The following is a 57,671-nucleotide window of genomic DNA, read 5'->3' as shown; positions in this document are numbered from 1 at the left end:
TGTCGAGATTCGCCGTATGCGCAGCCTTGATGTTGACGATGCAGAACGTGGTCACTGTGCCGCGCGGCCCCACCTCGACTTGTTCGGATGTGGCCACCCCACATGTGGGGCACGCACCCCTCGGCGGGACGTAGACCTTCCGGCAGGACGGGCAGCGCTCGCCGACGGTCCGCCGGTCACCGAGGGCGTGGATGTAGGCGGTCTGGGCGCGCCCGGGCGAGTAGGTGTAGTCGAGGCGGGCGGCGGCGACGATGCCGGACACCGGATCCTCGAAGTGCCCGGTGGATCCCGTCAGTTGTAGTGGGTCGCCGTCGTGCGGCTCGAAGCAGGCGATGTCCGTGATGGCCCCGGTGCGCTCCGCCGCCCAGCGGATGCGGACGCGCATGCCGGTGTGCACGGCGTCGGGGCCCGGCGCGTCGAGGGCGTGCAGCAGGGCGGTGTCGGCGCCGTCGAGGCGGACCAGGGCCCAGGCAAAGGGGGTGGCGAGGGGCTGACCGCGGCGGGGGGCGTGGTTCCAGGCCCAGGTGGTGACCGTGCCGGTGGGGGCGACCTCGACGAGGTCGCGGATCTCCTCGGCGGTGACGGGGTCGTACTCGGCGGGCGGGACGAGGACGCGGCCGTCGCTCGCCCGCACGCCCAGGACGACACGCTCGCGCAGACCGGTCAGGAAGGCGCTCTGGACGGGGCCGAGGGAGCGGGTGAAGGGGAACTCGACGACGAGAGGGGCTTTGAGGACTTCGGGCATCGAGGGCTTGCCTCCTTGGGAGGTCGGGGTGCCAGGGCGCCCCGTAAGGGGCGCGGGAAGGTGACATGTGCGGCTCCGCCGCGTGGGCGACGCCAGCCGCATACAGCCCGCGGCCTCCAACCGGCCCGGGCCGGCGCAGCGCCTACGCGCGCTTGTAGACGGGCGGTCGCTTCTCCGCGAAGGCGCGGGCGCCCTCCTTGGCGTCGGCGGTGTCGAAGACCGGCCAGCCCCGGGTGAGTTCGGCCGCGAGACCGTCGGACTCGGTCATCTCGGCGGTCTCGTAGACGGAGGCCTTGACGGCCTCGACGGCCAGCGGGCCGCAGGCGTTGACCCGTTCGGCGATCTCCAGTGCCTTCGCGAGCGCCGTGCCGTCGGGGACGACATGGCCGACCAGGCCGATGGCGGCGGCCTCGCGGGCGCTGTAGGGGCGGCCGGTGAGGAGCATCTCCAGGGCGTGGGTGCGCGGGATCTGTCGTGGCAGCCGGACCGTGGAGCCGCCGATGGGGAACAGGCCGCGCCTCACCTCGAACAGGCCGAAGGTCGCGGACTCCCCGGCGACGCGGATGTCGGTGCCCTGGAGCATCTCGGTGCCGCCCGCGACGCAGTAGCCCTCGACGGCCGCGATCACCGGCTTGCGCGGGCGGTGGTGGCGCAGCATCGCCTTCCAGTGCAGGTCGGGGTCGGCCTTGAGCCGGTCGCGGTACTCCTCGCCCGTCATGCCGTGGCCGGCGAGGGCCTTGAGGTCCATGCCCGAGCAGAACGAGCCGCCCGCGCCGGTGAACACGATCGAGCGGACCGAGTCGTCCGCGTCGGCCTCCAGCCAGCCGTCGTAGAGGCCGACGAGCATCGGCAGCGAGAGCGCGTTCCTGGCTTCGGGCCTGTTGAGCGTGAGTATCAGCGTGGCGCCTTCGCGCTGCACGGTGAGGTGTTCCGTCCCACCCATGGCCAACTCCCCTCTCGTGGAACGAGAACAGGTTGCAGTAGGGCGGGTGGCACTTCAAGGGTTTTCTGACAGGCAGTCAGATTTCTTCCGCGCGAGCCCTTCACAGTTGGAGCGCCCTTTGCTCTGATGACCGCCGAACCGTCCGATGCCAGGCACGTCCCGGGGTCAGGAGGAGCGGTGGAGTACAACCTTGCCGACCTGTTCGAGTCGGTCGTCGACGTGGTTCCCGACCGTGAGGCGCTGGTGTACGCCGACCAGCCGGGCACGGGCGCGGAACGCCGCCTGACGTACGCGGAGCTGGACGCGGCGGCCAACCGGGTCGGTCACCATCTGCTCGACAGCGGGATACGGCCCGGTGAGCACCTCGGGCTGCACCTCTACAACGGTGTGGAGTACCTCCAGACGGTGCTGGGCTGCCTGAAGGCGCGGATCGTCCCGGTCAACGTCAACTACCGGTACGTGGAAGAGGAGTTGGTGTACCTCTACCGGGACGCGGATCTGGTGGCGCTGGTCTTCGACGCGGAGTTCACGGACCGGGTGGCGGCGGCGCGGCCCCGGGCGGAGCGGTTGCGGCATCTGATCCGGGTGGGTGTTCCTGCACCGGGGGCCGCCGAGGTGCCCTGTGTGGAGTTCGCCCATGTGGAGGCCGCGGGGTCGCCCGAGCGGGGCTTCCCGGCCCGCTCGGGCGATGACCTGTTCGTCATCTACACCGGCGGTACGACCGGCATGCCCAAGGGCGTGATGTGGCGGCAGGAGGATCTGTTCTTCGCGGGGCTCGGCGGGGGCGCGCCGACGGGTGAACCGGTGAAGAAGCCTCAGGAGCTCGCCGAGCGCGTCGCGGCCGGCGGAGCGGGGATCACCTTCTTCCCCACGGCGCCGCTGATGCACGGCACTTCCACCCTCACGGCGTTCATCGGCTTCAACTTCGGGCAGCGGGTGGTGATCCACCGCAAGTTCGTGCCCGAGGAGGTGCTGCGGACGGTCGAGAAGGAGAAGGTCAGCAGCATCTCGCTGGTGGGGGACGCGATGCTGCGGCCGCTGATCGACGCGCTGAGCGGTCCGCTGCGGCACATCGACCGCTCGTCGCTGTTCAGTGTGTCGTCGTCCGGCGCGATCATGTCGGACACGGTGCGCCGGCAGTTCCGTGAGCTGGTGCCGAACGCCATGCTGCTGAACAACTTCGGCTCCTCGGAGTCCGGTTTCAATGGGACGGCGACCGAGGACTCGGGGCCCGAGCGGGGCTTCCGGGTGCGGGTCAACGCCCGTACGCAGGTGGTGGACCCGGCCACGTACGAACCGGTGGCGGCCGGCGAGGTGGGCCGGATCGCCCAGTGCGGACATGTGCCGCTCGGCTACTACAACGACCCGGCCAAGACCGCCGTCACCTTCTTCGAGAAGGACGGTGAGCGGTGGGTGCTGCTCGGCGACATGGCCACCGTCGACGAGGAGGGCGTGGTCACCGTCCTGGGCCGTGGCTCGCAGTGCATCAACACCGGCGGCGAGAAGGTGTACCCGGAGGAGGTCGAGCAGGCCCTGAAGTCCCACCCGGACGTCTACGACGCGCTGGTGGCCGGGGTGCCGGATCCGCAGTGGGGCCACCATGTCGCGGCGGTGGTGCAGTTGCGGGAGGGTGCGGCGCGCCCGTCCCTGCAGGACATCCAGAGCCACTGCCGGGACCGGCTGGCCGGGTACAAGATCCCGCGCCAGCTGGTGATCACGGAGTCGGTCCAGCGTTCGCCGAGCGGCAAGGCGGACTATCGCTGGGCACGGGAGGTGGCGGTGGCCGCGGACGGGTGATTCTCCGGCCGGTCGATTGAACCCAACGTGACGTGCGGACGTACTGGTGGTGGCAGGCTCGTCCACCGAGCTCTGTTTGCCATGCCAGCAAGACCGCACGGAAGGACCACCGGGTGTCGCTCTTCACTCGCTCCCACCAGCAATCGGGCACTACCGGGAGCGGGGCGGAACCGGATGCCGACACGGGCACGACAGTGCCTGACGGCGACACCGACGCGGCGGAACGGGGCGGCAGCGACACGGCCCCGGCGGGCGCAGACGCCGAGGCAGACGCGGCAGAGCCGGACAGCGACACCGGCACGGCAAGCCCGGCCGGCGACGCCGACGCAGCCGAACCAGACCACGGCACAGACACGGCCGAGTCGGCCGGGGCGTCGGGCGCCGCGGCGAAGCCCGGCTGGTTCGGATGGCGGCGGCGCTACCCCCGTGCCGCGCGCGGCGTCTCCGTCGGGACGACCGTACTGGCCGGTGTGCTCGTGGTCGTCGCGCTGCTGCTGCCGAACCGGATCGAGCGGATCGAGTTCGCGTCCTTCCTCCGCATCCCCGCCGAGGGCGTGCTGCTCGCGGGTCTGCTGCTCGCGCTGCCGCCGAGGCCCCGGCGGATCATGGCGGCCGTCTCCGGCGTGTTCCTCGGGCTGGTCACGGTGCTGAAGTGCGTCGACATGGGCTTCTACCAGGTGCTGGCCCGGCCCTTCGATCTGGTCCTGGACTGGATCCTGATCGAGAACGCCACGGACTTCCTGAGGGAGACGTTCGGCCGTACCGGCCAGGTGCTGGCCGTGATCGGGGTGATCGTGCTGCTCGTCGCGGTGCTGGTCCTCACGACGCTCGCCGTGGTGCGGCTGACGAACCTGATGGTCCGGCACCGTCCCGTCGCCGCCCGGACGACACTGATCCTCGGTACGGCGTGGATCACCTGTATGACCCTGGGCGTGCAGGTCGGCACCGTGCCGATCGCCACCAAGGGCAACGCGGAGTTCCTCGGCAACCGCGTGGACCAGGTGCGCGCGGGTCTGAAGGACGCGCGGGTCTTCCAGAAGCAGGCCGCCGTGGACGCCTTCGCGAAGACGCCGCCGGACCAGTTGCTCACCGGCCTGCGCGGCAAGGACGTCCTGTTCACCTTCATCGAGAGCTACGGCCGCGTCGCGATCGATGACCCGGCGATGGCGAAGCAGACCGACGCCGTACTGAAGGAGGGCACCGGCCGGTTGAAGGCGGCCGGGTTCGAGTCACGCAGCGGCTGGTTGCAGTCGCCGGTGACGGGCGCGGGCAGCTGGCTCGCCCACTCGACCTTCCTGTCGGGTCTGTGGATCAAGAACCAGCAGCGGTACCGCAGCCTGACCACCAGCGACCGCATGACACTGACCAAGTACTTCGGAAAGACGGGCGCCTGGCGGACCGTCGGCGTCGTGCCGGGCGTGCGGCGCGCCTGGCCGGAGGGGAAGTACTTCGGCCTGGACCACATCTACGACTCCGAGCACCTCGGCTACCACGGCCCGTACTTCAGCTGGACGCCCGTGCCCGACCAGTTCAGCATGGAGGCGTTCCAGCGCCTGGAGCACGGCAGGAAGGACCGTGAGCCGATCATGGCGGAGATCATCCTGGCCTCCAGCCACAACCCCTGGTCCCCGATCGCCCACATGATCGACTGGGACGACCTCGGCGACGGTTCGGTGTTCCACCGGATCAAGAAGGAGGGCACCAACCCCACGGAGGTCTGGAAGGACCCGGAGAAGGTGCGCGCCGAGTACCGCAAGGCCATCGAGTACTCGATCCGCAGCCTGACGGAGTGGGTCGAGCGCTACGGCGACGACGACACGGTGCTGGTCTTCCTCGGCGACCACCAGCCGGTGCCGACGGTCACCGCCGGGGACACCGGCAAGGACGTGCCGGTCACGATCGTCGCCCACGACAAGAAGGTCCTCGACCGGGTCGCCGACTGGGGCTGGACCGACGGCCTCAAGCCGGCCCCGGACGCGCCCCGGTGGGGCATGGACAGGTTCCGCGACCGTTTCATGACGGCGTACGGTCCCCAGGGCTGAGGAACTCCGCCACGGCCGCGAGGAACTCCTCGGGCCGTGCCTCGTGCACGAGATGCCCGGCGTCGATGGTGACGCGCCGGGCATCGGGAAGCAGCTCGGCGAGGGCGGCGATCTGCTCCTGGGGGATCAGGCTCGCCGGCCCACCTCCGATCAGCAGCGTGGGCATGGTGATCCGCCCCATGTGGTCCCACCACACGGGATTCGGGGCGTTGCGCTGTGCGTCGGTGGCGAGGATCATCGCCCAGTCGTACGGCAGGTCCCCGCGCGGGCGTTGGGCGGGCGGACGCGGCGGGTCCAGCGGGAAGGGTGCGGGCACGTCCTCCAGGACGAGCCGCCGCACCAGCCCCGGGCTGTGCTGGGCGAGCAGGCAGGCGACGGCGCCACCGAGCGAGTGGCCCACGACGTCGGCCCGGGCGATGCCGAGCGCGCCGAGGAAGCCGAGCACGTCGTCGCGCATGGCCTCGTAGGCGTATCCGCCGGGCCAGTCGCTGCGGCCGTGCCCCCGCAGGTCGGGGGCGTACACCCGGCGTGGCCCGGCGGCCAGCGCGGGGGCGATCTCCGCCCAGTCGGCGCCGTCGGCACCGCGGGCGTGCAGGAGCACGACGGGCGGCGCGTCCGCCGGCCCCCAGACGCGGTAGGCCTGGGTGATGCCGTTCGCCCGTACGGTGCGCGGTTCGGTGTCCATGCCGGGCACGGTAGCGGGGTGAGGGCCCCGGGCCGGACCCGCTCTGCGGACAGCAGAGGATCTCAGTCCCGTGCGCGGAAGAAGTCTGCGACGCGTCGCACGAACCACTGCGGGTCGTCCAGCCACGGGTAGTGTCCCGCGCCCGGCTGCACCGCGAACTCGGCCGCCGGGAAGGCGTCGGCGGCGCGCCGGGCCAGGGCGGGACGCGGGCCGCCGTCCACCTCACCGGCGAGGACGAGCACCGGGGCGGTGACACCGGCGAGCGCGGTCCTTGTCGCGGCCGGGTCGTAGGCGCCGTCCGCGCCGTAGCGGTCCGCCGCCTCGTCGTTGGTCTCGTGCTCCTCGCGGTCGGCATGGGCGCGGGCCGTGTCATCCCAACGGCCGTGGAAGAACGGCAGGAACCCGGGGTCGAAGTCACCGGTACCGGACAGCCAGGCCTCGAACGCCGGGAACGCGTCGGCGAACCAGGGCTCCGACGTGCGCAGCCGCGCCGCCGCCAGCCGGTCCTCGACCGTCGCCGGCAGGCCGAGCGCCCACGGGGTGGCGGTGATGAGCGCCAGCCGTCCCAGCCGCTCCGGATACCGGGCCGCGTACAGCATGGCGAGACTGCCGCCCGCCGAGTGTGCGAGCACGTCCATCCGCTCCAGGCCCAGGTGGCGGCGCAGCGCCTCGACGTCGTCCACGAGCCGGTCGCAGCGGTACGTCGCCGGATCCTCGGGCACCGCGGACTGGCCGGTGCCGCGCAGGTCGAGGAAGACCAGCCGCCGGTGGGCGTCGAGTCCGCCCAGGTTCCCGAGATAGGCGGATGCGCGCATGGGCCCGCCGGGCAGCACGACCAGCGGCTCGCCCGTACCGTGTACGTGACAGGCGAGCCGGGTCCCGTCCGGGGCTGTGAAGATCGGCATGGCGTCGATCCTCACGCCCTCGCGCTCTTCGGCACAACGGGTTCCGCCGACGGGCCGCGCGGCGTCACCCGTCCGAGGCCGCGGGTCCCGCCTCTCCCCCGAGGCTCTTCCTGAGCTCCCGCTTGAGGATCTTCCCGCTGGCGTTGCGCGGGAGGCTCTCCGCGAACACCACCCGCTTCGGGGCCTTGAAGGGGGTGAGCTTCTCGCGGGTGTGGGCGATGAGTTCCGCCTCGGTGACCTCGCCGCGGGGGACGACGACGGCCGTGACTGCCTCGATCCAGCGTTCGTCGGGCAGGCCCACGACCGCGGCCTCGGCGACCTGGGGATGGGTGTAGAGGGCGTCCTCGACCTGGCGTGAAGCGACCAGTACACCGCCGGAGTTGATGACGTCCTTCACCCGGTCGACGATCGTGAAGTAACCGTGCGCGTCCCGTACGGCGAGGTCGCCGGAGCGGAACCAGCCGTCGCGGAAGGCCTCGGCGGTCTCCTCGGGCTTGTCCCAGTAGCCCTCGCACAGTTGCGGAGAGCGGTAGACGATCTCGCCGGGGGTGCCGTCCGGTACGTCCTTGCCGTCCTCGTCGACGACCCGCGCGTCGACGAACAGCACCGGGCGGCCGCAGGAGTCCATGCGCCCCTTGTGTTCGTCGGGCGCGAGGACGGTGGCCAGGGGGCCGATCTCGCTCTGTCCGAAACAGTTGTAGAACGCCAGTTCCGGCAGGCGTTCGCGCAGCCGTTCCAGGACGGGGACCGGCATGATCGACGCCCCGTAGTACGCCTTGCGCAGGCCGCTCAGGTCGCGGGTCGCGAAGTCGGGGCGGTTGGACAGCGCGATCCAGACGGTGGGCGGGGCGAACAGGCTGTCCACGCGGCCCGCTTCGACCAGGTCGAAGAGCCGGTCGCCGTCGGGCGCGTCGAGGATGACGTTCGTCGCGCCGACCGCGAGGTAGGGCAGCAGGAAGACGTGCATCTGCGCCGAGTGGTAGAGGGGCAGCGCGTGCACGGGACGGTCGCCCGCGCTGAGGTCGAGGGCGGTGATCGCGCTCAGGTACTCGTGCACCAGGGCCCGGTGCGTCATCATCGCGCCCTTGGGCAGGGCGGTCGTCCCGGATGTGTACAGCAGTTGCACCAGGTCCTCGGTGCGCGGCTCGGGGCCGTCGTACGGGGGCGCCCCGGCGAGCCGGGCGAGGAGTGAGTCGTCGGCGTCGCGCAGGGGCAACGTCCGCACGTCATCGGGGAGTCGCGCGGTGAGGTCCGGGTCGGCGAGGACCAGGGAGCTGCCGGACTGGCCGACGATGTAGGCCAGGTCGTCGCCGGTCAGGTTCTGGTTGACGGGGACGTGCACCAGGCCCGCGCGGGCGCAGGCCAGGAAGGCGATCAGGTAGGCGTCGGAGTTGTGGCCGTACGCGCCCACCCGGTCGCCCGGGGACAGCCCCTGGCCGAGGAGGACGCTCGCGGCGCGGGAGACGGCGGTGTCCAGTTCGTCGTACGTCCAGGTGCGGTCGCCGTACTCCAGCGCGACGCGCGCCGGGGTGCGCCGGGCGCTGCGTCGCAGGACTCCGTCGACCGTGCTGCCGTGTCCGGGCGTCGTCATGACACCTGATCCTCGGTTCACCGCCGGGCGAGGTCAAGGACCGACCGGCTCAACCCTGCCGCCGCTTAAGGCGTCCGAGGTGATGGTACCGATGTGCGCACGCGGCACATCCGTACCTTCAAGTCTCCTCTCCCTCACAGATGTTGGAGGGCACGATGCGCAGCCGCCTGAGACGACTCGTCCTCGGGGCCACGGCCCTGTTCACGGCCGCGTCCGCGTTACCCGCGGCCGCCACCCCTGACCCGGGACGGGCGGAGCAGCACCCGTCCCGCGACGGCCTGTCCGCCGTCATCCGCTACACCGAGTACGGCATCCCGCACATCCAGGCGAAGAACTACGCCGACCTGGGCTTCGGTACGGGCTGGGCCCAGGCCGCCGACGAGGTCTGCACGCTCGCCGACGGGTTCGTGACACTGCGGGGCGAGCGCTCCCGGTACTTCGGCGCCGGCACGGCCGCCGACGGCGCCCTCTCCGGGGCCAGGACGAATCTCGCCAGCGACCTGTACTTCCGCGGGGTCCGGGAGACCCGCACGGTGGAGAAGCTGCTCGCAGAGCCCGCGCCCGTGGGCCCGGGCCGTGAGGTCCGGGACCTGATGCGCGGCTGGGCGGCCGGTTACAACGCCTGGCTGAAGCAGAAGAAGATCACGGACCCCGCCTGTGCGGGCGCCGCCTGGGTCCGTCCGGTCACCGAGCTGGAAGTGGCCGCCCGCGGCCTCGCCATCGCCTCGATCTCCGGCGAGGGACGCTTCGTGGACACGATCACGGCCGCCCAGCCACCGACCGGGACCGGCACCCCCGCCCCGTCCTCCCGCGCCTTGGCCCGCACTCCGGACGCGAAGGCCGTGGCGAAGGCGGCCGACGAGCTGTGGGGCGACCCCGGCATGGGCTCCAACGCGGTCGCCTTCCGCGGCGACACCACGGCGAACGGCAGCGGTCTGCTGCTGGGCAACCCGCACTACCCGTGGCAGGGCGGGCGCCGGTTCTGGCAGTCGCAGCAGACGATCCCCGGCGAGCTGAACGTCTCGGGTGGCTCTCTGCTCGGCATCCCGGCGGTCTCCATCGGCTTCAACGCACATGTGGCGTGGAGCCACACCGTATCGACCGGTGTACCGGCCAACTTCCACCAGCTGACGCTGGATCCGGCCGACCCCACGACGTACCTCGTGGACGGCGAGCCGGAGCATATGAGGAAGCGGACCGTGACGGTCGCGGTGAAGGACGGCGCGCCGGTGACCCGCACCCAGTGGTGGACCCGCTACGGCCCGGTCGTCACCTCCCTCAGCTCTCAGGTCCCGTTGCCGTGGACGAGCACGACGGCGTACGCCCTGCACGATCCGAACGCCGCGAACCTCCGCTTCGCCGACACCTCGCTCGGCTTCGGCAAGGCGCGCAGCACGGACGACGTCCTCGCGTCCCTCGCCCGGCACCAGGGCATCCCCTGGGTGAACACGATCGCCGCCGACCGCGCGGGGCATTCCCTCTTCACCCAGTCCCAGGTCCTTCCGCGTATCACCGACGCGTTGGCGGAGCGCTGCTCGACGGCACTGGGCAGGACCACGTACCCGGCGTCCGGTATCGCGATCCTCGACGGCTCGCGCGGCGACTGCGCTCTCGGCAGCGATCCCGACGCGGTGGCGCGGGGCATCTTCGGCCCGGCGCGGATGCCGACGCTCAAGGACGCGCCGTACGTGGAGAACTCCAACGGCACCGCGTGGATGACCAACGCGGACCGGCCGATCACCGGATACGAGCGGGTCTTCGGCTCGGCGGGCACCCAGCTCGGCCTGCGCACGCGTGGCGCGATCGAGGACGTGGCGGCGATGGCGGACCGGGGCCGGCTGACCGTACGCGACCTGCAACGGCAGCAGCTCGCCAACCGGGTGCCCGCGGGTGATCTCACCGCGACGGACGTGGCCCGGGCGTGTGCCGCGTTGCCCGGCGGCACGGCCACGGGCAGTGACGGCAAGGCCGTCGACGTGTCGGAGGCCTGTGAGGTGCTGACGGCGTGGGACCGCACGATGGACACCGGGAGCCGGGGCGCGCTGCTGTTCGACCGTTTCTGGCGGAAGCTGGAACAGGCGGTGCCTGCGGCCGAGTTGTGGAAGGTGCCGTTCTCGGCGGCGGACCCGGTGGGTACTCCGAACACGCTGAACACGGACGCGCGCGGCTTCGCCGTCGCCCTCGCCGACGCGGTGGCGGAACTGCGCGGCGCGGGCATCGCGCTCGACGCACCGCTCGGCGCGCACCAGTTCGTCGTCCGTGGCGGCGAGCGCCTTCCGATGCCCGGCGGTTCGGGCAGGCTCGGCGTGTGGAACGTGCTCGAACCGACGTGGAACGCGGCCCAGGGCGGCTACACGGAGGTGCCGTTCGGCAGCAGCCACCTCCAGGCGGTGGGCTGGGACGCCGGCCGCTGCCCGGTGGCCCGCACCCTGCTGGCCTACTCCCAGTCGTCGAACCCCGAGTCGCCGCACTACGCCGACCAGACCCGGCTGTACGCCGGGGAGAAGTGGGTGACGTCGCGCTTCTGCGAGAAGGACATCCTGGCCTCGCCGGAGCTGAAGGTCGTCCGGGTGCACGAGCGCCGCTGACCGTGGCTGAGGGGTGCCGTCCGGTGGGGGGCACCCCTGTTCCGGTCGCGTCACGCCCGGCCGGTCCGTTCCAGGGCGGATGCCCGGGCCACGGCGGGCGGGCGCCGACCGAAGGATGATGCCCGGGCCCGCTCGGGCGACCAAAGCCGCACCGCCGCCTCACACCGGCCGCGTGCGGCCCTCCCAGTACGGCTCCCGCAGGCGTCGCTTGTACAGCTTGCCGTTGGGGTCGCGGGGCATCTCGGTGATGAAGTCGACGCTCCTGGGCCGCTTGTAGCCGGCGAGCCGGTGCGCGCAGTGGTCGAGCAGGTCGGCCGCGAGGGCGGGGCCGGGCCGGTGCCCGGGGGCCGGCTCGACGACGGCCTTGACCTCCTCGCCCCAGTCGTCGTGCGGGATGCCGAAGACGGCGGCGTCCGCGACGGCGGGGTGGGCGAGCAGGGCCGACTCGATCTCGGCCGGGTAGATGTTGACGCCGCCGGAGATGATCAGGTCGATCTTGCGGTCGCGCAGGAAGAGGTAGCCGTCCTCGTCGAGGTGGCCGAGGTCGCCGACGGTGAAGAAGTCGCCGATGCGGTTCTTGCGGGTCTTGGCCTCGTCCTTGTGGTAGGAGAAGCCGCCGGTGTTCATCTTCATGTACACGGTGCCGAGTTCGCCGGGCGGCAGCCGGTTGCCGTCGTCGTCGAAGATCGCCAGTTCGCTGATGGGCCAGGCCTTGCCGACGGTGCCGGGTTTCTTCAGCCAGTCCTCGGCGGTGGCGAAGGCGCCGCCTCCCTCGCTGGCCGCGTAGTACTCCTCCACGCACGGGCCCCACCAGTCGAGCATGTCCCGTTTCACGTGGTCGGGGCAGGGCGCGGCGCCGTGGATGGCGTGCCGCATGGAGGAGACGTCGTAGCGGTCCTTCACCTCGTCGGGCAGGGCCAGCAGGCGGTGGAACTGGGTGGGAACCATGTGGGTGTGGGTGCAGCGGTGGCGGTCGATGAGGCGAAGCATCTCCTCGGGTGTCCACTTGTCCATCAGGACCAGCCGGTGGCCGATGTGCAGGGACGCGCCCGCGAACTGGAGGACGGCCGTGTGGTAGAGCGGCGAGCACACCAGGTGCACGTTGTCGTCGAACGGCCGGATGCCGAAGATGCCGAGGAAGCCGCCGAGATAGGCCTCCTCCGGCGGTTTGCCGGGCAGCGGGCGGCGGATGCCGCGGGGGCGGCCGGTGGTGCCGGACGTGTAGTTCATGACCCAGCCGAGGGTGCGGCCGTCGGGCGCCGACTCGGGTTGCCCGTCGAGGAGTTCGGCGTACGGGCGGAAGCCCTCGACCGGGCCTACGGCGTACCGGTGGCCGGCGGGAAGGCCTGCCTCGTCGGCGGCGTGGCGTGCCGCGCCGGCGTAGCGTGCGTGGGCGAGGAGGACCTTGGCGCCGGAGTCGGAGACGATCCAGGCGATCTCCGGTCCGACCAGGTGGTGGTTGACGGGGACGAGGTAGAACCCGGCCTGGCTGGCGGCCAGGTACGCGGTGAGGAACTCGACGCCGTTGGGCAGAACGACCGCGAAGGTGTCGCCGCGTTCCAGCCCGGCCGCGCGCAGGCCGTGCACGAGCCGGTTGGCGGCGGCATGCAGGCGGCCGGCGGTCCATTCCTCGCCGTCGGGGGCGACCAGGACCGCGCGGTCGGGATCGGCGGTGGCCTGGGCCCAGAAGCCCGCGGGAACGCTGGTGCTCACTGGCCGCTCCTTCCGGCGATGCGGTTGATGCGGTCCACGGCCCGTTCGAAGCCGCGGGTGAGGTCGTCGAAGACGGCCTGGACGCTGCGTTCGCTGGTCATCCGGCCGACGATCTGCCCGACCGGGGTGCCGAGCAGCGGGTCGACCTCGTACTTCTGGATGCGGGAGACGGCCTCGGCGACCAGCAGGCCCTGCAACGGCATGGGCAGCGGGCCGGGCCCGGCCGGGTCGTCCCAGGCGTCGGTCCACTCGGTGCGCAGCTGGCGTGCGGGCTTGCCGGTCAGTGCGCGGGAGCGGACGGTGTCGCCGGAGCCGGCCGCGAGCAGCTTGCGGGTGAGGGCGGGCGAGTGGAGGTCCGCTTCTGTGGTGGTCAGCCATATGGAGCCCAGCCACACACCTTGCGCGCCGAGGGTGAGTGCTGCCGCCACCTGCTGTCCGCTGCCGATGCCGCCGGCGGCCAGCACGGGCAGGGGTGCGACGGCGTCGACGACCTCGGGGGTGAGCACCATGGAAGCGATCTCGCCGGTGTGGCCGCCGGCCTCGTAGCCCTGCGCCACGACGATGTCGATCCCGGCATCCCTGTGCTTGCGGGCGTGCCGGGCGCTGCCCGCGAGGGCGGCGACGAGGACGTCCTGGCCGTGGGCGCGGGCGATGACGTCGGCGGGCGGGGAGCCGAGGGCGTTGGCGAGGAGCCGGATCGGATACGCGAAGGCGACGTCGAGCTGGGAGCGGGCGACCTGTTCCATCCAGCCGGTGATGCGCCAGCCGGACGCCTCGCCCTCGGCGAGTTCGGGAACGCCGTGTTTGGCGAGGGTGTCCCTGACGAACTGCCGGTGCCCCTCGGGGATCATCGCCTCGACATCCGCCTCGGTGACGCCCTCGACCTTCTTGGCCGGCATGACGACGTCCAGTCCGTACGGGCGGCCGTCCACGTGCGCCTCGATCCAGTCGAGGTCGCGTTTGAGCTCGTCGGGGGCGGTGTAGCGGACCGCGCCGAGCACCCCGAAGCCGCCGGCCCGGCTGATGGCCGCGGCGACGGCGGGGAACGGCGTGAAGCCGAAGACGGCGTGCTCGACTCCCAGTTTCTGGCTCAGCTCCGTCTGCATGGGCGCAGGATGCCGGAGTCCCGCGGAGGACGGAAGAGCTTTTCTGATGCGCCGTCAGATTTCTGGTCATCGATCGATCTCACCGATTCCGTCGATTCACGGCGGCGCGCGGCGGACATACTTCCGGGGACATCCGAGGCGGCCGGGACGAAGGGGCGTGCAGTGACCGAGGGAGCGGCGGACAGAGCGGCGAGCGGCAGACCGACCCGGCGTCAACTGGGCCGGAGAGCCCTGGCACTGGGCGGTGCGCTCGCCCTGGCCTCCTTACCGGCGGGGCCCGCCGAGGCCGCCCCGGCGACCGGCCACCGCCCCACGCTGCGGCACGGCTCGGCCGCACGCGCCGGGCTGCTCGCCACCCATCTGCGGCAACTCGTCACCGACGCCGAGGCGTTTCTCGGCCCCTCCCCCAAGCACCCCTGGTACGCGGGCGCCGTCCTGCTCGCCGGACGGGGCGGCACCGTCGCCCTGCACCGGCCCGTCGGCATGGCCGTGCGCTACCGGGCCTACGACGAGAAGACCGACACCGGCGTCGAGTTCCCGGCCGGCGAGCAGATCCCCATGGCCGAGGACACCGTCTTCGACCTGGCGTCGGTGTCGAAGCTGTTCACGTCGATCCTGGCCGTGCAGCAGATGGAGCGGGGCGGGCTGGAGCTGGAGGCGAAGGTCGCCTCGTACCTGCCGGACTTCGGGCGCGCGGGCAAGCAGGACATCACGATTCGCCAGCTCCTCACGCACACCTCGGGCTTCCGCGCCTGGATCCCCCTGTACAGCGCGCTGACGTACGAGGAGAAGCTCCAGCTCGTCTGGAACGAGGCGCCGGTCAGCGCGCCGGGCACGGCGTATCTGCACTCGGACCTGAACCTCATCTCGCTCCAGCTCGTGCTGGAGCGGATCACGGGCCGCTCCCTGGACGTCCTCCTGCGCGAGGAGATCACGGCGCCGCTCGGTCTGCGCCGCACCTGCTACAACCCGCCCGCCTCCTGGCGGCCGAAAATCGCGGCCACGGAGGACGCGCGGGCTCCGTGGTCCGGGCTGGACCGGGGCCTGGTGTGGGGCGAGGTGCACGACGAGAACGCCTTCAGCCTCGGCGGGGTCGCGGGCCACGCGGGCGTGTTCTCCGACGCCTGGGACCTCGCGGTCCTCGGCCGTACGCTGCTCAACGGCGGCGTGTACGGGCGGGCGCGGATCCTGACGCCCGAGTCGGTGGAGCTGATGTTCACCGACTTCAACACCGCGTTCCCCGGGGACGAGCACGGCCTCGGTTTCGAGCTCTACCAGCACTGGTACATGGGCGCGATGGCCACGCCGCGCAGTGCCGGGCACACCGGCTTCACGGGCACCTCGCTGGTGCTCGACCCGACGACCGACTCGTTCCTCGTCGTCCTGGGCAACTCGGTGCATCCGGTGCGCAGTTGGCGATCCGGGTCGGCTCCGCGGGTGGCCGCCGCGAACAACCTGGCACGGGCCGTGCCGGTCCGCCCGGTACGGGGACGCAGGGCCTGGTTCTCCGGCACGGCGGTCTCCGCCACGGCGACGCTCGCCCTGCCCACGCTCGACACGTCGTCCGGCCGGGCGCGGCTGCGCTGCGCGCTGTGGTGGGACACCGAGCCCACGGCCGACGTCCTGGTCCTGGAGGCCACGACCGACGGCGGCACGACCTGGCATCCGGTGCCCTTCACGACGTCCCGCCGGGACGAGGACCCCCGGCCGCACCCGTCGGGCTCGGTGACCGGCTGGTCCGGCCGCGTCTGGCACGCGCTCACCGCCGACCTCCCCGCCGCGCGCCGGCTCGCCCTGCGCTGGCGGTACGCGACGGACCGGCTGTACGTCGGCCGCGGGGCCTACGTGGACGGGCTGCGCGTGGACGCGGCCGACGGCGTCCTGTTCGACGGGGCGCGCCCGGCGGACGCGTCGCGCGTCGAAGCGGTGGGGTGGACACCGTCGGCCGACTGAGCGGGTCGGGTCACTGGTTGAAGACGGCCTTCTGCACCTCGTTGGGGCCGTCGAAGCGGTCCTCCTTCAGGCCGTCGAGGGTCCTGACGACCTTCTCGTCCGCGTGGTTGCTGCGGGCACGTTCCACCAGGTGCCGCTTGTCCGTGGGGTAGTCCATGCCCTTGAGGGCCTTCTGAAGGTCGGTCGGGCTGAGCTCGGCCATGAGAGCCTCCCGTAGCTGGTACGACCGTCCGCGCGGGGGCGATCGCTGGTACGGATACCTTCGTCTGTCGGAGTGCCCCACAAGGCGGCAGTGATTCAGCCGCTCCGGCTTTCCAGCACCGCCATGGCCGCGTTGTGCCCCGGCACCCCGCTCACCCCGCCCCCGCGTACCGCGCCCGCCCCGCACAGCAGCACGTTCGCGTGCCGGGTCTCCACGCCCCAGCGGCCCGTGCCGGCCTGGGCGTGCGGCCAGCTCAGCTCGCGGTGGAAGATGTTGCCGCCCGGCAGCCCGAGGTCCCGCTCCAGGTCGAGCGGGGTCCGGGCCTCGATGCAGGGCCGTCCGTCCGCGTCGGTGGCCAGGCAGTCGGCGAGGGGTTCGGCCAGGTGGGCGTCGAGCTGGGCGAGCGTCGACTTCAGCAGCTCCTCGCGGACGGCGTCGTTGTCCCGCTCGAACAGGCGGGCCGGGGTGTGCAGGCCGAACAGGGTGAGCGTCTGGAAGCCCTGGTCGGCCAGGTCCGGGCCGAGGATGGTCGGGTCGGTGAGCGAGTGGCAGTAGATCTCGGAGGGCGGCGCGGCCGGGAGGTCACCGGCGGCGGCCTGGGCGTGGGCGGTGGCCAGCTGTTCGTAGCCCTCGGCGATGTGGAAGGTGCCGGCGAACGCCTCGCGTGGGTCGACGGTGCTGTCGCGCAGCCGCGGCAGCCGCGTGAGCAGCATGTTCACCTTCAGCTGGGCGCCCTCAGCGGGAGCCAGGGGTGTGTCGCCGGTGAGCTCCGCCAGGGCCTGCGGGGAGGCGTTCACCAGGACATGCCGGGCGGCGACGGTGCCGTCTCCGTCGGCCGTGCGGTAGGTGATCTCGGCCGTGCGGCCGTCCGTGGCGATGCGCAGCGCCTCGTGGCCGGTGGCGAGGACCGCGCCCGCGGCGCGTGCCGCGTCGGCCAGGGCGTCGGTGAGGGCGCCCATGCCGCCGACCGGCACGTCCCAGTCGCCGGTGCCGCCGCCGATCACGTGGTAGAGGAAGCAGCGGTTCTGCTTGAGTGACGGGTCGTGGGCGTCGGCGAAGGTGCCGATGAGCGCGTCGGTGAGGACCACGCCGCGTACCAGGTCGTCCGTGAAGCGCTCCTCGACGGCGACCCCGATCGGCTCATCGAACAGGATCCGCCAGGCTTCCTCGTCGTCGAGGCGGTGGCGCAGTTCCTCACGGGTGGGCAGCGGCTCGGTGAGGGTCGGGAAGACCCGCTGGGCGACGCGGCCCGTCATGCCGTAGAACTCCTGCCAGGCCCGGTACTCGCGGTCGGAGCCGGTGAGCCGGGTGAACGCCTCCCTGGTCCGCCGCTCGCCGCCGCCGACGAGGAGGCCGGTGGGGCGGCCGTCGCGTTCGGCCGGCGTGTACGAGGAGATGGTCCGGGTGCGGACCCGGAAGTCCAGGCCGAGGTCCCGCACGATCTTCTTCGGCAGCAGACTGACCAGGTACGAGTAGCGCGACAGCCGGGCGTCGACCCCGGCGAAGGGCCGGGTGGACACCGCCGCGCCGCCGGTGTGGTCCAGCCGCTCCAGCACCAGCACGGAACGGCCGGCCCGGGCCAGGTAGGCGGCGGCGACCAGGCCGTTGTGGCCGCCGCCGACGATGACGGCGTCGTACGTCCGGTGTGCGCGGGGTCCCAGGGGTGCGGTCATGGTTCTTCGTAACACGGGGTGATCCGGCTCGGCCAGACGACCGGCGCCCGGACGCACGCGTCACCGGCGGGCCGAGGCGCGCTGCCGCGAGGGGACGCCCGGCACCCGGCACGAGCCGCATCACCGAGGCCGGCCGCCCTGGCAACGCCGCCCCCGGTACAGCACCCAGCCGCCGCCCCGCCGCCTCGGCAGCACTGCCTCCGGGCCGGCGCAGGCGCCACCACTCGCCCACACGACCTTGCCCGTGCATGACCGCCACCCGCCACACGGCCGTCACGCCCAGCCCCGCACCACCGCTCCCACCCAGGCCACGGCGCACTCAGGCCAAGCCGCGCCCGGCCCGCACTACCGCCCCACCCAGGCCACGCCGCGCCCGGCCCACCGCACCAGTCACCCCGCCCCCCGCCGTCCGGGCAGCGCCACACCCCGTCACCGCCCCACCACCGCCCCCTGCCCCCGCAGGGCCGCCACCCTGCGGTACAGGGCCACCGCCTCCTCGCTGCGGCCCAGTTGCTGGAGGCAGTGCGCTTCGTCGTTGCGGCTGGCGAGGGTGTCGGGATGGTCCGCGCCGAGGACGCGTTCGCGGGACGCGGCCACCCGGCGGTATTCGGTGAGCGCGTCGGACCAGCGGCCCAGCCAGCCGAGGCCGACGGCGACCTCGCGGCGGCTGACCAGGGTGTCCGGGTGGTCGGGGCCGAGGACCCGCTCGCGAACGGCGCTCACGTCGCGGGACTCGGCGAGGGCCTCTTCCCAGCGGCCGAGCCGGCCGAGGTTGACGCAGCGGCCGTGGCGGGCCCGCAGGGTCTCGGGGTGGGTGGGGCCCTGGGCCCGGGTGCGGTCGTCGGCCAGGGCGCTGTAGAGGTCCAGGGCCTCCGCACTGCGGCCGAGGCGGCCCAGGCTGATGCCGATCTCGTGCCGGGCGGCGAGCGTGTCGGGGTGGTCGGGGCCGAGGGCACGGCCGCGGGCCTCGGCGACCTCGCGGTACGTCTCCAGGGCCTCGGCCCAGCGGCCCAGCTGACCGAGGGCGTAGGCGACTTCGCAGCGGGTGACCAGGGTGTCGGGGTGGTCCGGTCCGAGCACCCGGGCGCGGGCGGCGGCCACCTCGCGGGCCAGGCGGTAGGAGTCCTCCAGGCGGCCCAGGCGGCTGAGGTTGAAGGCGAGGTTGTGCCGGCAGCGCAGGGTGTCCGGATGGTCGGGACCCATCGTGCGCTCCCGGGCGGTGAGCACGGACGTGTACACCCGGTGCGCGTCGAAGGGGCGCCCGAGCTGGCCGAGCACGTAGGCCATCTCCTGGCGGGCGGCGAGCGTGTCGGGGTGGTCGGCGCCGAGCGTGCGGATCCTGGCCTCGGTGACGTGCTTGTACTCGCGCAGGGCGTCCGGGGCGCGGCCGGTGCGGCTGAGCGTGAAGGCGACCTCGTAGCGGCTGGCGAGGGTGTCCGGGTGGTCGGGGCCGAGGAGGTGCTCGCGTTCGGCGGCGACCGCCCGGTGCACCTCCCCCGCCTCCGCCCAGCGGCCGAGCCGGCCGAGGCTCAGGCCCGCGTTGTGCCGGCCGGCCAGGGCGGTCAGGACCTCCGGGGGCGGGGCGGGCCGCTCCGCGGGGACGGGTTCCTCGACGGGGCCGGTGGCGGGCCGCGCGATCCACTCGCCGGACAGTCCGGCCGCCGGGTCGGGCGGCGCGCCGCGCAGCCCGGTGCCGGCCGCCTTGTGGCCCGTGGTCATGCCGCGGGTCCAGGACGGCAGCCGGCCCGCGTGCGCCATCGCCGCGGGAGCGGGCCGGGCCGCCAGGACGGTCGGCACGTAGGCGGGCGCGGCGCGGTGCGCGCTGATCCGGTGGGCCAGCTCGCGGGCGTCGCCGGGCCGGTCGTCGGGTTCCTTGGCGAGCAGGTCCAGGATGACCCGCTCGAGGTATCCGGGCAGTTCGGGGCGGTGCTCGCGCGGCGGGCGGGGCGGGGTGTCGCGGTGGCCTAGGAGGATCGCCCAGGCGTCGTCGAGGTCGAACGGCGGTACCCCGGTGGCGATCTCGTACAGCACGCAGCCGAACGAGTACAGGTCGCTGCGCTGGTCGACCTCGGTGCCGCCGATCTGCTCCGGGGACATGTAGTGCGGGGTGCCCATGGCGATGCCGGTGCCGGTCAGCCGGGAGGTGAAGCCGATGTCGTGGCCGAGCCGGGCGATGCCGAAGTCGCAGATCTTCACCGTGCCGTCGCCGATCCGCATGATGTTGGCGGGCTTCAGGTCGCGGTGCACGATGCCCTGCTCGTGGCAGTAGGCGAGGGCGGCGGCGACCTGCTCGGCGATCTCCACGACGTCCGCGACCGGCAGCGGGTGCTGCTTGTTGTCCTCCAGGAGCTGGCTGAGGTTACGGCCGTCCAGCAGCTCCATGACGAGGTAGAGGACCCCGTCGGACTCGCCGAAGTCGTGGACGACGGTGATGCCGCGGTGCTGGAGCGCGGCGGCCACCCGGGCCTCACGGCGGAACCGCTCCCGCAGCACGCGGGTGAACGCGTGGTCGTGGTTCTGGCCCAGCGGTTTGAGGCACTTGACCGCGACCTGCCGGCCCAGGGACTCATCCCGTGCCCGCCACACCTCGCCCATGCCGCCGCGCCCGATCAGGTCGAGCAGCCGGTACCGGCCGTGGATGAGCCTGGTCTCCCCCATTTCGCGCGACGCTCCCCCCGGTAGCTGTACGCCCGCCCCTCCCCTGGCCCACCCAGTATGGCGGCCTATCGTCCGAGTTTGTACGGTGCCGGGCGCGCGTCCGGGCCGAGCCTCGCCATGGCGCGCAGGATGTGTTTGGGCGGGAGTTGCCACCGCACACGTGCGGGAACGCGGCGCAGCAGGAGGCCGGTGAGACGAAGTTGCCGGGTGACGGTGGCGGGTGCGGGGGCCGGTCTGCCGTACAACTTGTGGGCGTACGGAGGCAGAGAGGCGTACGCCAGTTGTGCCACGCGCCGCCACAGCACCTCGCGCAACGGTACGAGAAGGGGATGCGCCGGCGGGCGGAGCAGGAAGTCGTCCACGTCGCGCGCCTCGGGCCCCGCGGCCAGTTCGGGGCGCACCTTCTCGAAGTAGGCCGCCAGTTGGGCCCGGTCGGCGGGCACGGTGCCGGGATCGAGGCCCACCAGACGTGCGCTCTGCCGGTGTTCGTCGATGTAGCGGTCGGCCTCGGCGTCGGTGAGCCGGAATCCGGACCTGCGCAGGACGTCCAGGTAGGAGTCGATCTCGGCGCAGTGCACCCAGCGGAGCAGACCCGGTTCGTCGACGCCGTAGCGCTCGCCGGTGTCCGGGTCGGTCGCGGTCAGCATGCTGTGGATCTTCCGGACCCGGGCGCCCGCCCGCTCGGCGGCCTCGGTGGTGCCGTAGGTCGTCGTGCCGACGAAGTTCGCGGTGCGCATCAGGCGGCCCCAGGCGTCGCGCCGGAAGTCCGAGTTCTGCATGACGCCGCGTACCGCGCGGGGGTGCAGGGCCTGGAGGTAGAGCGCCCGGATGCCGGCGATCCACATCATGGGGTCGCCGTGCATCTGCCAGGTCACCGAACCGGGACCGAACAGCCCGGGGTCCGCGCCGGTCATGCGACTCACCTCCGCCCGGCGCCCACGATGACACAGTTCGAACAGCCGGTCGATACCGCCGCCCTCACCCCCCAACCGTCCGGTTGTTGAGATTTCACCCACCCGGTACGGGGTTTGGTAAGGCTCCCCTTATATGCTGTCGCCGCCGATCAAGCCCCCTCCGGGCCGCTGCGGCATGCCCGATCCCCGCACGACAGGACTGACATGCGCACCACCTCCCGCGGCCTCATAGCGGCGCTCGCTCTCACCCCTCTGCTGGCCGGCTGCTTCGCACCGGGCGACGGCGGCGACGGCACCGGGGCCGGAGCGGGATCCGGCGGGCGGCTGCGGGTCGCGCTGGCCGTGCCGCCGGTGCAGGCGCTGTCCCCGTACAGCAACGACGCCACCGTGCTGAGCAAGCTGTCCGTCGCCGAGGGCCTCACCGCCCTCGACCGCAACGGCACGGCCAAGCCCGCGCTCGCGAAGTCCTGGAAGCAGGACGACGACAGCACCTGGACCTTCGAACTGCGCAAGGCCGAGTTCCAGGACGGCACCCGGCTCACCGCCCAGTCCGTCGTCGACGCCCTCGATCACGCCGGGCAGGCCAGGCCCAAGCCCCGTGTGCTGAGCGACGTGACGCTCACCGCCAAGGCCGAGGACGCCGACACCGTCACCCTCACCACCAAGTCGCCCGACCCGGTGTTGCCGCTGCGGCTGGCCAGTCCGGCACTGGCGGTCCTGTCGGCGAAGGCGTACGCCAAGGACGGCGCCGTCAGCCCGGTCGGCACCGGCACCGGCCCGTTCCGGATCACCCGGCTCAGCGGCAAGACCAAGGCGACGCTCGACCGCTTCGACGGCTACTGGGGCGGCAAGGCGAAGGCACCCGGCATCGACGTGAGCTGGATCGCGGACGGCACCGCCCGCGCCAACGCGCTGCGCAGCGGCGAGGCCGACATCGCCGAGTGGATCCCCACCGCCCAGGCGAAGCTCCTCGACAAGGACACGCGGCACGAGGTGCCCTCGGTGCGCACCGACAGCCTCGTCCTCAACACCGGCAGCGGCCTGTTCACCGACGCCGGCCTGCGCGCGGCCGCCCGCGAGGCCGTCGACGGTTCCGCCCTCGTCGACTCCGTCTTCGGCGGCTACGCCGACCCGGCGCAGGGCCTGTTCGGGCCCGCCGTGCCGTGGGCCGCCGGCAAGCGCGTGGAGGTGACCGGCCGTGCCAAGGCGGCGACCACCGCGCAGGTGAAGGCCGAGACCAAGGGCAGGACGCTGCGGCTGGCCACCTACACCAACCGGGCCGAGCTCCCCGAGGCCGCGACCGTGCTCCAGCAGCAGCTGGAGAAGGCCGGGTTCACCGTGAAGCAGGACGTGCGCGAGTACACGCAGATGGAGGCCGACCTGCTCGCCGGGAAGTACGACGCCCTCGTCTTCTCCCGGGTGACGCTCCTCGACACCGGTGACGCGGTCGACTACCTCGCGAGCGACTTCACCAGCGAGGGCGTCTACAACATCGCCGGGCTGAAGGACGCCGCGGTGGACAAGGCCATCCGGGCCGCCGCCGCGGAGCGCGACACGCAGCGCCGCCAGGAGAAGATCATGCGGGCGGAGGCGGCGATCCTGCGCACCGACGCCGTGGTGCCGCTGGTCCACGAGCAGGCGGTGCAGGGCATCGCCACCGGCGTCGAGGGCGTGGTCCTCGACCCGCGCGAGCGCTCTCTCGTCGACGTCGACACGCACGTCGGGTAACGCATGAGCGTCGCCCACGCCTCCGGCGCCCGCCCGTCCCTCTGGCCGGCGGCGGCCGGCCGTGTGCTCGCCGGAGCCGTGCTGCTCGGTGCGGTGGCCCTGCTGCCGTGGCTGACCGGCGCCGACCCGGCCCGCACGGTGCTGCGCGCCCGCTCCGCCGACCAGAACCCGACAGCCGCGGACCTGGCCGCCGTACGCGAGCAGCTGGGGCTGGACGAAGGGCCGTTCTCGCATCTCACGCACTGGCTCGGCGGCCTGCCGCGCGGGGACGCGGGCGTCTCGTGGGTCTCCGGCGAACCGGTCATGCCGCAGGTGGGAACCGCCCTGTCGGTCTCCCTGACACTGATGCTGGGCGCGCTCGTGGTGACGGCCCTGGTGGCCGCGCTGGTGTGCGCCCGCACCGTGTTCCTCGGCTCCCGGCGCCGGCTGCGGCAGGACCGGGCCGGCGCCACGGCCGCGGTGCTGGCCGCGCTGCCGAAGTTCCTGCTCGCCTCGGTGCTGGCCACCGTGTGCGGCGTCTGGTGGGGGTGGTTCCCGTCCAGCGGCTGGGAGGGGCCGCGGTCGATGGTGCTGCCCTCGCTCGCCCTCGGCATCCCGTCCGGTGCGATGCTCGGCGGGCTGCTCGACCAGGCGCTGCCCGCCGCCTTCCACGAACCCTGGGCGCGCACGGCGTACGCCGTCGGGCTGCCGCCCGGCCACATCGCCCGCAACGCGCTGCGCCGCACCCTGCCCGGCATGCTGCCGCAGTTGCTGCCGACCGTCGTGGCCCTGGTCGGCGGTGCGGTCGCGGTGGAGAAGATCTTCGACATTCCCGGGCTCGGCCGACTCGCCCTGGAGGCCGCCGTCGCGCAGGACCTCCCGGTGCTCCAGACCGCGACCCTGGCCCTGGTCCTGCTCGGCGTGGGCGCCGGCATCCTGATCCGGGCCCTGCGCCACGCCCTCCTCGGCCGCCCCCTGCGCGACGGCGCCCTGCCGGCCCTGCACCGGCCCCCGCTCGTCCCGCCGCGTTCCCTGCGCTGGATCACCGCGGCGTGTTCCGTGGCCCTGCTCGCCCTCGTCACGGCGGGCCTGCTGCGCGACCCCTTGCAGGTCGACACGGCGGCGCGGCTGCTGCCCCCGTCCCTGGGACACCCCCTGGGCACGGACGCGCTGGGCCGGGATCTGCTGGCCCGGCTGGGGCACGGGGCGCTGCGCACGGCCGGTGTCGCTCTCGCCGTGACGGCGGTCAGCGCGGTCACCGGACTCCTGCTGGGCATGGCACCGCGGGCGAGCGCAGGCCCGACGGAGGTCGTGTCGACCCTGCCCGCCGTCCTGACCGGACTGCTGATCGCGGGCGTGACCGGACCGTCGGTGTGGGGTGCGGCGTGCGCGGTCTGCGTGGTCGGCTGGAGCCCGTACGCCGCCCAGACCGCCGCGCTGCTGGAACAGGAACGCGCGAGCGGTCACATCGCCGCGTCCGTCGCGCTCGGCGCGGGACGGCTGCACCTGCTGCGCCGTCACCTGCTCCCCGCGGTGCTGCCGGCTCTCCTGCGCAACGCCCTGCTGCGGCTGCCGACCACCGTCCTGGTCCTGGCCTCGCTCGGCTTCCTCGGCCTGGGCGAACAGCCGCCCACCCCCGAGTGGGGCCGGCTCCTGTCGGAGAACCAGCCGTACGCCGAACTGGCCCCCTGGACGGTGCTGGGCCCGGCCGCCGCGCTGGTGGTGCTGTCCGTGGTGGCGGTGACGGGCAGCGCGCTGGGACGCGGGAGGGGCGAGTAGCCAGAACGGCTCGTCCACTTTCAGCCGGAGTACGGCTCGTCCACTTTCAGCCGGAGTACGGCTCGTCCACCACGTAGCCTCGCCGCTTGTCCACGACGTTGCGCAGGGGGCGGCCTTCGATGTGGCGGGTGAGGTTGTCGAGGAACACCTCGACGAGTGCCTCCCGCTCGCTGGTGGTCTCGCCCGCGGTGTGCGGGGAGATCATCACGCCGGGCATGGTCCACAGGGGCGACTCGACCGGCAGCGGCTCCCGGCCGAAGACGTCCAGGGCGGCACCGGCGAGCCGGCCTGCGGCGAGGTGGTCGATCAGAGCCTCCTCGTCGACGAGCCCGCCGCGGCCGACGTTGATCAGCCGGGCCCCGGGCTTCATCGCGGCCAGCACGGGCGCGTCGACCATGCCCCGGGTGTCCTTGGTGAGGGGGGCGGCCAGGACGACGTAGTCCGCCTCGCCCAGGGCCGCGGGCAGGGTCGTCCTGCCGTGGACCGTGCCGAAGTCGGGGTCGTCCGTGCGGGCCTTGCGGCCGGCGCCGCAGACCCGCATCCCGACGGCACGCAGCAGCCGGGCGGTGGCCCGGCCGATGGGTCCCGTGCCCCAGACCAACGCCGTGCGTCCGGTGATGCCGTCACTGGGCCGCGGACGCCACTCGCGACGCCGCTGGTGCTCCCAGGTGCCGGGGAAGTCCTTGGCGAGGGCGAGGATCAGGCCGAGGACGTACTCGGCGGTCGGCTGGTCGTACACCCCGCGGGCGTTGGTGAGGACGACGCCGGGATCGTCCACCAGGGCGGGGAAGAGGAACGAGTCCACGCCCGCGGAGGACGCGTGCACCCAGCGGGGAGCCTTTTCGGGGTTGTCGGGCCAGGCCTCACGGATGGCCGGGGTGATGGTGACCCAGGCCAGGAGGGCGTCGGCGCCGGGGAGAAGGTAGGGCAGCTCCTCCTCGGTCGCGTAGACGGTGTCCGTGAGGCGTTCGATGAGTGCGGTGGCGGGTGGCCGGTTGCCCCGGTAGAGGACGACGAGTCGGTCGGGCACGTCAGGCTCCGACGGGGACGGCGATGTACTTGTACTCCAGGAACTCGTCGATGCCGACGCGTCCGCCTTCGCGGCCCAGGCCGGACTGCTTGACGCCGCCGAAGGGGGCGGCGGGGTTGGAGACCAGCCCGGTGTTGAGGCCGATCATGCCGCTCTCCAGACGTTCGGCGACGCGCATAGCGCGGTCGAGATTCTGGGTGAACAGGTAGGCGGCCAGGCCGAATTCGGTGTCGTTGGCGGCGGCGACGGCCTCGTCCTCGTCGTCGAAGGTGCGGAGGGCTGCGACGGGGCCGAAGATCTCCGTGTCGATGATCGCGGACTCGGGGGCGATGTCGGTGAGGACGGTGGGCGGGTAGAAGCAGCCCGGCCCCTCGGGGAGTTCACCGCCGGTCAGGACGGTGGCACCGCGCTTGACGGCGTCGCGCACCAGGTCGTGGGCCTTGCTGCGGCCGGCGACGTCGATGAGGGGGCCGACGTCGGTGCCGGGTTCGGTGCCGGGCCCGACCTTCAGGGCGGCCATGCGAGCGGCCAGGCGAGAGGCGAACTCCTCCGCCACGGACGTGTGGACGAAGATGCGGTTGGCGGCGCAGCAGGACTCGCCCATGTTGCGCATCTTGGCGACCATGGTGCCTTCGACGGCGGTGTCGAGGTCGGCGTCGTCGAAGACGATGAGGGGGGCGTTGCCGCCCAGTTCCATGGAGGTGCGGATGACGGTGTCGGCGCACTGGGCCAGCAGGATCCGGCCGACCTGGGTGGAGCCGGTGAAGGAGAGCTTGCGGATCTGCCCGCCGCGCAGGAGCGGCTCGACGACACCGGCGGCCTCGGTGGTGGTGACGATGTTGAGCACACCGGCCGGCAGACCCGCCTCGGTGAGGATCTCCGCCAGGGCGAGGCTCGCCAGGGGAGTCTGGGGGGCGGGTTTGAGGACGATGGTGCAGCCGGCGGCGAGGGCGGGGCCGATCTTGCGGGTGCCCATGGCCAGGGGGAAGTTCCAGGGTGTGATCAGCAGGCAGGGTCCGACGGGCTGGCGGGTGACCAGCAGGCGGTTCTTGCCGTCCGGCGCGGTCATCATGCCACCGTCGATACGGACCGCCTCTTCGGAGAACCAGCGGAAGAACTCGGCGGCGTAGGCGACTTCGGCACGCGCCTCTGCCAGGGGCTTGCCCATCTCCAGCGTCATCAGCAGCGCGAGGTCCTCGGTACGCGCGATGATGATGTCGTAGGCGCGGCGCAGGATCTCGCTGCGCACGCGGGGCGGGGTGGCGGCCCAGCCGGCCTGGGCGGCGACCGCCGCCTCGACGGCACGCCGGCCGTCCGCGGGGGAGGCGTCGGCGACCCGGCACAGTTCTTCACCGGTGGCCGGGGTTGTCGACGGCCAGCGTCCGGCCGGACTCCGCGTCCTGCCAGCCACCGCCGATGAAAAGCTGCTTGGGAACATCCTGGACGACAGTCATCGTGGGTCTCCTTGTATCGGTAGAGGCGCTGCCGACCGGTCAGCGGATGCGGTCCAGCGTCTTGTAGTAGGCGCCCGCGAAGGGCAGGAACCAGGCGGTGCCGTTGTAGAGGGGGATGCGGGGCGGGGCGATGTCGCGGACGGGGCTGACCTCGGGGTGGCCGTCCATCACCTCGGCCATGACCTGCCCCATGTGCGTGGCCATCTGCACACCGTGGCCCGCGTATCCCATGGAGTAGTAGACGCCGTCATCGGTCTGCCCGGCGTGCACGATGCGGTCCATCGCGAAGCCGACGGAGCCGCCCCATACGTACTCGATCTTCGTCCGCGAGAGTTGGGGGAAGACCTCGCACATCTCACGGAACAGGACGGCTCCGCTCTTCTTGTCCGAGGTGGGGTCGGACGGTGCGAAGCGGGCGCGGCCGCCGAACAGCAGCCGGTTGTCCGGGGTGAGCCGGAAGTAGTGGCAGAGGTTGTTGGAGTCGACGATGAGGCGGGCCTTGGGGATGATGTCCCGGGCGAGCGCCTCGCCGAGCGGCTCGGTCACGATGATGAAGCTGCCCAGGCAGACCTGCTGGCGGCGCAGCCACGGGAAGTTCTTGTCCGTGTAGGCATCGGTGGCCATCATGACCTGCCCGGCGCGGATCACACCGCGCTCGGTGCTGACCTCGAACCGGCCGGCGGCGGTACGCCGCACGCCGATGGCCGCGTTGCGCTCGTGGATCTCGACACCGGTGCGCTCGCAGGCCTCGGCCATGCCGCGCACGAAGCGGCCGACGTGCAGTGCGGCGCTGAACGGGTCGAGCAGGCCGCCGTGATAGGCGTCGGACCCGATCTCGGAACGCAGCTCGGACTTGCCGATCAGAGTGGTCTCGTGTCCGAAGTACTGGGCCAGGTCGCGCTGTTGGGCCTTCTTGCTCTCGAAGTGCGCGGGACGGGACGCGACGCCCAGGCGTCCGACGCGACGGAACTGGCAGTCGATGGACTCCTCGTTCACGAGCCGCTCGACGGTGTCCACGGCCTCGCCGTAGGAGTTGTAGATCTCGCGGGCCCGCTCCAGTCCGTACCGGCGGATGGCCTGGCGAACGCCGATGGTGAAGCCCAGGTTCGCCATGCCGCCGTTGCGGGCGGAGGCGCCGGAGCCGATCTGGCCCTTCTCGACGAGGGTGACGCGGGCGCCCTTGCGGGCGCTGTGCAGTGCGGTGGACAGACCGGTCAGGCCGGCGCCGACGACCACCAGGTCGGTGTCCTCGGTGAGTGGCTTGCCGGAGCGGTCGGGGAACGCCCCGGCGGTATCGATCCAGAACGGGATCGTCTTCATTTCGGGTCTCCTGCGGGGAAGTTCTCGGTGGGGTTCAGGTGAGGGGTTCGACGGGCAGGACGCCCTGCTGCTGGTTGCGGTGGCCGCCGAGTTTGCGGACGAGGGCGACCAGGGCGAGGGCCAGGACGGCGAGCGCGATGAGGACCGCGCTGACGGCGGTGACGGTCGGGTCGACGTCGAACTGCAGGGCGTTGAAGACGAGCACAGGCAGGGTGCGGGTGTCGGGTGTCGACATGAACTGGGCGATGAAGAACTCGTCGAAGCTGGTGATGAAGGAGAACACCGCTGCCGCGATCAGGCCGGGGGTGGCCAGGGGGAAGGTGATGCGCCGGGCGATGGTCATCCGGCCGGCGCCCATGCTGGCGGCGGCGTCTTCGAGCCGTTCGTCGATGCCCCGCAGGGTGGAGATCATGATGAGGACGGCGATGGGTGCGGCCAGCACGGTGTGGCCGAGGGCGATGGCCAGGGGGCTGCCGAGCATGCCGGCGGGTTCGAAGAACAGGAACAGGCCGAGCGCGATGACCACTTGCGGGATGAGCAGCGGGGCCAGGACCAGGCCGTAGACCGCCGCGTGCAGGGGCAGCCGGCCGCGGGCCAGGGCGGTGGCGGCGGTCACGCCCAGGATGAGGGAGAACACCGTGGTGAGCGTGGCGACGAGGCTGGACAGGGCGATGGAGGTGGCCCAGTCGCTGCCGGGTGCGGCCATCTGCTCGTACCAGCGGGCGCTGTACTCCTTCGGCGGGAAGGTGCCGATGCCGTCCGCGCCGAAGGAGGTGACCAGGATGATCACGATCGGCATCGCCAGGAAGAGCAGGATGGCGGTGGCGCTGATGCCGCGGCCGATGTGTCCGGCTCGGGTGGCGGGCAGTTCCATCATGAGCCGCTCCTTCGTGCGTGCGCCTTGGTGCGGCGGAGCTTGGCCAGGCCGAGCACGCCCAGGCCGGCGAAGGTGAGCAGCAGCAGGATGACGCCGAAGGCGGCGGCGGAGTTCCACTGGTCCTGCTTCATCACCTGCTGGTCGATGAGCGCGGCGACGACGGTCTGCTTGTCGCCGCCCATCAGGGCCGGGGTGATGTAGTAGCCCAGGCACAGGATGAAGCTGAGCAGCCCCGCGGTGCCGATCCCGGGCGCCACCAGCGGCAAGTAGATACGGCGGAAGATCGTCAAACGGGAGGCGCCGAAGCCTGCCGCCGCGGCCAGGAGCCGCCCGTCGACCCCCCGCATCACGCCCTGCAACACGAGGACGGTGTAGGGCAGCATCACCGAGGTGGTGCCGATGACGACACCGGTCTCGTTGTAGAGCAGCGAGTACGGCGCGCCGGGGGCGTGCACCGATGTCAACAGCGTGTTGATCAGGCCGTGTTCACCGAGCATGATGATCCACCCGTAGGTGCGCACCAGAGCGCTGATGAAGTGCGGCACCACCACGATCAGCATGGCCAGCGCGGCGAAGACGGGCCGCATCCGGGCGATGGCGTGGGCAAGGACGAAGCCCACCAGCAGGCTGAGCACCGCGGTCTCCGCGGAGATCCTGAGCGTGGAGATCAGCACGGAGAGGTTCGCGCCGCTGAGCGCGTCGGTGTACCAGTGCAGAGTGAAGCCGCCGCTGTCGCCCTTGAGGCTGAGGGAGAGGACGCCGACGATCGGATAGACGAACAGGACGAGGAGGAACACCGTCACGGGGACGGCGTTGACCAGGGCGATGCGGGAGCGGTGCCCGCGCATCGCGGACGTTTTCACACGCACCTTGCCGGGTGCGAGAGCGGTGCCGGCCATGGCTCAGCCCCCGTCCATCTCGTCGAAGACGGAGACGTCCTCACGTGCGGCGGTCACACAGACCCGCTCGCCGGGGCGCGGCGGAGTGAGGGCGGTCTCGATCCGCAGCGGAGGCGTACCGGGAGCCGCGCCGTCCAGACGGACGGTGATCCGGGTCAGCGAACCCACGTACACCGCTGTTTCGACCGTGCCGGAACAGCAGCTCTCCTCGACACCGACCAGCCGCAGCTTGCCCGGCCGCACCGCGGCCCGCACCCGTTGACCGGGAACGCACGAGTGGGCGCGGGCCGTGAGCACGCCGCCGGTGTCGAGGCGCACGCGGGTGCATCCGTCCGCGGTCGGCTCCTCGACCTTTCCGTTGAGGAAGTTGGCGGCGCCCAGGAAGTCGGCGACGAAGGGGGTGCGGGGGCGTTCGAAGAGGCCGCGGGGGGTGTCGAACTGCTCGATGCGGCCGTCCCTCATGATGGCGATGCGGTCGGACAGGACCAGGGCTTCCTCCTGGTCGTGCGTGACGTAGACGACGGTCAGGCCGAGTTCGCGCTGGATGGACTTGATCTCGGTCTGCATCTGGTCGCGCAGCTTCTTGTCCAGGGCGCCCAGCGGCTCGTCCATCAGCACGATCGGCGGACGGTAGACCAGCACCCGGCACAGCGCGACACGCTGCTGCTGACCACCGGAGAGCTCACGCGGCTTGCGGCCGGCGAACCTCGACAGCCCGGCCGCCTCCAGGGTCTCCCCCACCCGGCGGCGGATCTCCGCCTTCGGCACTCCCCGCAGTTGCAGGGGGAAGGCGACGTTCTCCGTCACGGTCATGTGCGGGAAGAGCAGGTACTGCTGGAAGACGAAACCGAAGTCGCGCTTGCCGGGGTTGAGGCCGGTGATGTCCCGGCCGTCGACGCTGACGGTACCGGAGTCGGGCTCGGTGAACCCGGCCAGCATCATCAGCGTGGTGGTCTTGCCCGACCCCGACGAGCCGAGGAAGGTGACGAACTCACCCGCCGCGATCTCCATGTCCACGCCGTCGACCACCGTCGTCCCGCTGTAGGACTTCCGCAGCCCCGTCACCGACAACGACTTGCCGGTCAGCGAGTTGGATCCCGGCGCCAGGGCCGAGGCGAGAAGCTTGGTGCGCTCAGGCATCGGCCCACTCCTGCCAGCGCTTGGTGACCGCCTCCAGGTTCTTGTCCCACCAGGCCACGTCGGTGTCGAACCCGGTCTTCAGGTTCTGCGGCGAGGTGGGCAGCGTGGCCAGGACGTCGTCCGAGAGCAGCTTGGTGGCGGCGGGGACGACCGGGCCCTGCGGGTAGATCTTGGCGAACGCGGCCTGTACCTCGGGACGCAGCGAGAAGTCGATCAGCTTGTAGGCCGCGTCCGTGTTGTCCGCGCCCTTCGGGATGCCCCAGCCGTTGCTGAGCCGCCGGGCGCCGTTCCACTGGTAGGCGACCGGCATGCCCTGCTTGATCAGCTCGTCCGCGCGGCCGCTCCACAGGCTGGTCGCGACGACCTCCTTGCGGCCCAGCAGCACCGCCGGAAGGGCGCCGGTGTTCCAGAACTTCTTCACGTCGCCGCGGATCCGCGACATCGAGGCGAACGCCCGGTCCAGGTCGAGCGGGTACAGCTTGTCCAGCGGCACGCCGTCGGCCAGCAGCGCGAACTCCAGCTCCGGGTAGTCCGCGTCAGCGCTCTGCAACGAGCGCGGACCGGCGAAGGAGTGGGTGTTCCAGAAGTCGGCCCAGCTCTTCGGCGCGCGCTTCAGACTGTCCGTGCGATAGGCCATCAGGCTCGCCCAGACGTTCTTGCCGACCGCGTGCTCCGGCAGCTGGTTCTCCGCGATTCCGGCGCCCTTGACGTTCTTCAGCCGGTCGTGGTCCACCGGCTCCAGACAGTCCAGGCGGGCCATCTTCTGGAAGATCAGCAGGGTGTTGTCCATCAGGTCGACCTGCGGCCGGCCCTGCTTGACCTGGGCGATGACCTGTGCGGACTGGTAGTTGACCGTGGTGACCGTGATGCCGGTCTCCTTGGCGAACGGCTCGTAGATCGCCTTGGTGAGAGCGTCGTTGTAGGCGCCACCACTGTTGCTGACGACGAGCCGCTTCTTGCCTCCGCCGCTCGACGAGCCACGGCTTTCGCCGGAACCCATGAGAGTGCCGCATCCGGTCAGTGCCGAGGCAGCGGCCAGCGCGCCTGCGGTGCGGAGTACGGTTCTGCGTCCTATCCGGTTGTCTTCCATGGCAGAGCCTCCTGGAGATCGCTGGGGAGTACGGGGGGATCCGTTTTTGCGGGGACGTACGGGTCCCGGGCCGTGAAGAGGGTGGGGTGTGGCGTTCGGGTCAGATGCCGAGCATCCGGTTGAGCTCGTCGAGGGACTTCACCGGCACGTAGTCGTAGCCGTGGGTCACGGGGTCGTAGCCGCGGTCCAGGAGGATGAGGTTGCGGAAGCCCATGTCGTGCATCGGCATAAGGTCGTAGCGGGTGTGCGAGGAGACGTGCACGAAGTCCTCGGGGGACGCGTCGAGCTGGTCGAGCATGTACTCGAACGCGGCGTAGCGGGGCTTGTAGTAGCCGGCCTGCTCCGCGGTGAGGACCGCGTGGAAGTCCGCGCCGAGCCGGGGCACGCTCTCCTCCAGGAAGGAGTCGTCGGCGTTGGAGAGGATCACGAGCTTGTAGTTCTCGCCCATCTTCTTCAGCGGCTCCGGCACGTCGGCGTGCGGGCCCCAGCTGCGGACGCCGTCGGCGAACCGCTTGCCCGCGTCCGGGGCCGCCTTCAGGCCCCACTTGCGGCAGACCCGCTCGAAGGAGTCCTGCAGCACCTGCTCGTAGGGGTAGTACTCGCCGCGGACCTGGTCGTAGCGGTAGCCGCGGAACTCCCGGACGAACTGGTCCCAGTGCTCGGCGGGGATCTGGTCGCCGACGAGCTCACGCGTGATGGGGGTGATCGGGTACTCGATCAACGTGCCGTAACAGTCGAACGAGACGTACTTCGGCCGGAACGAGGGTTCGCTCATGGAAGGGCTCTCTCATGCTCGGGGAACTGAAGATGCTCCAGTCCGCGTTTTTCAAGTTTTTTCGGGCACGCCTGGGACAGACGTGCCGGAGCTGGAGGGGAGGGGGAGGTTGCCCGGCTTCAGGCGGCGCCGACTCCGGCAGGTGCGAGGAAGCCGACGGGATGGTCCGTGCTGCCGTCGAGTGCCAGGTCGGCGGCGATTTCGCCCATGGCGGGGGAGAGTTTGAAGCCGCTGCCGGAGAATCCGGCCATGACGATGATGTCGTCCTCGCCGGGGAGATGACCGACGAGCGGGTTTCCGGACGCCGTGTAGCCCTCCATGTAGACCGACAGCCTGATGGGGTCGGGGTTCAGATCGGGCATCAGCTCGCCGATGAGCTCGTGGAAGGTGGCGAGTTCCTCCGGGCGGACCGTGCGGTCGAGTCGTTCGGGGTCGGGTACGGGCAGATAGCGGGCGAAGGACAGGCCCAGCTTGACGGAGATGCCGTCGGGTGACGGGAGTCCGTAGCAGTCGTGGGGGGTGCTGCGCACGAAGGCGGGGGCGCCGCCCGCGAACCAGTCGTGGCGGGTGGGCAGGTGCCAGGAGCTGATCAGCCGGCGGACGTCGACGGTCCGCGGCAGGTCCGGGAGCAGGGTGTTGATCCAGGGGCCCACGGTCACCACGGCGGCGTCCACGTGGTCCGTGCCCTGGTCGGTGACGATGTGCACCCCGCCGCCCGCCGCGGGGACGATCTCCCGCACCGGGGTGTAGCGGTGCAGCCGGGCGCCCAGCTGTTCGGCGCGGGCGGCCGCCGCCTGGACCGATGCCTCGGGCCTGATGATGGCGCCCTCGCGGTCGAGTACGGCGGTGTGGCCGTCCGGGAGGCGGTGCTGCGGGTAGCGGCGGGCGAGTTCCTCCCGGTCCAGTACTTCGTGGTCCAGCTCGTGGGTGGCGCTGGCGGAGCGGAGGAGTCGCATGGGCGGCGCGTCGGTTTCGCCCATCACCAGGCATCCGCTGCGGCGGCGCAGCGAGAACCCGGTTTCGCGCTGGAGCCGGTCCCACATCCGGTCGGCGAGCCGCAGCAGCGGAATGTAGCCGGGTTCACCGAGGTGCACGGCGCGGAAGATGCGGCTCTCGCCCCCGGCCGCGCCGCGGTCGTGACCCGGCGCGTACCGGTCGTAGCCGATGACCTCGGCTCCGCGGGCGGCGAGGCGCCACATGGCCTGGCTGCCCATGGTGCCGGCACCGATCACGGCGACGCGCTTCGGGATGCGCATGAGGTCGCTCCTTTCGCCGAGGGCCTTGGGGGGCAGTCGTGTCCCAGCACGGTGCGGACACTGAGCGGATGCTTCCGGTCCGTGCTCCGCTGGGGATGGCGTAACTTTCGACCCGGGCGAATGCCCAGGTCAACCCACACTGTGTTCCGCCTTGGGGCCTTCTCGAGACGGTCTGTCACGGCGACGGGCAAGCTTCGGAAAGTGCCCTGTCCCCTCTTGCCAGGGCGAGTGGCCGGTGCGAAGGTGACCCCCGATCCCCCGGACGAAAGCCCGCCTATGCCGCCCAGACGTCCCGCAACCGGGCACTTCCCGACCATCGAGGAGGTTCTGCGGCTCCCCGTGCTGGCCGAAGGGATGCCCCGCGTCCTCGCCGGTGAGTCACAGCTGAACCGCGCGGTGCGCTGGGTGCATGTCACCGAGCTGCTCAACCCCGCCGACTTCCTGGAGGGCGGCGAGCTGGTGCTCACGACCGGCATGCCCTACCCCGAGGACGCCTCCGACCTGCGCGGATACGTCGACCAGCTCGCCGACGTCGGCGCGGCCGGCCTGATCGTGGAGCTCGGCTACCGGTACCGGAAGGTGCCCGACGAGCTGGTGGCGGCCTGCCGTGCCCGGGACGTGCCGCTGGTCGAGCTGGCCCGCGGCGTCCGGTTCATCGACGTCACGCAGACGGTGCACGCGCTCATCCTCGACGCCCAGGGGGCGCTGCTGCGCCGCGGGCGGGACGTCCAGGACATCTTCACCGCCCTGACACTGCGGGGCGCGGATCCCGAGGAACTGGTGCACACCACCGCGGAGCTCACCGGGGCCCCCGTGGTGCTGGAGGACCTCACCCACCGGGTCCTGATGTGCGAACTGCTCGGCCGGCCGTACGAGCCGGTGGTGTCGGCCTGGTCCCGGCGTTCCCGGGCCGCCCCGACCCTGGAGAAGATCGCGCCGAGCGGTCCGGAGGGGTGGCTGATCGCGCCCGTGCAGGACCACCACGGGCTGTGGGGGCGGCTGGTCCTGCTGGAGGGCCGGCTGAACGCGGAGCCCGACCCGGAACACGTCCTGGTCCTGGAGCGTGCGGCGGTCGCCCTGACCATGGCGCGCCTGGCCGGGCCGGCCTGGTGGGAGCGCCGGGCGCACCGCTCCGTGCTGCGGGACCTGTACGAACGCCGTTTCCGCTCCCCCGCGGACGCCCGCGCCCGGGCCGAGGCACTGGGGCTTCCGGCCTTCGGGCACCGCCTCTTCGCCGTGGTCGTCCGCCACGCGCACACCGGCCCCGACGAGCACCTCGACGAACGCATGGCGAAGGCGCTGGCGCAGACCGGCATCCGCGCCCTGGTCGGGGAGACGGCCCCGGGCCGGATCGGTGTGCTCCTCGCGTTGGCGCAGGCCAGCGCCTGGCAGCCGGTCGCCGAGCGGATCGGCCGTCTCGCCCGCGAGGAACTCGGACCGGAGGCCGTGGTGGCCGTCGGCCCCGGCGTGACCGACCTCTCCGGGATCGCCCGGTCGTGGCAGGAGGCCGAGCAGACGGCCGAGGCCATCACGCCCGCCTCGCCCGACCGCTGGTTCCACGTCCCCGCCGACGTCGGACTCCCCGAACTCCTGGGCATCCTGCGCAAGGACACCCGCCTGCAGCGGTACGCGGAACGGCGGCTGACCCGTCTCATCGAGCACGACGACCGCAACGGCGGCGATCTGCTGCCCGCCCTGCGCGCGTATCTGACGGCAGCCGGGAACAAGTCGGTCGCGGCCAAGCAGGCCGGTATGTCCCGGCAGGCGTACTACCAGCGCCTCCACACCATCGAACGGCTCCTCGGCTGCGATCTCGAGTCGGGCCTGGAGTGCACGTCCCTGCACGTCGCGGTGCTCGTGCTGGACGCGCAGGGCGCGGCGCCCTCCGGCACCTGACGCGGTCAGGTGTCGCGCAGGGCCTGGTCGATCTCACCGAGTGAGCTGGTCGGACGCCCGTAGTCGTCAGGGTCCAGCGGCGCGACGAAGTACCGCTCGACGACCCGGCTCCCTCCATCCGGTCGACGAGCCGGGTGATGCCGCTACTGGTGAGCGTGAGGTCGTCGGCGAGCCGGCGCTGCGAGACGTCCTCGTCCGGCCGCCGGGAGAGCCTGGTGAGGACCTCGGACATCGTGTGGCTGATCCCGCACTCGCGCCGCAGGGCCGTGTCGATCCGCTGTTGCAGGCGGGTGGCGGCCTGCACGGCCCGAGCTGATGCTTCCCTCATCATGCGCAGCCCCCCGGCGGGCCCCTTCTCAGATCGCCGGACATCACCACTTGCCATCGACCGATGACACCCATATGGTCGTACGAACGTAAGGCGTACGATCGTAATTTCAACCAGGGAGCTCGTGATGGCGACAACTCAGCCGGTGGCGCTCGTGACAGGTGCCTCATCGGGAATCGGCAAGGAAACGGCACGCGCCCTGGCCGCGGCGGGTTTCGAGGTGATCGGAACCGGCCGCAAGACCTCCGGGCTCACCCCGCCCGCCGGTGTGACGTACCTGGATCTCGACGTGGCCAGTGACGACTCGGCCACCGCCGCGGTCGAAGAGGTGATCGCCCGGTTCGGGCGCATCGACGTCCTGGTCAACAACGCAGGCATCGGCACGGCGGGTGCCGTCGAGGAGAACTCCGTCGCCCAGGCCCAGAACCTCCTGAACGTCAACGTCCTCGGCGTCATCCGCATGACGAAGGCCGTCCTGCCGCACATGCGCGCCCAGGGGGGCGGGCGCGTCATCAACGTCTCGTCCGTCCTCGGCGTCGCCCCCCAGCCCTTCATGGCTCTCTACGTCGCGTCGAAGCACGCCGTCGAGGGCTACTCCGAATCGCTGGACCACGAGGTCCGCGAGCACGGCGTCCGGGTCCTCCTCGTCCAGCCCGCCTACACCAAGACCAGCTTCGACACCAACGCCACGCAGCCCGACACCCCGCTGCCCCTCTACGCGGAGCGACGGCGCGTCTTCGACGAAGTGATGGCACAGGCGATGAAGGACGGCGACGACCCCGCCGTCGTCGCCAAGGTGATCGTCACCGCGGCCACCGACAAGAAGCCGAAGCTGCGCTACACCGCCGGGCCGCTGGCCTCCCGTGTCACCACGGCGCGCCGCCTCGTCCCCGCCGGAGCGTTCGACAAGCAGATCCGCAAGAACAACCGCATGCCCGGCTGACCGATGTCTCCGAAGGTCCATCGCTCCGTCACTCGTTGATCCACCGAGGAGAGTCATGCAGCAGCAACGTCAGCAAACGGCCCGGCACAGTACATCCAGCGCGAGACGTTTCATGAAGAAGAACGCCGGAATCGCACTGACGGCCACCGCGACGGCGGCCGTCCTGGGGGCGGCGCCGTCCGCGTCGGCGGAGACGGGACAGTCGTACAGCAGATCCGTGGTCACCGACGTACGGACCGCGGCGACGTTCGACTACGCCGCCGGCGAGATCCCCGAGAACATCACCGTCAACCCCGACGGCTCGGTGACCCTGTCCATGCTCGGCAGTTGCGCGGTGTGCCAGCGCACGCATGGGCCGCAGCTGATGCGTATGGACGCGTCCGGGCACCGTACGGTGCTCGTCACGGGGCAGGTGGGTGAGGCGATCAGCGGCAACACCCGTGGTGATGACGGCACCGTCTACTACAGCGTGTGGGCCCCGGGGAACGCGGACCGGAACGGCGTGTACGCGCTGGGTCCGGACGGTACGCCTCAGCGCATCGCCGCTCTGCCCGCCGACTCGGGCCCCAATGGGCTGGCCATCGACTCGGCCGGACGCACCCTCTACATCGCGGACAGCCTGAAGGGCATCATCTGGTCCGTCCCGGTCTCGGGCGGATCGGCGACCCCGTGGCTGACCGATGCCGCTCTCGCGCCGGTGCCGACCGAGGCCCTGCCGATCGGTGCCAACGGACTCAGGTTCCACAACGGCGCTCTGTGGGTCAGCAACTTCAACAAGGGAACGCTGCTGCGGGTACCGGTCACCGGCACCGGCGCGGCCGGTCCCCTCCGCCTCGTCGCGGGCGGCCTGCCCGACATCGACGATCTCAGCTTCCTCACCCCCCGGTCCGATGTGGTGTTCGCGGCGCAGAACGGCTCCTCCTCGCAGAACGGTCCGGACAGGGTCGTGGTGATCTACCCGAACGGCACCTACCAGCCCGTCCTGACCAGCAAGGACGGCCTCGCCTCGCCCTCCGCGACCGCAGTCCGCGGCGACCTGCTGTACATCACCGACGGCGGGGTCCCCGAGCCCCACGACCCGAAACTGCAGACCGGGCGGATCAACTTCCCGGCTCTCCTCGCCGACGCGGCACACCGACTTTAACGTACGATCGTAATTCCATAGTCCATTGCATGAGGAACCTCCATGGAACTCTCCGCCAGCACCGCTCTTGTCACCTTGAGCCAACCGGGGCTTCGGCCGGGCACTCGCCGCCGAGCTGCTCGGCCGCGGCGCCACCGTCTACGCCGGCGCCCGCAACCCCGACCAGGTCGACCTGCCCGGCGCCAAGCCGATCGCCCTCGACATCACCGACCCCGCCTCCGTCGCGGCCGCCGCCCGGGCCACCGGTGACGTGACCCTCCTGATCAACAACGCGGGGTCCTCCACCGGCGCCGACCTGCTCACCGCCGACCTGGACGACATCCGCCTGGAGATGGACACCCACTACTTCGGCACCCTCTCGGTGGCCCGCGCCTTCGCACCCCAGATCGCGGCGGGCGGCGGCGGCACGATCCTCAACGTCCTGTCCGCCCTGTCGTGGGTCAGCTTCCCGCAGTTCGGCGCCTATTGCGCCGCCAAGTCCGCCGAGTGGTCGCTCACCAACGCCCTGCGCCTGCAACTCGCCGGCCAGGGCATCCGAGTGGCCGGCCTGCACGTCGGCTACATGGACACCGACATGGTCCGGGCAGTCGACTCGGTCAAGTCGGACCCCGCCGACGTCGCGCGGATCGCCATCGACGGCATCGCCGCCGACGCCTACGAGATCCTCGCGGACAACGCCGCCCACCAGGCGCAGGCCGCCTTGGCCGGAGGCGTCTCCACGCTCTACCCGCAGCTCCCCTGAGGGCCGACCGCCCAGGAATCCGCACCGGGCCCGGTGTATGCCGATGCTCGGTGTCGCACGCCATGCCGTCCCCCGCCGGCATCCACGTCCATTGATCCGTCGTGAAGTACGTCCGCCCAGGGAACGCCATGGAACAGCACCGCAAGCAACCGGCTCGGGGCGGCAGCGCCGTCTGGGCCGTGGCCATCACCAGCATGGCCGGATTCATCGCCGCGCTCGACAACCTGATCGTCACCACCGCCCTCCCCTCCATCCGCGAGGACCTCGGCGGCGGCCTCGAGGACCTCGAATGGACAGTGAGCGCCTGCACCCTCACCTTCGCGGTCCTGCTCATGTTCGGCGCGTCTCTCGGTGACCGCTTCGGCCGCCGAAGACTGTTCGCCATCGGGCTCGGGATCTTCACCGCGGCCTCGGCCTCGGCCGCGCTCGCACCGGGGATGGGTGAACTGATCGCCGCGCGTGCGGCGCAGGGCGTCGGGGCCGCGATCGTGACGCCGCTGACGCTCACCCTGCTGTCGGCCGCCGTCCCCGCGGAACGACGCGGCACGGCCTTCGGCATCTGGGGCGCGGCCAGCGGCATCGCCGTCGCCACCGGACCGCTCATCGGCGGCACGCTCACCGAGCACCTCTCCTGGCAGTGGATCTTCTGGGTGAACGTCCCGCTCGGCCTGGCACTGATCCCGCTCGCCCTGCTGCGGCTGGACGAGAGTCACGGCCCGAACCCGAGCCTCGACCTCGTCGGCACGGTTCTGGCCAGCGGCGGTCTGTTCGGCATCGTGTACGGCCTGGTGCGCGGCAACGCCGACGGCTGGACGAGCACGCCGGTGCTGGGCGGCTTCTTCGCGGGTACGGCGCTGCTCGTCGGATTCGTCTTCTACGAACTGCGCGCCAAGCACCCGATGCTGCCGATGCGCCTGTTCCGCCACCGTTCCTTCAGCGCCCTCAACGCCGCCAGCCTGCTGATGTTGCTGGGCATGTTCGGGTCGATCTTCCTGCTCAGCCAGTACCTGCAGATCGTCGGCGGCTACTCGCCGATGGAAGCCGGCGTGCGGATGCTGCCCTGGACCGCCATGCCCATGATCGCCGGGCCGCCGGCCGGGGCACTGTCCGACCGCATCGGCGGCGCTCCCGTCGTCACCGTGGGCATGGCCCTGAACGCGGTGGGCCTCTGTCTCTGGGCACTCGCGGTGGAACCGCAGGTGTCGTACACCTCTCTGCTGCCGGCGCTGATCGTCTGCGGAATCGGCATGGGGATGTTCTTCGCTCCCAGCGCGAACCTCGTCATGAGCACGGTCCGCCCGGAGGAGCAGGGCATCGCCTCCGGAGCCAACAACGCGATCCGAGAGGTCGGCGGGGCCATCGGCGTCGCGTCGCTGGCGGCGGTCTTCTCCGCCCAGGGCGGCTACGGGTCGGCCTCACTGTTCGTGGACGGGCTGGTTCCGGCGCTCTGGGCCGGGGCCGGTGCGGTCGCCCTGGCCGCGGCCCTGGCCTTGCTGATGACCGGACAGCGCAAGGCCGACGGCCCGACTGCCGGCCTTGTCGCCGCGGGAGGTAATCCGGCCGGCGCCGCGGCCGCGACCTGAAGCCCGACCCGAGAGGCGGCGCCCACCCGGCTGCGGGGGCGCCGCCTCCGTCACTGATGCGCGGTTCACCGGCTCGTCACCGTGGGCTTGCTGTCGCTCAGGCCGTATCCGCGCAGATCCGGCGCCACAACGGTGCGCTCCACTGGACCGCTCCCCCGCCGGCAACCGCCACTGCTGCTCAGCTCACTCGGGCGACCTCATACGAAAGGCCGGCCCGGGGACGCTCTCGATGTCCTTCGCTTCCACCGGGTGGCCTCGTTCGCAGCGGATCCGGACGTCGACCTGGGCGCCGCACTCACGGTGTCGCGCCAGTACCGCCGGCCCCTCCGGGTCGGCGCGGTAACGGTCGCCCCACTGCAGCAGCCCCATCACGGCCGGCACCAGATCCATGCCCTTGGAGGTGATCACATACTTCGGCCGACTCCGCGAACCGGGCTCCTTGTACGTCTCGGTCGCCAGGATCCCTTCCCTCACCAGCATCCGGAGCCGGGTCGCGAGGAGGTTGCGAGGACAGCCGAGGACGCGTTCGAAGTCACTGAAGCGGGACGAGCCGTACCAGACCTCACGCAGGATGAGGATCGTCCACTTCTCGCCCACGATCTCAAGAGTCCGCGCGATCGAGCAGTTGGACGTGTCCCGGTCGAGTCGGGGGTCCATGCCGGTGTCCTGAAGAACTTCGGTCCACGCATCCATGGGAGCGATTCTAACCGCGCTTCAGTTTACTTTTATGTACCCAGTCGTCGCCCCCCGGGGATCCACTACCGCTCAAGAAAGTCGAGGGCTTCCGCGACGAACCGCTCGTGGAACTGGAAGATGCCCCCGTGACCGGCGTCGGGATAGACGACCAGGTCGGCGTTCGGCAGTCGCCGGGCCAGTTCGAAGGAGTTCTTCGTCGGCACCATCCTGTCGCTCTCGCCGTTGGCGACGAGCGCCGGCTGATGGATGACCGAGAGGTCCTGGGACACCCGCCAGGGAGGTGGTACGTCAGACTCGCTGGTCGGCGTCCAGCAGGGCGAGGGCGTTGTCGATCCCCTGCTCGAGGAGCCCGTCGGCGAGTTGACGGTCCGTCAAGGCGCGGGCGAGCTGCAGTGTCCCGGCCAACAGGCCGAGGAGGCCGAGCGCCTTCACTCGCGCGGACGACGGGGCCTCGGGCGCCATGCGAGAGGCGATGCCGTCGATGAGGACCAGGACGCCGTCGGTGTACGCCTGCCTGGTCGTGTCGGTGCAGCGCCCGATCTCGTCGAGCAGAGCGGCGTTGGGGCAGCCATCGCCGAGGTTGTCGCGGTGCTGGGTCGACAGGTACCCCCGCACGATCTGCTCGATTCCGGCACGGCCAGGTGCGGCCCGCGCGACGACGTTCTCGGCCTGCACCTTCAGCTGATCGGCGATCGCCGTGGTGACGAGGTCATCCTTGGATTCGAAGTGAGCGTAGAAGGCCCCATTGGTCAGCCCCGCGTCCTTCATGAGCGTCGAGACTCCGGAGCCGTCGATGCCGTCGCACTTGAACCGGCGACCCGCCGTCTCGATGATCCGCCGCCTCGTCTCCGCCTTGTGCTCTTTTCCGTATCGCACCACAGCACACGCTCCTCGCCGGCCGGAAGGACCGGTCGCCCGTCACCGACTTCGCCAGTCTATGGTATTGCGAACGTAATCCAAATCGTCGATCCAAAGCGTCGTCCCGGCTGCCTGCCCGCACGGACCGAGGGCTCCGCCCCCGGAGTCACACCCGAGGGGCCGGCACCGGGAAGAGCATGCAGCTGCTGGTGGCGTGGGCGAGGAGACGGTCCTTCGCGTCGAGCAACTGGGCCTGGGCGAGGGCGGTTTGACGACCCTTGTTCACGACCGTGCCGACGGCGCGCACCGGGCCCGTGTCCACGGTGATCGGCCGCAGGAACTTCACGGTCAGGTCGAGCGAGGTGTACGCCATGCCCTGCGGGAGGGTGGACTGGACGGCGCAGCCCGCCGCCGAGTCGAGCAGGGTGGCGAAGACGCCGCCGTGGACGCTGCCGATCGGGTTGTAGTGCTCCTCCCCCGGCGTCAGAGAGAAGACCGCCCTGCCGGGCTCCACCTCGTCCAGGTCGAAGTCGACGGTGTGGCTGATCGGCGCCCTCGGCAGCCGCCCCGCCTGCACCTCGCGCAGGAAGTCGATGCCGGCCATGCGTCCGGCGGCCTCCGCCGAGATCGCGGGATCGTCCCAGTGATACGTACGCGTTCGCCCCACGGCCCAGCGCCCTTCCCTCTGACTGTCAGCTGACTTTTCCAGGTGAAGCTAGGCTTTACTTCAGCTGACTGTCAATGGCGCAGTCAGCTCCCTTACGATGGCGGGATGGAGTGGCTTGAGGCGAGCACGGAGAACTGCCCCGTCCAGCGCACGCTCGACGTGATCGGGGAGAAATGGACGCTGCTGATCCTGCGTGACGCCGTCAACGGCGTCCGCCGCTTCGACGACTTCCACCGCCACATCGGCCTGTCGGAAGCCGTCCTCAGCGACCGCCTCCGCAAACTGACCTCGGCCGGCATCCTGAAGACCGTCCCCTACCGGGAGCCCGGCAGCCGCTCCCGCAACGAATACCGCCTGACCCGCAAGGGCTGGGACCTGTGGCCGGTTCTGATGGCGCTGAGCCAGTGGGGCGAGGCGTACGCCCTCGGCTCCGAAGGCCCTGTACTGGACGTACGCCACACCGAGTGCGACGCCCCGGTCCGCGTCGTCGTCGAGTGCTCTGCGGAGCACTCCAGCCTCACTCCGCGGGAAGTCACCGCCCGGCTGGGAGCAGGCGCCCGCCCCCACTCGTGAGCCGTGGTCTGCCGGACCGGGACGAGTCGCGTGCGTCGCGGACCTGCGCGCTGCCGCAGGCCATGCCGGCGTCCGTCCACCGTCCCGATCCGGCAGGCGCACGGGTCTCGCGACTGCCGCGCCCGGACCGCTCGGTCAGATCTTCGTCTTCTCCCGGACCCATGCGCCGATCCGTGCGATGGCGGCGCCGGTCTCCGGAATGCGGCCGGCGCCGTAGACGTACGAGTGCCGGCCTCCGGGGACCACGACGGTCGTCGTGTCGATTCCGCCGTCCTTGACGCGGGCGGCGAACTCCTCGTCCTCGCCGGCCAGGACCTCGTACGTTCCACGCGAAAGACGGCCTTCCGATGGTGGCCACTCTGGTCGGCGCGATCCTGCTCGCCCGGGCTACGGCGGGCACAGAGCTGTCGGAGAGGATCCTGGAGTCGACCCGCGAGGCCATGACCGCACCACCCAGGCCTTGACGCCGATCTCGCGGCGCCCCACCGTCTCGGCCTTCACCTCCATGCGGCGCCATGGCCTCACCTGAGTTTACTTTCCTACACTCAGGAAGTAGCGTCGTGGGCACCACGTCAACCCGGCCGCACGCGAGAACGGGCGCGCAGGGGGACCTGCGCGAAGAATCAGATCGGCCACCGGAACTCCCACGCACAGAGAGGCGGTCGGCGTGAAGGCATTCGTCGTCGCGAAGTACGGCAAGGACGGCGCGCGCGCCGCAGAGGTGCCCGAGCCCACGGTCGGAGACCGCGACGTCCTGGTCAGAGTGAGCGCCGCCAGCGTCAACCCGCTGGACAAGATGGTCCGCAACGGGGAGTTCAAGCTGCTCCTGAAGTACAAGCTTCCGTTCGTGCTCGGCCACGACGTGGCCGGGGTCGTGACGCGGGTCGGCTCCGCCGTACGCGGCTTCGCAGTCGGCGACGAGGTCTACGCCCGTCCGCGCGACCTGCGGATCGGAAGCTTCGCGGAGTTCATCGCGATCGACATGGACGATGTCGCGCCCAAGCCGGCCTCCCTCACCCTGCGCGAGGCAGCCGCGGTGCCGCTGGTGGCCCTGGCCGCCTGGCAGGTTCTCGTCGACCGGGCCCACGTGCGGCCGGGCCAGAAGGTGCTCATCCACGCCGGTGCCGGTGGCCTCGGATCGACGGTCATCCAGCTCGCCAAGCACCTCGGCGCCACGGTGGCGACGACCGCGAACACCGACACCGAGAAGTTGGTCCGGAGCCTCGGCGCCGACATCGTCGTCGACTACACCAGGGAAGACTTCTCAAAGGTGCTGTCCGGCTACGACCTGGTGCTGGACTCCCTGGGCGGCGCGAACCTGGAGAAGTCGCTGACCGTGCTGAAGCCCGGCGGCCTGGCCATCAGTGTCGTCGGCCCACCGGACGCCGGTTTCGCCAAGCAGCTCGGCGCCCCCTCCTTCATGGGTCTGATCATGAACACGCTCAGCCGCAAGGTGCGTAAGCAGGCGAAGGCACTGGGCGTGCGCTACGAGTTCTTCTTCATGCGGGCCAACGGCTCCCAGCTGCGCGAGCTCGGCGCCCTCTACGACAGCGGGCAGCTCCGCCCGGTCATCGACAGCACCTTCCCGTTCGACCGGACGCTCGAAGCGATGGCACACGTCGAGCAGGGCCGCACGAAGGCCGGCAAGGTCGTGGTCTCGATGGCGCCCGACCACGACAACGACTGAGAGTGTGCCGGTCACAGACCCTCCGTCCGGCACGGTCAGCGGAGGGGCGACGCACCCTGCCAGTGGGGAGCGCGGTCCTTGTCGACCAGGGCCGCACGGACGCCCTCCAGGAAGTCCGGCGTGCGGATGGTCGTGCGCGTGAGGGCGAGTTCGGCGGCGAGGCACTCGCGCAGCGTGCGCTGCCTGCCCCGGGCCAGCAGAGCGTGAGTGATCTCCAGGCTCTGCGGCGAGGCGGCCTCCAGGGCGGCCAACGCGGATGCGGCCCAGGGGGTGTCGAGACGGCGCAGGCGTTTCTCGATCTCACCCAAATCCGGCGCGCCGAACGCCCAGTCCACGTCTCCGCGTACCTCCGCCAGCCCGCTCTGCGCCACCGGGGAGCGGCCGGCGAGGCGGTTCAGGACCACGTCCACCGGGTCGCCGGGGTGGTCGGCCAGGGCAGGCCCGACCGCGTCGAGCCCGTCCGCGGGGACGAAGTGCGTGGCCAGCCCTGTGTACAGGGCGTCGGCCGCGTCGAGCCGGTGCCCCGTCAGCCCCAGGTACATGCCGATCGCGCCGGGCAGCCTCGGCAGAAAGTAGCCGGCCCCGATGTCCGGGAAGAACCCGATCCCGGTCTCGGGCATCGCCAGCACCGCGCGCTCGGTGACGACGCGGAAGCTGCCGTGGACCGACAGACCGAGACCGCCGCCCATGCACACGCCGTCGATGAGCGACACGACCGGCACGGGATACTCGGCGATCCGGGCGTTGAGCCGGTACTCGGAGGCGAAGAACCGCTCACTGGCCTCGGCATCCCCGGCGAGGCTGTGCTCGCGGATCGTGCGGATGTCCCCGCCGGCACAGAACGCCTTCGTGCTGGTACTGGCGAGCACCACGGCGGACAGCGGTGTGTGCTCCCACTCGACGAGCACCCTGTCGATGGCGGCGACCATGCCTGTCGTCAGGGCGTTGAGCGCCTTGGGCCGGTTCAGGAGGATGCGGCCTACGCCCCGGTGGACGTCGGCGAGGATCTCGGCCGCAGCGGTGTCAGTCATGGGTCTTCATCTCGTTTCCGCGCGGGGTGGGCACCTCAAGATCCTGACACAGGGCTGTGCCGACGCCCCGGAAGGGCCCGACCATGCCGTCCGGCATACGGTAGTTGCGTCCGACACGGTTCCGCACGCAGCCCCACCACCGTCCCTCGATGCCACAAAGGAGTGCGCGATGGGAACGTACGAGGATGTCTTCCGCGCCAGCACCGAGGACCCGGAGAGTTTCTGGCTGACGGCGTCAGAGGCCATCGACTGGGATGTCACTCCCCGACGCGCCCTGGACTCCTCCGGCGCACCGTTCTACCGCTGGTTCCCTGACGGGCGGCTCAACGTCTGCTTCAACGCGCTCGACCGGCACGTCGAAGCCGGCCGCGGCGGACAACCCGCGCTCGTCTACGACTCCCCCGTGACCGACACCCGCCGCACCTACACCTACGGGCAGCTGAAGGACGAGGTGGCGGCCTTCGCCGGAGCCCTCGCACAGCTCGGTGTGGGGCGCGGCGATCGCGTGGTCATCTACATGCCGATGGTTCCCGAGGCTGCGGTCGCGATGCTGGCGTGTGCGCGCATCGGCGCGGTCCACTCGGTCGTCTTCGGCGGGTTCGCCCCGCACGAGCTGGCTCTCCGCATCGACGACGCCACCCCCAAGGTGGTCGTCTCCGCCTCCTGCGGCATCGAGGGCAAGCGTGTCATCGCGTACAAGCCCCTGCTCGACCGGGCGATCGAGCTCGCCGTCCACAAGCCGGAGAAGAGGGTGATCCTGCAACGCCCGCAGGAGCCGGCCGCACTGGGGCCGGACGATCTCGACTGGGCCGGCCTGGTCGCCGCCGCGCCGCCGGCCGACTGCGTTCCCGTCGCCGCCACCGATCCGCTCTACATCCTCTACACGTCCGGAACGACCGGAAAGCCCAAGGGAGTCGTGCGGGACTGCGGCGGCTACGCGGTCGCCCTGCTCTGGTCGATGGGCGCCGTCTACGACGTGGGCCCGGGCGAGACGATGTTCACCGGCTCCGATGTCGGCTGGGTCGTCGGGCACTCCTACATCGTCTACGCGCCCCTGCTGGCCGGCGCGACGACGGTGCTGTACGAGGGCAAGCCGGTCGGCACGCCGGACGCGGGACAGTTCTGGCGCGTCGCCGCCGACTACCGGGTCAAGACCATGTTCACGGCGCCCACCGCCTTCCGGGCGATCAGGAAGGAGGACCCGAAGGGGGCGCTCACGGCCGGCTACGACCTCTCCCACCTGCGCTACCTCTTCCTCGCCGGCGAGCGCCTCGACCCCGAGACCTACCACTGGGCGAGCGCCCTCCTGGGCGTTCCGGTGATCGACCACTGGTGGCAGACCGAGACCGGGTGGCCCATCGTCGCCAACCCGGTCGGCATCGAAGCCGCGCCCGTCAAGCCCGGCTCCCCCACCCGGCCGCTGCCGGGCTGGGACGTCCGCGTCCTCGACCCCTCGGGCGAACCGGCGCCCGCGGGCGTCGACGGCGCGATCGTCGTGAAGCTCCCCCTGCCGCCCGGCGCGCTCCCCACGCTCTGGAACGACGACGACCGCTACATCGCCTCCTACCTCTCCGCATACGACGGCTACTACCTCACCGGCGACAGCGGACACATCGACGAAGAGGGCTACGTCTTCGTCATGGGCCGAACCGACGACGTCATCAACGTCGCCGGCCACCGGCTGTCCACCGGCAGCATGGAAGAGGCCCTGGCCGCCCACCCCGACGTCGCCGAATGCGCCGTCATCGGCGTCGCCGACGAACTCAAGGGACAGATCCCGCGCGGCTTCGTCGTCCTCAAGGCCGGCAGCGACCGCGAACCGGGCGAGGTCGAGGCCGAACTCGTCCAGCTCGTACGCGAACGCATCGGCGCCGTCGCCGCACTCAAGGACGTCACGGTCGTGGCCGCCCTGCCCAAGACCCGCTCGGGAAAGATCCTCCGCAAGACCATGCGCGGCATCGCCGACGGCCACGACGAACCCATCCCGTCCACGGTGGACGACCCCGGCGTCATCGAGACCCTGCGCCCGGTCCTCCGCAGCACTTGCCCACACTCCGTGAACGGTCCGTAGGCAAGGTCGTGTGACGAGGATCGGTACTTGGCACTAGGCAACGTTTCTGACCTGCACTGATGCGGGATCTGCACTGCCGCGCAGTGCAGATCCCGAGCCGTGGTCACCGTGTGCGGGGCCTGTCACCTCCGATACCGCTGCGCCACTGCCGCGAAGGCGGCCTTGGGTTCCCATTCCATGTCGGGGTAGGTCTGCCCCCGGCGCCCTTCGAGGAGTTTGACGATGCCCAGGCCGGCCCGGTCCAGATCGTCCCTGGGGTCGCCGTCCGGGCGGTGCGGGTAGCCAGGCAAGGCGAACAAGAACACGAACGCGCTGTCCACGCCCTCGGTCTCGAAGATCTCCAGCAGTTCGCTCAGATATGCGGCCTGGCCGGCCTCGTCACGCTCGTATATGCCGTTCAGTCGTACAGGGGCTTTGGTCTCTGGGTCGTGCTCGACCACTTCCAGTACCCGCCCACCGCGGTCTCCCGCGCCGCGGTAGGCCGCGGTGCCGAACCCGGTGATACCGAGCGGCTTCGGGCCTTGGGCCAGGGTGCGCACCGCGTCCCGGAACCGGTCGGCGACCTCGGCGGAGCGGATCAGCTCGAACGTCACAATGTCGAAGGGAGTCCAGTCGACCTGCTCGAACTGGATGGATGCGTAGGTGAGTCTGCCCTGGAAGCGCTCGCGGACCGTGGCCGTGGCGTCGCGGAGGAATGCGTTGATGCGCACGCCAAGCTCGCGCATCGCTTCGGCCCGCCGCTCGGGTTGGCTCATCAGCTGCTCGACCCGCTCCTCGGGGCTCTCTCCGGGCAGGAACCCGCGGTTCATCACGCTCAGCTCGACCCCTGCGACGAACACGACTGTGGCCCCCTGCTGCCGGAGCCGTTCCGCTCGCTCGGCGCAGTCACGGAAGAGCGTGAGGATCTGCTCCGGATCCAGCTCCAGCGGATAGGGCGAGAACCAGACCTCCAGGCCGAGCTCGGCGGCGGCACCGGCGGCCAACTCCAGTCGGTCCGGGTCGCCGCCGATGATCTGGACCGCGTTGCAGTGCAGGTCGTCGCGGATGATGGCGAGCTCGCGCCGGACCACCGCGGGGTCGAAGTGCTCGCGGGACATCTGGCCGTGCACGACGAATCCGCTGTCGTAGGTCATTCCTCTTGCTCGCATGGTGACGTCCTCTCCGTCGGTCCCGGTCGGGTCGAGGCTGACAGTAAAAGTGCGTGCACGCAAGTTTGCGTGCACGCAGCCCTGTGTGGAACGCTGACGCCGTGACGACACCACCACCAGGGCTGCGGGAGCGGAAGAAGCAGGCCACGCGTGAGGCGCTACGCGAGGCGGCCCTGCGCCTGGCCGTGGAGCGCGGGCCGGACCAGGTCAGGGTCGAGGACATCGCCGAGGCGGCCGGGGTCTCGCCGCGCACCTACAACAACTACTTCGCCAGCCGTGAGCAGGCGATCGTCTCCGCTGTTACCGCGGACCGGGAGGCGCGGATCGCGGCGGCGGTCGTGGCCCGGCCCGCAGGAGTGCGCCTGGCTGACGCCGTCACCGAAGCAGTGGTCGAGCAGTACACGAACACCGGTGAGCGCGAACACGAGGCACTGCTGCTGATCACCACCCGGACCGCGCTGCGCGACGCGTTCCTCGACACCACCGCCGACATCGAGCCCCCTCTCACGGCGGTGATCGCCGAACGCCTAGGTGACGCCGGAGCGCACACAGCCCGCGTTCTCGCGGCGAGCGTGGCCGCGGCGGTTCGCATCGCATTGGAAGGCTGGCTCCAGCCGACCGGACACGCGGGGGCCGCCGGGAGTTTCGGCGCCGGAGGACTGGTCGTGCCCTCCGGCTCACTGCCCGACCAACTCCGCGCGGCACTGGCCCCGCTCGCGCCCGCGTTCGACGCCGCCGAGCGACGCACCCAGCCGTGAAGTCGACCCAACTGGGGCATCCGCTGGGCAAACAGTAGATCCGGAACGTGCCGATGCACCCGTCCGTCATCATCCTCGTTAGCCGATCGAACGTAGATGACGCCGTGTCAGATCGCGACCGTCCTCCGGAGCCATTCCGCGCAGAGGGACGTCCACGCGCCGGCGGGCGTCATGCCCTCGGCCAGTCCGGCGCCGTGGCCGCCGGTGGGGAAGACGTGGAGCTCCACCGGGATCTCCATGGAGGCCAGGCGCTGGGTCAGGGACAGGGCATGGTCAACCCCGACTATGTCGTCGTCCGCGCAATGCCAGATGAAGGTCGGCGGCGTCTGCGGGACGGCGATCAACTCGATGGAGACCGCGCGGCGCTTCCCGGGGGTCGAGGCGGGGCCGATGAGCGGGTCCGCGCCCGATTCGCCGGCCGCGGGCCCGAAGCTGTGCCACGACGTCGCCGGGTAGCACAGCACCGCGAACGCGGGCCGCTCGTCGTCGGCCGTGTCCGGGCCGGCGGCGAGGTGGGCGGCGAGGTGGCCGCCCGCAGAGAAGCCGAGGACGCCGATGCGCGCCGGGTCGACCCCGAGCCCCGGCGCCTCCGCGCGCGCCCGCCGCATCGCCGCCCGTGCGGAGTTGAGCGGCGCGGGGTGCACGTCCTGCGGCCCCACCGGGTACTCGAGTACCCAGGCGGCGAACCCGAGTCGCCCCAGCCACTCCGCGGCGGGCTTCCCCTCGTGCGGAGCGAGGTAGGTGTAGCCGCCGCCCGGCATGACGATCACCGCCGGGGCTCCCGCAGCCGGGCGCGGCACGTCGCTCGGAAGCGGGTGAAACGTCAGGGCTGTCGAATCGTCACTCATGACCTGTCACCCGCCGCCCTACCTGCCAGGGCCCGCCGGCGGTCGAGCGGCTCCGCGAACGCCAGTGGTACGAGGAGGAGCACGCGTGCATCATTGTTTGACGCTCCCGGTGGCCAGGCCGCTCTGCCAGTACCGCTGGAGCAGGAGGAAGGCGATGACGAGCGGCACGATGGAGATCAGGGAACCGGTGACGACGAGTGGGAGCATGTCGCTGCTGGCCCCCGCTCCGCCGTTCTGGGCCTGGGCTGCCCAGGATGCGAGTCCGACCGTGATGGGGTACAGGCGCGGGTCGTTGAGCATGATCAACGGCAGGAAGTAGTTGTTCCAGGTGGCGACGAGCGTGAAGAGCAGGACCGTCACCAGGCCCGGCGCCAGCAGCCGCAGGACGATCCGGAAGAAGATCCGCGCCTCGCCGGCCCCGTCGATGCGGGCGGCCTCCAGGAGGCTGTCCGAGACGGCGTCGGCCGCATAGACGCGCATGAGGTAGAGACCGAAGGGGTTGACGAGGGAGGGCAGGATGATGGCCCACGGGGTGTTGACCAGGCCCGCCTTGGCGAACAGCAGATAGGTCGGGATCGCCAGGGCGGTGGCCGGGACCATGATGGCGCCGAGTACGAGATTGAAGGCGGCGCGGTCGCCGCGGAAGCGGAACTTGGCGAAGCCGTACCCGGCGGCCGCCGCGAGCATCGCCGCCCCGAGCGCGCTCACGACGGCGTACATGATGGTGTTGAGCAGCCAGTGGACGAAGACACCGTCGTCCTGGGTGAAGGTCGCCCGGATGTTCGTCAGCAGCTGCGGGGCATGGGAGAACCACAGGCCGAAGGTGTTGAACAGGCCCTGGGTGCTTTTGGTGGAGGCAACCAGCAGCCAGAACAGCGGCAGCAGGAAGTAGGCCAGGGCGGCCAGCATGGCGATCGTCAGCGGGGTGCTGCGGCGGCGGTGGGCCGAAGGCTTGCGCCGCTCCCGGTGTGCGGTGGGAGCACGGTCCGCCGGTGGGGCGATCGTGGCCGCGGGAGTTGTGGTCGTCATGCGGCCCTCCGTCGGTTCGACATGAACAGGATGGCGTAGGAGGCGATCACGATGACCAGGCCCAGGAGGAAGGACACCGTGGCCGCGTAGTTGAGCTGCTGGCCGGTGAAGGCGAGGGAGTAGGCGTAAAGGTTCGCGGTGTAGGAACTGCTGATGACATCCGGCGCGAGACGCATCAGCAGGCTCGGTTCGTTGAACAGCTGGAAGCTGCCGATCACCGAGAACAGCAGGACCAGCAGGAGCGTGGGCCGCAGCGCGGGCAGCTTGATGGACCAGGCGGTCCGCCAGGCGCCTGCTCCGTCGACTTCGGCCGCCTCGTACAGCTCCGGAGGAATGGTCCGCAGAGCCGCGTACAGGATGATCATGTTGTAGCCCACGAACTCCCAGGTCACGATGTTCGCGAGGCTGCCGAGTATCCAGCCGTCGCTGAGGAAGTGCGGGGCCGGCAGGTCCAGCCTCCGGCTCAGCTGGGCGAACGGGCCGAAGTCCGGCCCGTACAGGTAGCCCCACATGAGCGTGGCGACCACGCCGGGCACGGCGTACGGCATGAAGATGCCGATCCGGATCGCGCGCGCCAGCCGCAGCAGGCCGCTGTCGAGCGCGAGGGCGAACAACAGGGCCAGCAGCAGCATCAGCGGCACCTGAATCACGAAGAACAGCGCGACGCGCCCGACCCCGTGCAGGAGGATCGGATCCTTCAGGGCGGTGACGTAGTTGCCGAGTCCGACGAAGGTCGTTCCGCCGACGAGACGTTCCTGGAAGAGGCTGAGGTAGGCGGCGTAGCCGAGCGGGGCGAGGAAGAGCAACAGGAACAGCACCAGGAACGGTGCGACGAAGAGCGGTCCGGCAGCCCGGTGGACGCGTCCGCCACCGGGCCGGCGACGCGCCGGTTCTGCTCGCATTGGCTCGTGGGCGGGAGACGCGATCGATGGGGGTAGCCCCTGTTCGAGCGCGGTCGAGAGCTTGGGGGTGGTCATCTCACGCCCCCTTGACAGTGAAGCCCTGGCTCTTGGCGTACGTCGTGATGCGCTTCTGCCAGCTGCCGAGCGCGGCGACGGTGTCGGACTTCTGGGCGAAGGACTTGCCGACGGTCTCGGTCCAGTCCGTGGCCACCTGGTCGAGGAACGGCGGCCACTGGAACGAGGGGGAGACCGTGTCGCTGATGTCGGCGAACACCTGGGTGGCCTTCTGACCGCCGTAGAAGGCACTCGTCTCGCCAGTGACACTCGAGTCCGCGAGCAGGGCCTTGGTGGACGGGAAGAGGAACTGCTTGGTGGCGAACATCTTCGTGCTCGCCGGGTCGCTGTTGAGGAACTGGGCGAACAGCGCCGCGGCGATCGCGTTCTTGGTCGTCTTGATGACCGCGATACTCGAGCCGCCCCAGTTCCCCGAGGTCGGCTTGGAGGCGTCCCATTGCGGCAGCGGCGCCGCACGCCACTTGCCCGTGGTGGCCTTGGCCGACCCGGCCAGGAAGCCCGCGCCCCAGGCCGCGGTGAGCCAGGTGGCGTACTTGCCCTTGTTGAACCCGGTGTACCACGCGTCGGCGAAGTCCGGGTCGGTGCTGATGACCCCTTCCTTCGCAAGCCCGCCCCAGAAACCGGCGAGCTTCTTGGAGATCGCGTCGTCGACGCTGATCGAGACGGTGCTCTTGCCGGAGGTTGCATACGGTTTGGCGCCTGCCTGCCACAGCAGGCCGTGCCAGGCGGCGGGCTCGTTCGGTGCGAGGTTGGTCAGGTAGACACTCGGGTCGGCCTTGTGGAGCTTGCGCGCCGCTGCCGCGAACTCGTCCCAGGTGTCCGGCACTTGGATGCCGTGCTTGTCGAAGATGTCCTTTCGGTACAGCATGCCCATCGGCCCGGTGTCCTGCGGGATCGCCCAGACCTGGCCGGCGGGTCCGCTGACCTGTACCCAGGTCCAGTCGACGAACTTGTCCTTCAGCGCCGACGCGCCGTACGGACTCAGGTCCAGCAGGCTGTTGGTGAGGGTGAAGGTCGGGATCTCCTGGTACTCGATATGTGCCACGTCCGGAGCTCCGGTGCCGGCCTTGAGCGCGGTGCGCAGTTTCGTGTACTGGGCGACGCCCTGGCCGGCGTTGACGACCTTGACCTTGATGGCCGGGTACTTCTTCTCGAAGAGCGCGATTTCCTGGTCGATGTTCTGCGCCCAGGTCCAGAACGTCAGCCGGGTGGGCGTCTTCATCGCCTTGTCGATGTCGGCCTGGCTGACCCGCTTGGCGGACGACGATCCGCCGGAGCTGCCGCCGCCGCAGGCGGACAGTGCGGCGCCGAGCGACACCGCGCCCGTCGCGGTGAGGAAGAACCGACGGTTCATGGGGGACGCGGGAACGAATGATCCGGGCATGGTGAACTCCATCGATGGGCTGAGGGACAGCGCGTCTGAATAAGGACGCGTCGCACGGCAGGCGAAGGCAGGGGAAGGGAAGGCAGTGCGCAATGTCGCTACTGCGGCATCGCGGTCGCCATGTTCAGGTGCAGGTCACGTGTGCTGTTGCCGACGTGCGTCACGCGCGGCGCACAGCGGGCAGTCCACGGTCGTGCAGGTTCAGAGGTGGTGGTGAACCAAGGCGGTCTCATCCGCCCGGCCGTGAGTGTTGTGCCGCCCGGTCAAAGGTGATCGGTTGGTGGTCTGTCTGCTGACGGGGGTGCGTGCGCCCCGTCGTGCAAGCGGGAGGCCGCGCGCCGCCCGCGCCCAGGGGCCCTCCGGGGTGCGAGGGTGCTGTCGAGGCACCGCGGACGAGTTCGACCGGCGGGTCGTTCGCGACTGCAACTGCCCGTCCGGCTTACAGCTGAGATCAGATGTGTGACCGTGGCGATAAGGTGCGCCGTCCGGCCGGGGAGGACGGTGGGGGTGCAGTCGAGGCCCGGACGACGAGTTCGACCGGTGGGTCGCTCGCCGGTGGCACTTCGGTGTCGGGCTTTTCGATGGCGTGGACGAGAAGCCTGACACCCTCTCTGGCTGCGGCGTCGAACGGCTGGCGCACGGTGGTCAAGGGTGGAGTGACGTAGGCGAAGACGGGGTTGCCGTCGAAGCCGATGACGCTGACGTCGTGGGGCACGCGCCGACCGGCTTCCGCAAGGGCGTGGATCAAGCCGATTGCCATGTCGTCGCCCGAGACGAAGACCGCGGTCACCTCCGGGTCGGCGGCCAGTTCGCGGCCCGCCTGGTAACCGGAGTCGGCGGACCAGTCGCCTTCGACAAGGGGCGGTTGGTGCCTGCCCCGTGCCGCCAGTGCTGCTCGCCATCCCTCGACACGGTCCCTGGCGGCGTACCAGCGCAGCGGTCCGGCGAGGTGGTGGACGGTCTGGTGCCCCAGATCGAGCAGGTGGTCCGTGGCGGCCCGCGCCAGCAGATCGGCGCCGGTCCCTGCGGTCATCGCTCGAGGACCGCCGAAGGCCGGTGGTGCGCCGAGGAAGAGGACCGGCACGTCGACGCGGACGGACACCTCTCCTTCGAGGACGGGCTCGGAGACGATGATGCCGTCCACGCCCTGTTCCAGGAGGGAATCCACGGCGCGGGCGATATCGTCCGGTTCGCCGTCCAGTGTGTTGACCACTCGGAGTGCGTAACCGGAGTCCCGTACGGCTTTCTCAATGGCCACGAGCAGTGAGGCGGTTCCGTACCCGGCTGTGCCCAGAGCGACCACACCGATGGATCGTGTTCGTCCAGAGGCCAGTGCCCGGGCCGCGTTGTTCAGCCGGTAGCCGAGTTTTTCGGCGGCTTCGATGACGCGTCGCCGTACGTCGTCGGAGACGTAGGGCTCGTTGTTGAGGACTCTCGACACGGTCTTGCGGGAGACGCCGGCCAGCTGGGCGACATCGGCACTGCGCGGCGCGGAGGGGCTCCCGCCCCGTCCTCCCACTGGTGTCATGGTGTCTCCTCTGGCCGAACGCCGGAATCTTTCGAGGTCATCTGTATGACCGCGCGGTCATTGTTTACGCAATTCGCGATCGCGCGTCAAGGGTGTGTGCACAGTTTCTTTCAGGCTCGCGCCCTCGGGGAGAAGCCAGGGAGCAGGTGTCGCGCGACGACCTGTCGACGGCGCAAAACTGCTTCTGAGCAGCGCATTCGCGCCCCCGAAGCGTCACTTGTCGCCGCCGGGGCCGACCATGTGGTCTTGCGGGACGCGGCACCGGCTCCCGGGCAGTCGTCTTGGCGCGGTTCGTATACGCGTCCCCGAGAACATCGGACCGCGCCACAGTGTCTTCTCCGCGCTCACCAACACCTGTCGGCTTGCCCGCCGAGCTGCCGCACAACCGCCCAGCCGACCTGGACGCCACGCTCGCGGCTCTGCGCGACCTGTGAGTCGGCAGGCGGCGCACCGGGACGCGAGGCGCGCCAAAGTCGGCCGAGTAACGGGTGGCCGGACAATCTCAGCAGCAGTCAGTGGAATGCGTGAGCGCCCCCCACAGAAGAAGCCGTCAGTGCGGCTCGCGGACGACCGCGATGCCTCCAGGAGAGACGGTGACCGTTCCGGAGACCGGCTTGCCGGTGAGTAGTTCCGTGCCTTCGGCGAGGATCTGGGCGCCCTTTCCGGTGTGGTCGATCAGGAACAGGTAGTCGGCGTCGGTACCGCGGCGCCGGACCACCTCCACCCCGGCCGGTGCGTCGCGTTCCGGTTGGATTCCGGCGTCTTGGCGGATGCGGTCGATGAGAGCGGCCAAGGTGGCGGGGTCGGGCCTGGTGGCCACGTACCAGGCGGTTCCGTTGCCGTGGTGGTGGCGGGTGACGGCCGGGACTCCGGCCAGGGAACCGTCGGTGTACGAGGCGATGGCGTCCGCGCCGGCGAGCCGTAGACGTTCCGACCAC

At 71.0% G+C, this 57,671-nt stretch carries 43 protein-coding genes and 4 pseudogenes (2 of these 47 only partly in view); 15 read left to right on the top strand and 32 right to left on the bottom strand.

All coding sequences use genetic code 11. The features are described from left to right. Together QF034_RS39315 and QF034_RS39310 are read right to left on the bottom strand one after the other, a co-directional pair. Window positions 1-745 carry the 5' portion of a Zn-ribbon domain-containing OB-fold protein gene (locus tag QF034_RS39315; protein WP_307179426.1) on the bottom strand. The gene continues 206 nt to the left of window position 1, outside the view, so only the first 745 of its 951 coding nucleotides appear in the window; the start codon lies at window positions 743-745; its stop codon lies off the left edge, out of view. 142 nt (window positions 746-887) lie between these two features. Next, window positions 888-1,688 (bottom strand): crotonase/enoyl-CoA hydratase family protein, encoded by an 801-nt coding sequence (locus tag QF034_RS39310; RefSeq protein WP_307179425.1) that lies wholly within the window; start codon window positions 1,686-1,688, stop codon window positions 888-890. Between the two features lie 177 nt (window positions 1,689-1,865). Between QF034_RS39310 and QF034_RS39305 the strand changes: the two genes are divergently transcribed. Together QF034_RS39305 and QF034_RS39300 are read left to right on the top strand one after the other, a co-directional pair. After that, window positions 1,866-3,485, top strand: a complete 1,620-nt coding sequence (locus tag QF034_RS39305) for an acyl-CoA synthetase (protein WP_307179424.1) — start codon at window positions 1,866-1,868, stop codon at window positions 3,483-3,485. 113 nt (window positions 3,486-3,598) lie between these two features. Continuing rightward, window positions 3,599-5,527: an alkaline phosphatase family protein gene (locus tag QF034_RS39300; RefSeq protein ID WP_307179423.1), complete on the top strand. Its 1,929-nt coding sequence runs from the start codon at window positions 3,599-3,601 to the stop codon at window positions 5,525-5,527. Here the strand turns inward: QF034_RS39300 and QF034_RS39295 are convergent. The 3 genes and pseudogenes from QF034_RS39295 to QF034_RS39285 form a co-directional block, all read right to left on the bottom strand. Next, window positions 5,499-6,212 (bottom strand): annotated as a pseudogene (locus QF034_RS39295) (alpha/beta fold hydrolase); the annotation flags it as partial. The gene QF034_RS39300 and the pseudogene QF034_RS39295 sit on opposite strands and share 29 nt — an antisense overlap. 62 nt (window positions 6,213-6,274) lie before the next feature. Beyond that, window positions 6,275-7,117: an alpha/beta fold hydrolase gene (locus QF034_RS39290; protein WP_307179421.1), complete on the bottom strand. Its 843-nt coding sequence runs from the start codon at window positions 7,115-7,117 to the stop codon at window positions 6,275-6,277. A 64-nt stretch (window positions 7,118-7,181) separates the two neighbouring features. Then, the gene (locus QF034_RS39285) at window positions 7,182-8,708 is read right to left on the bottom strand and encodes an acyl-CoA synthetase (RefSeq protein ID WP_307179420.1); all 1,527 of its coding nucleotides are present in this window, start codon (window positions 8,706-8,708) and stop codon (window positions 7,182-7,184) included. 155 nt (window positions 8,709-8,863) lie between these two features. Between QF034_RS39285 and QF034_RS39280 the strand changes: the two genes are divergently transcribed. Continuing rightward, window positions 8,864-11,296 carry a penicillin acylase family protein gene (locus QF034_RS39280; RefSeq protein WP_307179419.1) on the top strand — a complete coding sequence of 811 codons (2,433 nt, stop codon included), beginning with the start codon at window positions 8,864-8,866 and terminating at the stop codon, window positions 11,294-11,296. A 159-nt stretch (window positions 11,297-11,455) separates the two neighbouring features. Here the strand turns inward: QF034_RS39280 and QF034_RS39275 are convergent, their stop codons facing one another. Together QF034_RS39275 and QF034_RS39270 are read right to left on the bottom strand one after the other, a co-directional pair. Beyond that, window positions 11,456-13,009 carry an acyl-CoA synthetase gene (locus tag QF034_RS39275; RefSeq protein WP_307179418.1) on the bottom strand — a complete coding sequence of 518 codons (1,554 nt, stop codon included), beginning with the start codon at window positions 13,007-13,009 and terminating at the stop codon, window positions 11,456-11,458. Further along, the gene (locus QF034_RS39270) at window positions 13,006-14,115 is read right to left on the bottom strand and encodes an NAD(P)H-dependent flavin oxidoreductase (RefSeq protein WP_307179417.1); all 1,110 of its coding nucleotides are present in this window, start codon (window positions 14,113-14,115) and stop codon (window positions 13,006-13,008) included. Before QF034_RS39270 ends, QF034_RS39275 begins: the two co-directional genes overlap by 4 nt. Before the next feature lie 162 nt (window positions 14,116-14,277). Between QF034_RS39270 and QF034_RS39265 the strand changes: the two genes are divergently transcribed. Next, window positions 14,278-16,068: a serine hydrolase domain-containing protein gene (locus QF034_RS39265; RefSeq protein WP_307179416.1), complete on the top strand. Its 1,791-nt coding sequence runs from the start codon at window positions 14,278-14,280 to the stop codon at window positions 16,066-16,068. 10 nt (window positions 16,069-16,078) lie between these two features. Here QF034_RS39265 and QF034_RS39260 read toward each other — a convergent pair whose 3' ends face one another. The 4 genes from QF034_RS39260 to QF034_RS39245 form a co-directional block, all read right to left on the bottom strand. Continuing rightward, window positions 16,079-16,270: a DUF2795 domain-containing protein gene (locus tag QF034_RS39260; protein WP_307179415.1), complete on the bottom strand. Its 192-nt coding sequence runs from the start codon at window positions 16,268-16,270 to the stop codon at window positions 16,079-16,081. A gap of 95 nt (window positions 16,271-16,365) precedes the next feature. After that, the gene (locus tag QF034_RS39255; protein ID WP_307179414.1) at window positions 16,366-17,943 is read right to left on the bottom strand and encodes a phytoene desaturase family protein; all 1,578 of its coding nucleotides are present in this window, start codon (window positions 17,941-17,943) and stop codon (window positions 16,366-16,368) included. Between the two features lie 429 nt (window positions 17,944-18,372). Next, window positions 18,373-20,601, bottom strand: a complete 2,229-nt coding sequence (locus QF034_RS39250; protein WP_307179413.1) for a serine/threonine-protein kinase — start codon at window positions 20,599-20,601, stop codon at window positions 18,373-18,375. 65 nt (window positions 20,602-20,666) lie between these two features. Beyond that, complete coding sequence (locus tag QF034_RS39245) at window positions 20,667-21,515, bottom strand: oxygenase MpaB family protein (protein WP_307179412.1); 849 nt, start codon at window positions 21,513-21,515, stop codon at window positions 20,667-20,669. A gap of 204 nt (window positions 21,516-21,719) precedes the next feature. On the opposite strand from QF034_RS39245, the gene QF034_RS39240 reads away from it, so the two are divergent. Further along, a complete protein-coding gene (locus QF034_RS39240) occupies window positions 21,720-23,243 on the top strand; it encodes an ABC transporter substrate-binding protein (RefSeq protein ID WP_307179411.1) in 1,524 nt (507 codons plus the stop codon). Window positions 23,244-23,246: 3 nt separating this feature from the next. Further along, the gene (locus tag QF034_RS39235; protein WP_307179410.1) at window positions 23,247-25,001 is read left to right on the top strand and encodes an ABC transporter permease subunit; all 1,755 of its coding nucleotides are present in this window, start codon (window positions 23,247-23,249) and stop codon (window positions 24,999-25,001) included. A gap of 46 nt (window positions 25,002-25,047) precedes the next feature. On the opposite strand, the gene QF034_RS39230 is transcribed toward QF034_RS39235, so the two are convergent. From QF034_RS39230 to solA, 9 genes and pseudogenes are all read right to left on the bottom strand, one after another. After that, on the bottom strand, window positions 25,048-26,031 hold the full coding sequence (locus QF034_RS39230; RefSeq protein ID WP_307179409.1) for a D-2-hydroxyacid dehydrogenase: 984 nt from the start codon (window positions 26,029-26,031) through the stop codon (window positions 25,048-25,050). Between the two features lies 1 nt (window position 26,032). Beyond that, window positions 26,033-27,485 (bottom strand): annotated as a pseudogene (locus QF034_RS39225) (NAD-dependent succinate-semialdehyde dehydrogenase). Window positions 27,486-27,524: 39 nt separating this feature from the next. Beyond that, the gene (locus QF034_RS39220) at window positions 27,525-28,805 is read right to left on the bottom strand and encodes an NAD(P)/FAD-dependent oxidoreductase (RefSeq protein ID WP_307179408.1); all 1,281 of its coding nucleotides are present in this window, start codon (window positions 28,803-28,805) and stop codon (window positions 27,525-27,527) included. Between the two features lie 34 nt (window positions 28,806-28,839). Next, the gene (locus QF034_RS39215; protein WP_307179407.1) at window positions 28,840-29,682 is read right to left on the bottom strand and encodes an ABC transporter permease; all 843 of its coding nucleotides are present in this window, start codon (window positions 29,680-29,682) and stop codon (window positions 28,840-28,842) included. Then, the gene (locus QF034_RS39210) at window positions 29,679-30,581 is read right to left on the bottom strand and encodes an ABC transporter permease (RefSeq protein ID WP_307179406.1); all 903 of its coding nucleotides are present in this window, start codon (window positions 30,579-30,581) and stop codon (window positions 29,679-29,681) included. The genes QF034_RS39215 and QF034_RS39210 overlap by 4 nt, the downstream gene beginning before the upstream one ends. 3 nt (window positions 30,582-30,584) lie before the next feature. Continuing rightward, the gene (locus QF034_RS39205) at window positions 30,585-31,721 is read right to left on the bottom strand and encodes an ABC transporter ATP-binding protein (protein WP_307179405.1); all 1,137 of its coding nucleotides are present in this window, start codon (window positions 31,719-31,721) and stop codon (window positions 30,585-30,587) included. Further along, window positions 31,714-32,811, bottom strand: coding sequence for an ABC transporter substrate-binding protein (locus QF034_RS39200; protein WP_307179404.1), 1,098 nt, complete (start codon window positions 32,809-32,811; stop codon window positions 31,714-31,716). The genes QF034_RS39205 and QF034_RS39200 overlap by 8 nt, the downstream gene beginning before the upstream one ends. Before the next feature lie 100 nt (window positions 32,812-32,911). Further along, window positions 32,912-33,586 (bottom strand): haloacid dehalogenase type II, encoded by a 675-nt coding sequence (locus QF034_RS39195; protein ID WP_307179403.1) that lies wholly within the window; start codon window positions 33,584-33,586, stop codon window positions 32,912-32,914. A gap of 119 nt (window positions 33,587-33,705) precedes the next feature. Then, a complete protein-coding gene (gene solA / locus QF034_RS39190) occupies window positions 33,706-34,842 on the bottom strand; it encodes an N-methyl-L-tryptophan oxidase (RefSeq protein ID WP_307179402.1) in 1,137 nt (378 codons plus the stop codon). 276 nt (window positions 34,843-35,118) lie between these two features. Between solA and QF034_RS39185 the strand changes: the two genes are divergently transcribed. From QF034_RS39185 to QF034_RS39165, 5 genes and pseudogenes are all read left to right on the top strand, one after another. Further along, window positions 35,119-36,738 (top strand): PucR family transcriptional regulator, encoded by a 1,620-nt coding sequence (locus QF034_RS39185; RefSeq protein WP_307179401.1) that lies wholly within the window; start codon window positions 35,119-35,121, stop codon window positions 36,736-36,738. 455 nt (window positions 36,739-37,193) lie between these two features. After that, the gene (locus QF034_RS39180) at window positions 37,194-38,009 is read left to right on the top strand and encodes an oxidoreductase (protein ID WP_307179400.1); all 816 of its coding nucleotides are present in this window, start codon (window positions 37,194-37,196) and stop codon (window positions 38,007-38,009) included. Between the two features lie 112 nt (window positions 38,010-38,121). After that, entirely contained in the window at window positions 38,122-39,153 is a 1,032-nt protein-coding gene (locus QF034_RS39175; protein ID WP_307179399.1) for an SMP-30/gluconolactonase/LRE family protein, read from the top strand. A 42-nt stretch (window positions 39,154-39,195) separates the two neighbouring features. Then, window positions 39,196-39,895, top strand: a pseudogene (locus QF034_RS39170) (SDR family oxidoreductase). Between the two features lie 128 nt (window positions 39,896-40,023). Then, window positions 40,024-41,478: a DHA2 family efflux MFS transporter permease subunit gene (locus QF034_RS39165; protein ID WP_307179398.1), complete on the top strand. Its 1,455-nt coding sequence runs from the start codon at window positions 40,024-40,026 to the stop codon at window positions 41,476-41,478. A 183-nt stretch (window positions 41,479-41,661) separates the two neighbouring features. Here the strand turns inward: QF034_RS39165 and QF034_RS39160 are convergent, their stop codons facing one another. The 4 genes and pseudogenes from QF034_RS39160 to QF034_RS39145 all read right to left on the bottom strand — a co-directional run bounded on the left by QF034_RS39160 (window position 41,662) and on the right by QF034_RS39145 (window position 43,699). Next, a complete protein-coding gene (locus QF034_RS39160) occupies window positions 41,662-42,135 on the bottom strand; it encodes a winged helix-turn-helix transcriptional regulator (RefSeq protein WP_307180086.1) in 474 nt (157 codons plus the stop codon). A gap of 101 nt (window positions 42,136-42,236) precedes the next feature. Then, window positions 42,237-42,452 (bottom strand): annotated as a pseudogene (locus QF034_RS39155) (alpha/beta fold hydrolase); the annotation flags it as partial. A 10-nt stretch (window positions 42,453-42,462) separates the two neighbouring features. Beyond that, complete coding sequence (locus QF034_RS39150; RefSeq protein ID WP_307179397.1) at window positions 42,463-43,053, bottom strand: TetR/AcrR family transcriptional regulator; 591 nt, start codon at window positions 43,051-43,053, stop codon at window positions 42,463-42,465. Between the two features lie 145 nt (window positions 43,054-43,198). After that, complete coding sequence (locus QF034_RS39145; protein WP_307179396.1) at window positions 43,199-43,699, bottom strand: PaaI family thioesterase; 501 nt, start codon at window positions 43,697-43,699, stop codon at window positions 43,199-43,201. Between the two features lie 105 nt (window positions 43,700-43,804). Here QF034_RS39145 and QF034_RS39140 point away from each other — a divergent pair, with 105 nt between their 5' ends. Next, window positions 43,805-44,272, top strand: coding sequence for a winged helix-turn-helix transcriptional regulator (locus tag QF034_RS39140; protein ID WP_307179395.1), 468 nt, complete (start codon window positions 43,805-43,807; stop codon window positions 44,270-44,272). A 667-nt stretch (window positions 44,273-44,939) separates the two neighbouring features. Continuing rightward, entirely contained in the window at window positions 44,940-45,959 is a 1,020-nt protein-coding gene (locus QF034_RS39135) for an NADP-dependent oxidoreductase (protein ID WP_307179394.1), read from the top strand. Between the two features lie 35 nt (window positions 45,960-45,994). Here QF034_RS39135 and QF034_RS39130 read toward each other — a convergent pair whose 3' ends face one another. Then, a complete protein-coding gene (locus tag QF034_RS39130; RefSeq protein ID WP_307179393.1) occupies window positions 45,995-46,990 on the bottom strand; it encodes an enoyl-CoA hydratase/isomerase family protein in 996 nt (331 codons plus the stop codon). Window positions 46,991-47,159: 169 nt separating this feature from the next. Here QF034_RS39130 and QF034_RS39125 point away from each other — a divergent pair, with 169 nt between their 5' ends. Further along, the gene (locus tag QF034_RS39125) at window positions 47,160-49,061 is read left to right on the top strand and encodes a propionyl-CoA synthetase (RefSeq protein WP_307179392.1); all 1,902 of its coding nucleotides are present in this window, start codon (window positions 47,160-47,162) and stop codon (window positions 49,059-49,061) included. 122 nt (window positions 49,062-49,183) lie between these two features. On the opposite strand, the gene QF034_RS39120 is transcribed toward QF034_RS39125, so the two are convergent. Further along, window positions 49,184-50,194, bottom strand: a complete 1,011-nt coding sequence (locus QF034_RS39120; protein ID WP_307180085.1) for a glycoside hydrolase family 113 protein — start codon at window positions 50,192-50,194, stop codon at window positions 49,184-49,186. A gap of 116 nt (window positions 50,195-50,310) precedes the next feature. Here QF034_RS39120 and QF034_RS39115 point away from each other — a divergent pair, with 116 nt between their 5' ends. Then, window positions 50,311-50,967 (top strand): TetR/AcrR family transcriptional regulator, encoded by a 657-nt coding sequence (locus QF034_RS39115; RefSeq protein ID WP_307179391.1) that lies wholly within the window; start codon window positions 50,311-50,313, stop codon window positions 50,965-50,967. 107 nt (window positions 50,968-51,074) lie between these two features. Here QF034_RS39115 and QF034_RS39110 read toward each other — a convergent pair whose 3' ends face one another. The 6 genes from QF034_RS39110 to QF034_RS39085 all read right to left on the bottom strand — a co-directional run. Continuing rightward, complete coding sequence (locus QF034_RS39110) at window positions 51,075-51,815, bottom strand: alpha/beta hydrolase (protein ID WP_307179390.1); 741 nt, start codon at window positions 51,813-51,815, stop codon at window positions 51,075-51,077. Between the two features lie 90 nt (window positions 51,816-51,905). Then, window positions 51,906-52,844, bottom strand: a complete 939-nt coding sequence (locus QF034_RS39105; RefSeq protein WP_307179389.1) for a carbohydrate ABC transporter permease — start codon at window positions 52,842-52,844, stop codon at window positions 51,906-51,908. Next, window positions 52,841-53,746 (bottom strand): carbohydrate ABC transporter permease, encoded by a 906-nt coding sequence (locus QF034_RS39100; RefSeq protein ID WP_307180084.1) that lies wholly within the window; start codon window positions 53,744-53,746, stop codon window positions 52,841-52,843. The genes QF034_RS39105 and QF034_RS39100 overlap by 4 nt, the downstream gene beginning before the upstream one ends. A 76-nt stretch (window positions 53,747-53,822) precedes the next feature. Then, complete coding sequence (locus QF034_RS39095; protein ID WP_307179388.1) at window positions 53,823-55,205, bottom strand: ABC transporter substrate-binding protein; 1,383 nt, start codon at window positions 55,203-55,205, stop codon at window positions 53,823-53,825. Between the two features lie 451 nt (window positions 55,206-55,656). Next, the gene (locus tag QF034_RS39090; RefSeq protein ID WP_307179387.1) at window positions 55,657-56,733 is read right to left on the bottom strand and encodes a LacI family DNA-binding transcriptional regulator; all 1,077 of its coding nucleotides are present in this window, start codon (window positions 56,731-56,733) and stop codon (window positions 55,657-55,659) included. A 550-nt stretch (window positions 56,734-57,283) separates the two neighbouring features. Next, window positions 57,284-57,671 carry the 3' end of a beta-galactosidase gene (locus QF034_RS39085; protein WP_307179386.1) on the bottom strand. The gene runs 1,631 nt beyond the window's last position, so only the last 388 of its 2,019 coding nucleotides appear in the window; its start codon lies beyond the right edge, outside the window — the gene reads right to left on this strand; the stop codon is at window positions 57,284-57,286.

The organism is Streptomyces africanus (genome assembly GCF_030816955.1).
Taxonomy (GTDB): Bacteria; Actinomycetota; Actinomycetes; order Streptomycetales; family Streptomycetaceae; genus Streptomyces; species Streptomyces africanus.
This window is presented reverse-complemented; position numbering and strand designations above follow the sequence as displayed.

Excerpts from the sequence above, each read along its gene's own strand:
- QF034_RS39255 (WP_307179414.1), bottom strand. The coding sequence starts at position 17,943 with ATGACCGCACCCCTGGGACCCCGCGCACACCGGACGTACGACGCCGTC.
- QF034_RS39140 (WP_307179395.1), top strand. The coding sequence starts at position 43,805 with ATGGAGTGGCTTGAGGCGAGCACGGAGAACTGCCCCGTCCAGCGCACG.
- QF034_RS39120 (WP_307180085.1), bottom strand. The coding sequence starts at position 50,194 with ATGACCTACGACAGCGGATTCGTCGTGCACGGCCAGATGTCCCGCGAG.
- QF034_RS39090 (WP_307179387.1), bottom strand. The coding sequence starts at position 56,733 with ATGACACCAGTGGGAGGACGGGGCGGGAGCCCCTCCGCGCCGCGCAGT.
- QF034_RS39220 (WP_307179408.1), bottom strand. The coding sequence starts at position 28,805 with ATGAAGACGATCCCGTTCTGGATCGATACCGCCGGGGCGTTCCCCGAC.
- QF034_RS39240 (WP_307179411.1), top strand. The coding sequence starts at position 21,720 with ATGCGCACCACCTCCCGCGGCCTCATAGCGGCGCTCGCTCTCACCCCT.
- QF034_RS39105 (WP_307179389.1), bottom strand. The coding sequence starts at position 52,844 with ATGACGACCACAACTCCCGCGGCCACGATCGCCCCACCGGCGGACCGT.
- QF034_RS39160 (WP_307180086.1), bottom strand. The coding sequence starts at position 42,135 with ATGGACCCCCGACTCGACCGGGACACGTCCAACTGCTCGATCGCGCGG.
- QF034_RS39285 (WP_307179420.1), bottom strand. The coding sequence starts at position 8,708 with ATGACGACGCCCGGACACGGCAGCACGGTCGACGGAGTCCTGCGACGC.
- QF034_RS39130 (WP_307179393.1), bottom strand. The coding sequence starts at position 46,990 with ATGACTGACACCGCTGCGGCCGAGATCCTCGCCGACGTCCACCGGGGC.
- QF034_RS39270 (WP_307179417.1), bottom strand. The coding sequence starts at position 14,115 with ATGCAGACGGAGCTGAGCCAGAAACTGGGAGTCGAGCACGCCGTCTTC.
- QF034_RS39185 (WP_307179401.1), top strand. The coding sequence starts at position 35,119 with ATGCCGCCCAGACGTCCCGCAACCGGGCACTTCCCGACCATCGAGGAG.
- QF034_RS39195 (WP_307179403.1), bottom strand. The coding sequence starts at position 33,586 with ATGAGCGAACCCTCGTTCCGGCCGAAGTACGTCTCGTTCGACTGTTAC.
- QF034_RS39110 (WP_307179390.1), bottom strand. The coding sequence starts at position 51,815 with ATGAGTGACGATTCGACAGCCCTGACGTTTCACCCGCTTCCGAGCGAC.
- QF034_RS39235 (WP_307179410.1), top strand. The coding sequence starts at position 23,247 with ATGAGCGTCGCCCACGCCTCCGGCGCCCGCCCGTCCCTCTGGCCGGCG.
- QF034_RS39260 (WP_307179415.1), bottom strand. The coding sequence starts at position 16,270 with ATGGCCGAGCTCAGCCCGACCGACCTTCAGAAGGCCCTCAAGGGCATG.
- QF034_RS39310 (WP_307179425.1), bottom strand. The coding sequence starts at position 1,688 with ATGGGTGGGACGGAACACCTCACCGTGCAGCGCGAAGGCGCCACGCTG.
- QF034_RS39165 (WP_307179398.1), top strand. The coding sequence starts at position 40,024 with ATGGAACAGCACCGCAAGCAACCGGCTCGGGGCGGCAGCGCCGTCTGG.
- solA (WP_307179402.1), bottom strand. The coding sequence starts at position 34,842 with ATGCGCATCCCGAAGCGCGTCGCCGTGATCGGTGCCGGCACCATGGGC.
- QF034_RS39095 (WP_307179388.1), bottom strand. The coding sequence starts at position 55,205 with ATGCCCGGATCATTCGTTCCCGCGTCCCCCATGAACCGTCGGTTCTTC.
- QF034_RS39180 (WP_307179400.1), top strand. The coding sequence starts at position 37,194 with ATGGCGACAACTCAGCCGGTGGCGCTCGTGACAGGTGCCTCATCGGGA.
- QF034_RS39215 (WP_307179407.1), bottom strand. The coding sequence starts at position 29,682 with ATGATGGAACTGCCCGCCACCCGAGCCGGACACATCGGCCGCGGCATC.
- QF034_RS39250 (WP_307179413.1), bottom strand. The coding sequence starts at position 20,601 with ATGGGGGAGACCAGGCTCATCCACGGCCGGTACCGGCTGCTCGACCTG.
- QF034_RS39125 (WP_307179392.1), top strand. The coding sequence starts at position 47,160 with ATGGGAACGTACGAGGATGTCTTCCGCGCCAGCACCGAGGACCCGGAG.
- QF034_RS39280 (WP_307179419.1), top strand. The coding sequence starts at position 8,864 with ATGCGCAGCCGCCTGAGACGACTCGTCCTCGGGGCCACGGCCCTGTTC.
- QF034_RS39210 (WP_307179406.1), bottom strand. The coding sequence starts at position 30,581 with ATGGCCGGCACCGCTCTCGCACCCGGCAAGGTGCGTGTGAAAACGTCC.
- QF034_RS39200 (WP_307179404.1), bottom strand. The coding sequence starts at position 32,811 with ATGGAAGACAACCGGATAGGACGCAGAACCGTACTCCGCACCGCAGGC.
- QF034_RS39245 (WP_307179412.1), bottom strand. The coding sequence starts at position 21,515 with ATGACCGGCGCGGACCCCGGGCTGTTCGGTCCCGGTTCGGTGACCTGG.
- QF034_RS39175 (WP_307179399.1), top strand. The coding sequence starts at position 38,122 with ATGAAGAAGAACGCCGGAATCGCACTGACGGCCACCGCGACGGCGGCC.
- QF034_RS39290 (WP_307179421.1), bottom strand. The coding sequence starts at position 7,117 with ATGCCGATCTTCACAGCCCCGGACGGGACCCGGCTCGCCTGTCACGTA.
- QF034_RS39205 (WP_307179405.1), bottom strand. The coding sequence starts at position 31,721 with ATGCCTGAGCGCACCAAGCTTCTCGCCTCGGCCCTGGCGCCGGGATCC.
- QF034_RS39100 (WP_307180084.1), bottom strand. The coding sequence starts at position 53,746 with ATGCGAGCAGAACCGGCGCGTCGCCGGCCCGGTGGCGGACGCGTCCAC.